This window comes from Amycolatopsis silviterrae, from assembly GCF_042684085.1.
GTDB lineage: Bacteria > Actinomycetota > Actinomycetes > Mycobacteriales > Pseudonocardiaceae > Amycolatopsis > Amycolatopsis silviterrae.
On record NZ_JBHUKS010000020.1, the window covers coordinates 1 to 56,098 of the forward strand.

Consider the following 56,098-nt stretch of genomic DNA (forward strand, 5'->3'; position numbering starts at 1 on the left):
GTTCCGGATCCACGGGGGTTACGGCTACTCGAAGGAATACGAGATCGAGCGTCTGATGCGCGAGGCCCCGTTCCTGTTGATCGGCGAGGGCACCAGCGAAATCCAGAAAACCATCATCAGCCGCGGCCTCCTGCGGGACTACAAAGCCTGACCCGCGCTCGCCGGAGTTCGCGCGCTCCGCCGGTTCTTGACAAGATGGAACCCTCGGATCGGACGAGTGCGCAGGTGATGATGGTGAGCAGTCGCTTTGGCAGCGGTCAGGGCGCGGCCGGGCTGCCCCGGCTCCCGACGCCGCCCACCGGCTGGCCGATCGGGTCGTATTCGACCTACGGCGAGGCGCAGCAGGCGGTCGACTTCCTGGCCGAAAGCGAGTTCGCGGTCACCGACGTCACGATCGTCGGCGTCGACCTGATGCTGGTAGAACGGGTCATCGGACGGCTGTCGTGGGGCCGGGTGCTCGCCGCGGGCGCGATGTCCGGCGCGTGGTTCGGCCTGTTCGCCGGGCTGCTGCTGGGGATGTTCGTCAACCAGGGCGGCTTCACGCTGCAGCTGCTGACCGGGCTGGTGCTCGGCGTGCTGTCCGGGCTGGCGTTCTCGGCAATCGGCTATCGGACGTCACGCGGGCGCCGTGATTTCTCGTCGGCGAGCCAGCTGGTCGCCGGCCGCTATGACGTGCTGTGCCAGCCGCGCAGCGCGGAGCAGGGACGGGAGCTGCTGGCGAAGCTGGCGCTGCGTCCGCCGCCCGCTACTGCCTGACCCCCCCCAGCCCATCCGCAGCGGTGCCCGGCTCGGGGTCGTGAGTGGCAATGCCGGTTCTAACCGGCATAAACGCTCACGACCCTCCGCCTGCATACCGCCCCGCCCGTGCGCAGTGGTGCCCGGTCCGGGGTCGTGAGTGGCGATCGCGGTTCTAACCGGGATTGCCACTCACGAGGCCAGACGTCGCGGCCGCCGTCAGCTTCTGCCCGCCTCCGGCCGCCGCCCTGCCGCGCCCGTCCCGCCCGGGCCCGCCCCGCGGCAACGTGCCTGCCCCGCGCGGGTATGCGTCGTGGCGGGGCTCGTGAGTGTTCCGTCCGGTTAGAACCGGCCGCACCACTCACGACCCCCGCCGCCCGCCACCGCATAAGTACCCACGGGACTAATTCACCCGTCTTTCCGATGGTTCGCGCGCACCTGGCTGAATCGTTACCGACCCTGCTTGCGGCGGGTGATCGCCGGGCATAGGTTGACCGACACCGGTTGGCCGGTCGTGTCCTCCAGCGCGGCCCGCCGGCAACTGGCACGTCGGGGTGCTGGCTCGGGTCCGCCTCGTCGCGGCGTGCTGTCTGGGGGCGGCGCCGGACGGTGCCGTGTGCACATGGGCGAGGAGGCTTGGATGGGGAAGAAACGGCCCAGCGGAAAGAAACGAGGACCTACCCGCGCGGCGGCGCTGCTCGCCGCGGGCTTGGTGACGAGCGGCCTCGCGGCGGGCTGCGGAACGGCTTCCGGGACGACGATCAACGTCTACTACTCCCCGGAGGACCATTTCCAGACGGTCGTCGACAACTGCAACAAAGCCGCCGCCGGGCGGTACCGGATCGTCTACAACAAGCTGCAGCGCGGTTCGGACGACCAGCGGATCCAGATGGCGCGCCGGCTCGCCGCGGGCGACACGTCGATGGACGTGCTCGGCCTCGACGTCACCTGGGTCTCGGAGTTCGCCGAGGCGCGCTGGGTGGACGAGTGGACCGGGCAGAACAAGGCGGCCGCGTCCGAGGGCGTGCTGAAGGGCCCGCTGGAAACCGCGACGTACCAAGGGAAACTCTTCGCCGCGCCGAAGAACACCAACGTGCAGCTGCTCTGGTACGACGATCGCCTCACCCCGGCCCCGCCGAAGACGTGGGACGAGATGATGCAGATGTCGCAGAAGCTCAAGAGCGAGAAGAAACCGCATTCCGTCGTGTTCACCGGCGCGCAATACGAGGGCCTGGTGGTCATCTACAACACGCTGGTCGAATCGCTGGGCGGCCACATTCTGTCCGACGACGGGAAATCCGTGGTGATGGACCAGGGTGCGGTGCAGGCGCTGGAACTGCTGAAGAAGATCACGTCCTCGGGAATCACCGATCCGTCGCTGACGAACCAGAAGGAGGACGACGTCCGGCAGACGTTCCAGCGCGGGGACGCCGCGTTCGAGCTGAACTGGCCGTTCGTTTACGCCTCCTACGGCGAGGAGAAGCCGAAGGACCTGCCGCATTTCAAGTGGGCGGTGTACCCGCAGGCGAAGGAAGGCATTCCGTCCCGCAGCACGATCGGCGGGTTCGACCTGGCGGTGAGCAGCTTCTCGCAGCACAAGCCCGAGGCTTATGAAGCGGCGTTGTGCTTGCGCAGCAAGGAAAACCAGAAAGTCTCCGCGATCAACGACGGGGTGCCGCCGACGATCGAGTCGGTTTACCACGACGACACTCCGCTGGACCCGGCGAAGCCCGCGTCGGCGGACAATCCGAACATGGCCGAGAAGTACCCGATGCGGGACGCCATTCTGTCGGCGCTCAAAACCGCCGCGGTACGGCCGCTCACGCCGGTGTACCAGAACCTTTCCACGGTGATGTCGAAAATCCTTTCCCCGCCGTCGGCGATCGATCCGCAGACGACCGCGCAGAAAATGCGGGAACAGCTCGATGACGCGCTCCAGTCGAAGGGAGTGATCCCGTGACCGTCCACGATCCCGCCGCGACCACGCACGAGGCGGCGCACCGCAAGGAAAATCCCGCGCTGTCCGAGGGCAAGAAGGCCGAACGGCGGCTCGGGCTGTGGCTGTGCGCCCCCGCGTTCCTCGTGATGATCGCGGTGACCGGATACCCGATCGTCTATTCGGTCTGGCTTTCGCTGCAGCGTTACGACCTGCGGTTCCCGGCGAAGCACGAGTTCATCGGATTCGACAACTACGCCGCGGTGCTCACGAATTCCTACTGGTGGACCGCGTTCGGCACCACGATGTTCCTCACTGTCGTTTCGGTGGCGATCGAATTCGTGCTCGGCATGGGCCTCGCGCTGATCATGCACCGCACGCTCGTCGGCCGGGGACTGGTGCGCACCGTCGCGCTGATCCCGTACGGCATCGTCACCGTGGTGGCCGCGTTCTCGTGGTATTTCGCGTGGACGCCCAAAACTGGGTACCTGGCGAATCTGCTCGGCTCCGGCGTCGCACCGCTCACTGACCAGTGGCCGTCGCTGTTCATCATCATTCTCGCCGAGGTGTGGAAGACGACGCCGTTCATGGCGCTGCTGCTGATGGCCGGGCTGGCGCTGGTGCCGGACGACCTGCTGAAGGCCGCGGCGATGGACGGCGCGACCGCGTGGCAGCGGTTCACCAAGGTGATGCTGCCGGTGATGAAACCGGCGATTCTCGTCGCGCTGCTGTTCCGCACGCTCGACGCGTTCCGCATTTTCGACAATATCTACGTGCTCACCGGCGGCGCGCAGGACACCGGTTCGGTGTCCATGCAGACCTACGACAACCTGGTCAAGGGGCTCAACCTCGGGATCGGCTCCACCATGGCGGTGCTGATCTTCATCACGGTGGCGATCATCGCGTTCCTCTTCATCAAGGTATTCGGCACCGCCGCGCCCGGCACGGACGACGGGGGGAAGCGCTGATGGCTATCGGAGGTGCGGTCACCACCGGCCGCAAGGTCGGCTGGGGCCTGCTGGACATCCTGGTGCTGGTGTTCGCGATCGTCCCGGTGCTGTGGGTGCTTTCGCTGTCGTTCAAGACGAAAGCGACGCTCACCGACGGCAGTTTCATCCCGGCGGAATGGACGCTCAAGAACTACGCGGACATCTTCCAGACCACGGAGTTCCTGCGCGCGCTGGTGAACTCGATCGGCATCGCGGTGATCTCCACGCTCATCGCGGTGGTGCTGGGCACGATGGCGGCCTACGCGATCGCCCGGCTGGATTTCCCGGGGAAGCAGCTGCTGGTGGGGCTTTCCCTGCTGATCGCGATGTTCCCGCAGGTATCGCTCGTCACCCCGCTGTTCAACATCGAACGCGGGCTCGGTCTTTTCGACACCTGGCCGGGGCTGATCCTGCCCTACATCACGTTCGCGCTGCCGCTGTCGATCTACACGCTGTCCGCGTTCTTCCGGGAAATCCCGTGGGAGCTGGAAAAGGCGGCGAAAATGGACGGCGCGACGCCGGCGCAGGCATTCCGGAAGGTGATCGCGCCGCTGGCCGCGCCGGGCGTGTTCACCACCGCGATCCTGGTGTTCATCCTCTGCTGGAACGACTTCCTGTTCGCCATCTCGCTGACGTCCACCGAGTCGTCGCGCACGGTGCCCGCCGCGTTGTCGTTCTTCACCGGGTCCTCGCAGTTCGAGGACCCGACCGGCCAGGTGTGCGCGGCTGCGGTCGTGATCACCGTGCCGATCATCCTGTTCGTGTTGTTTTTCCAGCGTCGCATCGTGGCGGGGCTGACGTCCGGCGCGGTGAAGGGCTGACCGATGGCTGAAATCGTTCTCGACAAGGTTTCCAAGCGCTATCCCGACGGCGCGCTCGCGGTGTCCGAAGTGGACATCACGATCGCCGACGGCGAGTTCATCATCCTGGTCGGCCCGTCCGGCTGCGGGAAGTCGACCACGCTCAACATGGTCGCCGGGCTGGAGGACATCTCCTCGGGCGAACTGCGCATCGACGGCAAGCGGGTCAACGAGAAAGCGCCGAAGGACCGGGACATCGCGATGGTGTTCCAGTCGTATGCGCTGTACCCGCACATGAGCGTGCGGGAGAACATGGCGTTCCCGCTGCGGCTGGCCAAAGTGGACGACAAGATCGTCCGGTCCAAAGTGGAGGAAGCGGCGAAGATCCTCGACCTGACCCAGCATCTGGACCGCAAACCGGCCAACCTGTCCGGCGGGCAGCGGCAGCGGGTCGCGATGGGCCGGGCGATCGTCCGCAACCCCAAGGCGTTCTTGATGGACGAGCCACTGTCCAACCTGGACGCCAAGCTGCGCGGCCAGATGCGTACGTCGGTGTCGAAAATCCAGAAACAGCTCGGCACGACCACGCTGTACGTCACGCACGACCAGACCGAGGCGATGACCCTCGGCGACCGCGTCGTGGTGCTGCGGGCCGGTTATGTGCAGCAAATCGGTTCGCCGCAGTTCCTTTACGACAACCCGGCGAACCTGTTCGTGGCGGGATTCATCGGCTCGCCGTCGATGAACTTCGTCCCCGCGACGCTGGAAAACGGCGAGCTGCGCAGTCCGCTGGGCACGACGCCGCTCACCGACCGGATCCGCCGGATGGCCGAAGCGGCGAACGCCCCGCGCGAGGTGATCATGGGCATCCGCCCGGAACACTTCGAGGACGCCGCACTGGCCGAATCGGGCCGGGAGGGCGCGACTTTCACCGCGCACGTGGACGTTCTGGAATCGATGGGATCGGAGAAGTTCGCACACTTCACTGTGGACGGTGAAGCCGCGACCTCGGCCGAACTGGCGGAACTGGCCGCGGACAGCGGTTCGGCCGACGTCCCCGGCGCGGAATCGCTGATCGTGGCCCGGCTGGCGGCCGAATCGGCCGCCGCGGAGAACCAAGACCTGAACATCTGGTTCGACGCGGACAAGGTCAAACTCTTCGACCCGTCCGACGGCCGAAACCTCACCTACGCCGACTGACGCCTCGGTCCGTGAAGGACTCCTTGAAGGAATCAGATTCCCTCAAGGAGTCCTTCACGGACGTTTAGGGGATTTTCGAAAAGATCGTCGCGGCAGCGGTGCGGGCGGCCGGGCAAGCCGCGTCTCCGCCCGCACCGCTGGTGTCGACCACGCTCACCGTCGCCTGCTCGGCACGCCCCGCCGTCGCCGGCGAGGGCTGGACCGTGCGGACCCGGCAGAACGCGCCATCGGCAGCCACCCGGGCCGTCCGGTTGCCAAGCGTCTCCGACGGCCCGGCCGGAGCCTGCCGCACCACCGCGAACTCCAAGCTCACCTTGTCCTGAATGCAGGAATGCCCGGCGAACCCAGGCGTCGCGTCGCCACCCGGCGTCCCCGACGCACTGAGGATCGCGCAGGAATCCACCCGCCCCCACGACCGGTCCGGCAACTGCGGATGCCGCACCCGATTCCCGGTCACCGCGGCAAGCACCCCGCCGACCACGTCGTCCGCCGCCGTGCACCGGTCGTCCGCACTGCCGCGATCGTCCCCGTCGGTGATCGAGACAGCCAGCCGGACCCCGTCGGCGAACGTGATCGCCCGCCCGCACGCCCGGTCCGACACGAACCCGCCCTGCTGCACGGAAACGCCGTCCGGCACCTTGCCCGGATAGTCGTAGGCGCGGACGTTGGGATCACGATCAGCCGCGAGCGGCCCGATAGTGACCGTCCGCGGCCGCCCGGCCTGGACGAAGTCCGCCTGGCACGCGGTGAACGAGGAATCCGGCGTGTCGGCGGTGGTGTTCTTGAGCCGCGCCGGGTCGAGCAGACTGCAATAGTCGAGCGTGGCGAAGTCCCCGAGCGCCGCGATGGCAGTCAGGGGCACCGGCGCGGACTGCGACGCCGGGGCAGGCTCCGCCGCCGTGGCACATCCCGCGCATCCGGCGAGCAACACCGAACAGCCGACCGCGAAGACTCCGAGTGGGTTACGCACGGGGTGCAGTATCACCGTGAGTGGCGAAAAATCCAGCCCCCGTCGGGAAATCCCACACTTCGCTGAGTTATCGCCGCTGGTGGGGGAGGTTGGCGCGGTTTGGTCGAGGGTCCCTGCGGCGGGGGCTGGGGTGGCGAGGGTTAGGCGCGGGTCTGGCGGTCGGGGCTGGGCGGGGATAGCGGCGCGGGCGTCAGCCGCAGCTCCCCGATCCGGATTGCCCCTGGCGGAGCCACGTTTCTGCCACGCGGAGGCGATGGCAAACTTCAGCCGTGCCTGAGCAAACCACCCGCACCGAGCAGACACCGGTCAAGGTCGTGTTCGACCTGCCTCCCGATGGCGAGGATTGGCCGCCAGTCGGCCGCGAAGGGCTGTGGGCGGTGCCCCTCGACCATCCGGACCACGTGCGGCTGGCCAACATCCCGTGGTTCGTCCGCAACGCGGCCGAGGGAGACGTTTTCCGGGTCGAGCGGGACGAGGACGGGGTGCTGCGCCCGGTCGAACGGGTGGAGTGGTCCGGGAACTGCACCATCCGCTTGATCGTCCGGGCGGACGGCCCCTTCGTCGGCGACCTGGGTCGCGTGCTCGATCGCTTCGCCGCGTTCGGCTTCGAGGGCGAAGGGCTCGAACAATTCAGCATGGTCGGGTTCACCGTCCCGCCGGAAGCCAATCTCACCGAAGCGAAGCGTGCGCTCAAAGCGGGCAAGGCAGACGGTTCGTGGGCTTACGAGGAAGGCTGCGTCAGCCGGGAATGGGAGGCGGCCGGGTAACGCCCGCTGACCTGCGAGTTCCCGCCTCGACCCCGATTACTCCCCAGGTCCGGGCCGCACCCCCTTAGGGGTCCGGATCGTCCCGCGGAGCGATGTGCCCCGGCCCCGGACGTGGTGACATGGAGATACGAACCCAAATGGGAGGGGATCACGATGACCGCACCTGTCACCCACCGGCTGAGCCGGCCGCGTGAGGGGCGCATGATCGGCGGCGTCTGCGCCGGGCTCGCCCGTCGCTTCGGGACCACACCGGGCAAGATCCGGGTGCTCGCGCTGCTGTCGTGCCTGCTGCCGGGGCCGCAGTTCGTCGCGTACCTGATCCTGTGGGCCATCATCCCCAGCGACTGATCGGGCTTCGCGAGGCCGGGCGAACAGCCTGGCCCGCGGCGGGTCGGACGCTCAGGCGAGCGACCGGACCTGGCCCACCGGCAGGTGACTGGGCGACCAGCACCGGTCGACCTCAGGCGCCTGAACGGCCAGACCCGGCCACCTCAGGCGACCACGCGACCCGAACCGGCCCACCTCAACCACCGACATCGACCGGCCCTCTCCCACCATCAACCGGGAGGGGGCCGCTCTCACGTCCGCTCAGCGGAAAACCGTTCCCAGGCCGACTGCCGCGTCACCCCGAGCGCCTCGCCGATCCGCGCCCACGCCACCCCGCGCGTGCGCAGCAGGTCCACCTGCTCCTGAATCCGCGCGTCCGTCTGCGCGCTGACCTTCGCCATCCGCGGGATGCTCTCTAGGATCTCCTCGTCCGACTTCCGCTCCCACAGCGTCACCTCAGGCGTCCCCGGCTCGTGTTTCCCGGCCAGGATCTGTTCGCACAATCCGACGCAGCCGTCGCAGATGTAAACCCCCGCGCCGGCGATCAGCTTGGCCACTTCGTCGGCCGGTTTGAGACAGAACGAGCAGTACGAAGTCATCGACTACCTCCCAGTGTCAGGACAAGCCTGACACGTCAGGCGGCTCCTGACAAGTCACCGCTGGGCGCGCAGCGTTTCGATGACCTCCTCGTCCCACCGGTGCGTCCGGATCAGCCGGTACCGTTCGCACGCGACCCACAGGTACGCCTCGGCCTCGGTGCGGTCGCCGATCAGATCCGCTTGCCGTAGCATCGCCACCACGGGAGTGAACTCCTCGTCGAACCAGCGCTGCGCGACGGTCGCGCGGTCGGTGAACCGGCCTTCGTCCTGCATGAGCCGGAATCCCCACGCTTCGACGTGCTCGCCGAGCTGCGCGTAATTCCACGGATCCGTTACCAGCACCGAAGCCCGGGCGTGCCCGGACAGCGGGACGCGTTCCAGGAACAGCCGCCGGTAGTCCTTCACGATCAGGTCGCCGCGGTAGCGGATGCCGCTCGGGTTCAGCTTCGTGCGCACGACCGTCACCGAAGCCTCTATTGTGGACAGTCCCTGCGCCAGTGCGACCGAAACCCGGTGGTGGCCATCGATAATGAAGTGCAGTTCGCCGACCCGGTACACCTCGATCGGCGGGATCGCCTCGCCGCGGCGGGCGGCCAGTGCGAGCCGTTCCCAGCGTTGCCGGACCCGGGCGGAGGTGGGGCGGAAGCGGCGGTCGAAGTCGCGGCTGCGGTCCACGGTGCCGGCGATCGAGTCCAAAGTGATCACTCGCGTCCCGATCCGCGCTTCGCTGACGTAACCGAGCGCCTGCACCACTTCGTGGAACGGCAGCATGATGTTGACGTCGTCGGGTTCCCGGCGCAGCCACGTGGAAAGCCGGGACAGCACTTGGCGCCGCCGGGCTCGCAGGAAGTCGTTTTCGGCGTCGGCGCGCGGGAAACCGGTCGGTCGGGTCATCGCGGGAACTCCATCACCTGATAGCCCACCACATTGCGGATCCGGGTGCGGCCTGCCGCGCGGTCGGGCACCGGTTCGCCGTGCGGATGGATGTGTCCGTGCAGCAGCCATTGCGGCCGCAGGGTTTCGATCGTGCGGTGCAGACAGGTGAAACCTTGGTGCGGCGGGTCTTCGCGGTCGCCGAGCCGGCGCGGCGGCGAATGCGTCAGCAGGATGTCGATTCCGTTGCCGTCGCGCCATTTCCGCCAGCGGAAACGACGCTCCAGCCGCCGGGCCCGGCGCGCCTGCTGCCGCTGGGTCCACTGGTTCGGGCCGTCGCGGTAGCGGATCGAACCGCCGAGCCCGGCGATGCGCAGCCCGGCGACGTCGACGATCCGGCCGTCGGCGTTGATTCCGCCCGCCGGGCCGGGCCATTCGGCCGGGAAACCGTCCTTCATGGACAGTCCGCCGTAGCGGGTGTAGCCGCTCAGGTCCGGATCGTGGTTGCCGGGCACGAACACGCACGGCACGTCGAGCAGGCCGGCGAGGTATTCGAGATACGCGAACGGCAGATCGCCTGCGGCGGCGACGAGGTCGACCCGCAGCGAGCGGACCGCCGGGGTCCACAGCCGCTCGTCGGCCTCGTCGGCCACCACCAGCGCTTTCGGCATGCGCCAAGGTTACGGCGCACGCGGCGTCACTTCATGCCGTGCGCGAACCCGGGGTTGAGCGCGATCATCGCGACGATGCCGACGATCCACATGAGGCAGAGGGCGAGAGCCCAGAACTTGAGGTTGGACAGCAACCGGGACATGACGAGACAAACCTCCTGCTACCGGGGGAAGAAAGGGGGACCGCGAGCGGGGCGGCTACAACCAGCCGTTCTTCCGGAATATTCGGTACAGCAGCAAGCAGATCCCGAGAATGATCGAGACCACGATCGGATAGCCGAACTGCCAATGCAGCTCGGGCATGTAGTCGAAGTTCATGCCGTAGATGCCCGCGACCATCGTGGGCACCGTGATGATCGCCGCCCACGCGGTGATCTTGCGCATGTCGGTGTTCTGCTGCAGCGAGATCTTCGCGACCGTCGCGTCGACCAGGGTGCTGAGCAGTTCGTCGAACGCCGCCACGCGTTCGGACACCGTGGCGAGGTGGTCGGCGACGTCGCGGAAGTACGAGCGGACCTCGTCCGGCACCAGCCGCGTGTAGCCCTCGGCGAGCCGCGACACCGGGGTGGCGAGCGGGACCACCGCACGCCGCAGTTCGAGCACTTCCCGCTTCATCAGGTAGATCTGCTCGGCGCTCACCGACGAGCGCGGTGCGAACACCTGCGCCTCGATCTCGTCGATGTCCGCCTCGATCCGGCTGGTGACCTCCAGGTAGTGGTCGACCACGTGGTCGGCGATCGCGTGCACGACCGCCGCCGCGCCGAGGGCGAGCCGTTCCGGGTCGTCGTCGAGGTCACGGCGCAGCCGGGCGAGCCCGGAGTGGTTGCCGTGCCGCACGGTGATGACGAAATCGCGGCCGAGGAACACCATCAGCTCGCCGGTTTCCACGATCTCGTTGGCCGTGGTCGGCGACTGGTGCTCGACGTACCGGACGGTCTTCAGCACCAGGAACAGCGTGTCGTCGTAGCGCTCCAGCTTCGGCCGCTGATGCGCCTCCAGCGCGTCCTCGACCGCCAGCTCGTGCAGGCCGAAGGTGTCCGCGATGCCCTGGATCTGGTCGGAATCGGGCTCGTGCAAGCCGATCCAGACGAACCCGGCGTGCCGCTTGCGCACCTCGCGGATCGCCTCCGCATGCGTCCAGCGCCCCGGCAGCCGCTTGCCGTCGACATACACCGCGCAATCGACGACATACGCCGACAGCGGCACCGGGATCGGCCGTTCGAGACTGGCCTTGGCCCGGCTGTTGCCGCGGCCGCGAAGGCCGCCAAGCGAGGGAATGGCAGGCATGGTTTCTCCTGGGCAGACGTCGTGGAACACGAAGACGACGGCCAGGCGGACTGCGGGGTCCGTCCGGCGGCACCGTGAGTTCCCGGACGCGGGCCTACCAGGAGCGGGAAAGGCCGGCCGGCGGGGCGGGAACGCACGTACTACTAGGGAGCGGACTATCACCACTGCTCATGAGCGGTCCCTCACCTCCTTTCGGCCGGGGCACGCGCCAGGGCGTGCGACGTGGCAGGGGTCGCGTTGACGCGCGATCACCGATGGTCGAGGGTACTCCTCACCACGGATACGTGTCGCACCTGGTTCGGCAGGTGTTACCCGGACAGGAGGCGCAAGCGTGCAATTCGGCCGGTATTACGAGGAGTTCGAGGTCGGCGCGGTCTACAAGCACTGGCCCGGCAAGACCGTCACCGAATACGACGACCATCTGTTCTGCCTGCTCACCATGAACCACCACCCGCTGCACCTGGACGCGCACTACGCGGGCGAGACGACCGATTTCGGCAAGAACGTCGTGGTCGGCAACTACATCTACTCGCTGCTGCTCGGCATGTCGGTGCCGGACGTGTCCGGGAAGGCCATCGCGAACCTCGAGGTCGAATCCCTCAAGCACGTGAAGCCGACGTTCCACGGCGACACGATCTACGGCGAGACCGAGGTGCTCGACAAGACCCCGTCGAAGTCCAAGGACGACCGGGGAGTGGTGTACGTCGAGACGCGCGGGTACAAACAGGACGGCACGATCGTGTGCATTTTCCGGCGCAAGGTGATGGTGCCGAAGCGGTCCTACGGCGACACCCGCGGCGGGGAGCAGCCCGGCCGTCCGACGCCGCACGAGTGATCGATCCGCCGCGAAGAGGAGCACGGGTGGCCATCGCCCTGGAGAAGATCAAGCAGACGCTGCGCAGGTTCGCCGAAACGGAGGCGCGCGGGGTTTCGCCGCTGTACGACCACCTCGCCACGCACGCGGCCGAGGACGACGACGTCGCCGCCCTGCTGACCGACGCACGCGACGGCGAAGCGCGCGGCACCTTGCTGTTCGCCGCCGCGCACCGGCTGGTGCAGGCGGATCCGATTCATCCGCTGTCGCGGTACTACCCGTCGGTGGGCGGTTTCGACGGCGTCGACAGCGAGACCTGGCCGTTGTTCCGTTCCTTCCTGCTGGAGCGCGCAGACCAGGCCCGCGAGATCATCTCGACCCGCTACACGCAGACGAACGAGGTGCGCCGCGCCGCGCTGCTGTACCCGGCTGTCACGGCCGCGGCGAAGGAAGCGGGCGGCAAGATCGCGCTGCTTGAGGTCGGCTGTAGCGCCGGGCTGTTGCTAGGGCTCGACCGCTTCGGCTACCGCTACCAGTGCGACGGCGGCGAGCAGCTCGCCGCTGGCCCCGCCAAGGCCGCTGTCGGGCTGCACTGCGCGATCGACGTCGCGCCTGGTGCGAAGCTGCCCAAGCTGCCGAAGAAGGTCGCTGTCGCGGCCCGAGCCGGTCTGGACCGTGCCCCGGTGGACCTCTCGGACGAGGACGAGCTGGCGTGGCTGGAGGCGTGTGTCTGGGCGGACCAGGTCGACCGGATCCGGCTGTTGCGCACCGCTGCCGCCGAACAGCGGAAGCACGCGCCCGAGCTGATCGCCGGGGACGCGGTGGACGATCTGGCCTCGGCGGCCGGCCGGTTGCCCGAGGAACTGCCGCTGGTGGTGCTGACGAGCCACGCGCTGGCGTATCTCGGGGACCGGCGGGCGGATTTCGTGGCCGAGCTGGCCCGGCTGGCCTCGGCCCGGCCGGTGTGGTGGGTGAGCCAGGAGTTCTACCGGGGGGCGCTGGAGACCGTTTTGCCTGGCCGGGACGACCTGTCCGCGGGCGATTCGGCTGCGGGCGAGCCTGCGATGGCGGTGCTGGGGCTGACGACCTGGGCGGACGGCAAACCCGAGGCCCGCGCGCTGGCCAGGACGGCACCGCACGGGCAGCGGATGACCTGGCTGCCCTGACCTGTCTCGTGAGTGGCTAGGCCGGTTCTAACCGGCCTAGCCACTCACGAGGGCCCTCGGCGCCGTGCGTAACCTGTGTCACATTCACCCCATCAGTCACACCGCTCCGCGCGCGCCCAGGCACCGGAACCGATGCGCGTCCGGCGATATCGAATACGCGTTCCGCGCATTTTCCGTGCTCATCGCGGATGCTTGAACGTCTGCGAAACTTTCCGCCAACTCCGCAATCCGTTCCGAATCGCGGACACGGCCCCGGGCAATACGGAATTGACCGCTCCGGGTTACGCGGCGGGCAGTGCATTCCAGTCACGCAACGTCACCAGGAGCTGGTCCGTCAGGTGGCCCGCTTCGTCCAGATTGGCCAGTTCGGCCGAGTTGACCCACCGCGCGTCGGAGGCGTCGTCGCCCGCGGTGAGAATTCCGCCGGTCCACGTGCATTCGTAGTCGTGGATGTCGTAGGAGCCGCGGACGACCGAGCCGGTCAGTGTGTGCGGTCTCACGTCGAGCCCGGTCTCCTCGCGAAGCTCCCGGACCACCGCCTCGTGGTCCGTTTCGCCCGGTTCGACCCGCCCGCCGGGCAACGACCACAGCCCCTGTCCCGGGTCGTGCGCGCGCCGGATGAGCAGGAGTCTGCCCTGGTCGTCGAACACGATGCCGCCGACGCAGCGCTGAAGAGGGGCCATGCCGCGAACGTAGCCGACCCCAGCCGCGGCCCCTAGCCTCCGGGAACCTGTACACGGAGAGTAGCCGTACGGTACACTTCGAGCGCCTGGCTGACCCATGCGCGGGACTTTCCTCCCGCGTGAGTGGTCAGTGCGGTACAACGTAGAAAGTCAGTTTTCCGGGTGTCATGGAAGAGACGGGATTGATCGCTGTGAACGCGAAGAAGCTTGCGGGACTCGTGGGTATCGCGTTGGTGCTGTTCTTCGTGATCGCTCAGCCGGGCCATGCTGCCGGTCTTGTCAGCAACATTGTTGACTTCCTCCGCAGCTCGGCCGAATCGGTGATCACGTTCGTCAGCAACATCTTCCAGTGACGGCAGGGGATACCCTCGAACCATGTTCGCGCCACGCGACCCTGACGAGTACCTCCTCGACACCGAGCGGCGGGTCATCCGGATCCGCCGCCACTGGGCGGTGCTCCTCTGGGACACGTTCGAGGCAGCCGCGCTGCTGATCGTGTGCGTGCTGGTGTCGTATCTGCTGCCGCCCTCGATGTGGGTGGTGCAGAACATCCTCTGGTACGTCGCGCTGGCAGTGGTGCTGCGGTTCGCCTACGTGATCATCGAATGGTGGGTCGAACGGCTGGTCGTCACCGACAAACGGTTCGTGATGACCACCGGCGTCTTCACCACCAAGGTGCTGATGATGCCGATCAGCAAGGTCACCGACCTCACCTACCAGCGCTCGGCCTGGGGCCGGATGCTGGGCTACGGCACGATGGTCGTCGAGTCGGCGGGCCAGATCCAGGCGCTGAACCGGATCGACTACCTGCCGCGGCCCGAGGAGTTCTACGACACGATCTCCGAGCTGGTGTTCGGCGACAAGCAGAAGCAGGCCGAACGGTTCTCGATGATCAAGGCGCAGCGCGCGGCGCGGGGCAAGAAGCCGGTCGGCTGACCTCGCCGGCGCGTCGGCACTGGTCCCGGCGCCGAGGTGACCCAGCGCATCGTCGAGAATAGGTCTGATGCGCATCGACCTGCACGCCCATTCCACGGCCTCCGACGGTACCGACAGCCCTGCCGAGCTTGTCGGCGCTGCCGCGCGTGCCGGTCTCGACGTCGTCGCGATCACCGACCACGACACCACCGCGGGCTGGGCACCGGCCGCCGCGGCCCTGCCCGCCGGGCTGACGCTCGTGCCGGGCGCGGAGCTGTCCACGGTGTCGGTCGATCCGGACACCGGGTACGAGATCAGCGTGCACCTGCTCGCGTACCTCTTCGACCCGGCCGCGCCGGCGATCGTCGCAGAACAGACGAGGCTGCGGATCGAACGGCGCACCCGGTTGCGGCGAATGGCCGAGCGGATGGCCGCCGACGGCCTCCCGGTCGACGCCGACGAAATCCTGAGCCTGCTGCCCGAGGACTCGCCGGCGGGACGGCCGCACCTCGCGCAGGCGCTCGTGCGCGCCGGGCTGGTCGGCTCCGTTGACGAGGCGTTCAGCGACTACCTGCACAGCCGCCGCGGCTACTACGTCGCGCGCCGGGACACCCCGGTCGAGGAAGCGATCGACATGGTCACCGCGGCCGGCGGGGTCACGGTGATGGCGCACCCCTTCGCTTTCAGCCGCGGCGCGACGATCAGCGAGGACACCCTGCGCGACCTGGCGGCTCGCGGGCTGACCGGCGTCGAGGTCAACCATCCCAACCACGATCCGGCCACCCGGGCGCGCACCCGCGAACTGGCGGACGAGCTGGGCCTGATCCGCACCGGGTCCAGCGACTACCACGGCACGAACAAGACGATCGGGCTCGGCCAGGAGACGACCGAACCGGACCAGCTGGAGGAATTGGTGGGGCGGGCGACCGGCTTCCAAGTGGTGAAGGGCTGAGATGGCCGTCTCGGATTTCTTCGACGCGAAGCTCTTCATGAGCGCGACGATCACCCTCGTCGTGATCATGGACCCGCCCGGCACGGTGCCGGTGTTCCTGAGCCTGGTCGGCCGCAAACCCATGGCCACCCGGGTGAAAGCGGCCCGGCAGGCGGTGCTGGTGTCGCTGCTGGTCATCTCGCTGTTCGCGGTGGCCGGGCAGGCGATCCTGGCGTACCTGGGCATCGGCATCCCGGCGCTGCAGGGCGCGGGTGGCTTGCTGCTGCTGCTGATCGCGTTGCAGCTGCTCATGGGCAACGCGGGCAGCAACGAGCCGGAGGCGGCCGAGGACGTCAACGTCGCCCTGGTTCCCCTCGGCACGCCGCTGCTCGCCGGCCCTGGTGCGATCGCGGCGACCATCGTGTTCGTCCGGCAGGCCGACGGGCATCTCGGCGCCTATATCGCGCTCGCGCTGGCGATCGTGACCGTGCATTTCGTGCTGTACACCTGCATGCGGTTCTCCGGGGTGGTCATCCGGCTGATCAAGGAAAGCGGCATCACGCTGCTGGCGAAGATCGCCGGCCTGCTGCTGGCCGCGATCGCGGTCGAGCTGGTCGCGAATTCGGTGCAGGGCTTCATCAGCGGCGCCGGCTAGGAGCGGCCCACGCCGGAAAGTGTCGGTGGGGGTGCGTAGCGTGGGCGTCGATGGAAGGGGGCGGCGTGAAAGAACAGCTGGGGTTCGACTTCGGCGTCGAGCAACCGCAGCGGCTCACCAAGGTGTCGCCGGCGAGGCTGAGCACATTCGACGACTGTCCGCGCCGGTACCGGTTGAACTACCTCGACCGGCCGACGCCGCAGCGCACCGGGCCGTGGGCGCACAGCACGCTGGGCGCGGTGGTGCACAACGCGTTGCGCGCGCTTTTTGACCTGCCAGTAGCGAAACGGACGCCGCAGCGCGCGATCGCGCTGGTGTCCGAGCACTGGAAGGACGCCGGGTTCGCCGACGACGACCAGGCCGCCCGCTATCGAGCGCGGGCGAAGGGCTGGGTCGCGGAGTACGTGGAGGACAACGACGTCAGCGACGACCCGGTCGGCCTCGAACGCTGGGTGTCCGCACCGGTCAGCACGACCGGCGGCCGCCCGACGATGATCATCGAAGGCCGTGCCGACCGCATCGACCAGCGCGGCGGCGAACTGGTGGTCGTGGACTACAAAACCGGCCGCCGGGCACCGGACGAACACGAGGCCCGGGCGTCGCAGGCACTGGCGATGTACGCCGTGGCTTCGACGCGCACGCTGCGCATGCCGTGCACGAAGGTCGAACTGCACCACCTGCCGTCCGGCACGATCGCGGCGGCCGAACACACACCGGAAACCTTGAAGCGCCACCTGGAACGCGCCGAGGAGACCGCCGGAGATTTGCGGCTGGCAGCGGATACCCTGGACGCGGGCGGCGACGGAGACGCGTTGTTCCCCGCCCGCCCCGACCGCCGCTGCGCATGGTGCGACTTCCGCCCGAGCTGCGTGGCGGGCCAGCAAACGGCTCCTGCCGCGCAGCCGTGGGATTTGCTTGCGCCGTAGGGGTTTTCGGAGACGTGGATGGGACCCGGGGATCGTGGCGGTACCGGACATCGAGAACACAGCCGGTGCGGATGCTCAGCGGATCGAGAGTGGCTGGGGTGCGGGGCCGGGTGTTCGCGGGGCTGTGGTTGAGGATCGTGGTGCTCGCGGGGCCGTGGTCGGAGACCGGGGTGTTCGCGATGCTGCGGTCGAGGAGCGTGGTGTTCGCGATGCTGCGGCCGGGGACCGTGGTGTTTGTGAAGCCTCGGCCGAGGAGCGGGGCGCTCGCGGGTCAGTGGCTCAGGAGTGGAGTGTTCGCAGTGCAGCGGGGAAGGATCTTGCCGCAGTGAGGAATGGCGGGGTCGGCGAAGAACGTCGTGCGGTGAGAGATCGCGGTGGTCGTGCCGGCGGCGTTGCAGATCTCGTCGACAGTACGGACAGTCTCGTCGCGGCCGTCGATGACGGCGGCGGTGCGGTGGAGGATCGTGCGGCTGCCAACCGCGTCGTGACGTTCCGGGAGCCGGAGGATGGTCGCGCGGCCGAGAAGCGCTCGGCCCCGACGATCCAGCATTCGACGGTGGACCGCGGCGCGGCTGACGTTGTCCAGGAAACGCCGCCCAAGCGAGACACTTCGACCCGCGGCGATGAAGCAGCGAAGCGGAAGCCCCGCGGACGTTGGTGGCGCGGGTTCACTGGCTCAGTCGCCGCGGGGATGGCGGTTTTGGCCGTCGGGGTGCTGGTCGTCGGCGTGTTGTGTGTCGTGAACGGGGCGTCCGGGCCGGGGGTGCTCAAGCTGGTCGGGCATCCGGTCGCCGCGGTGATTGTTCTTGCGCTGCAACGGGTTGCTGACCGCCGGGTCGGGAAAACCGCGGCGTGTGCCGGGGTCGTGGTGCTGGTCGTCGCGGCTGCGGCGTTGGGGGTGCTGTGGTGGGCTTGAGGCCGTCAGCGCAGAGCGGCGAGGGTCGGGCCGCGTTGTTCCAGCAGCACTGGGCCTAGCGCGGTGAGCCGGACTGGGCCGGGGTAGGTGCCGCGGTCGATGCCGACCGTGCGCAGGGTTGCGCCGTTGGTTTCGTTCAGTACGGCCAGGCCGCCGCGGATGGGCACCACCAGTTGAGTCGCGAAGGTGATTCCTGGGCCCAGCGTGCCGTCCAGGGTCCAGCGCGGGGACAGGTCGTCTCGGGACAGGGCGACGGTTTTCGAGCCGGTGAACCAGTAAATCCCGGCTGCGGTGCGGGTGGTCGCCTCGGTGCCGCCGACGGGGTCGTTCGCTACGTCGGACGCGGGGAGATCCATGGGGTAGGCGGCCTTTTGCGAACCGTCCGCGCCGTAGACGACGTAGAGTTTCTGGTCTGGCAGCAGGACTCCGGTGAGGTCGCCCGACATCGCGATCACCCGGGCTCGTTTGCCTGCCAGCAGGGCGGTGTAGGTGACCTTGGGTTCGTCCTCGTGCTCGGCGGTCGCCCGGTAGACGGTCAGCCGGTCGCTTCGGTCGCCGGGGCAGCGTTCGATCACGCCGATTTTGTCGGCGGCCGCTGCTACGGTTCCGTAAGTGCAGTTGGGGCGGGGTTGCTTGTTCGCGTTTTGCAGGAACGGGACTTTGCCGTACTCCATGCTCTTCACGAGGTCGTCGCGCCACGTGTCGAGGAGGTGTTTGCCGGTGGTCGTCACGTGGCTGCCGTCGTTGACCAGGCGGGTGCCGAGTTCGGCGTCGCCGTTGCGCTGGGCGGTGATCCGGCCGGTCGCCGGGTCGAGCTGAGTGACCTCGCTGCAGCCCATCGTCTTGTGGTACACGGCGTTCACCCGGCCCCATGCGGTGTCCACTGTGCACAGTTGCAGGTTTTCGCGGGTGTAGTGCCAGCGGATCTGCCCGGTGAGCGGATCGCGTCCGGCGACTTCGCTGCCGTCCGCGGTGGTGACCGTGTCGGACTGTCCGATCGGGATGGGCGTCGCGGAACTCGGGGCCTGCCACAGTTGCGTCATCGAGCCGGGCACGGAGGTCGGCGGGGTGGGGAGAGCGTGCGGCGGGTCGGCGAGGGCGCGGCTGGTGTGCAGGTTGTCGCTGGTGGCGGCGACGATCGCGGCGACCACTGCGACCACCACGACGATTGCCCCCACGACCAGCCGGTCCCGTCCGCGGTTCCACGGTGAGCGGCGGGCTTTTCCTGGCGGCGCGGTGGGATTCGCGGCGGTGGCGGGCTGGTGGGGGAGGAGGTTTTCGGAGCCGTAGGGCTCGGCGGAGGTGATCCCGGCGTCGGCGGGGTTGTCGGTGACGCGCGCGATCGGGCCGGTTTGTTCCTCGGGGGTGGCCGGTGGGATCGGGGTGTCGGCGGCTGCGTGCCGGGGGGCCGAGGTGGCCGGTTCGGCCGCGGCGTCTTCGCGGTGGCTGCCTGCGGCGGGGTTCGCGGAGGACGGTGCCGGAGCGGCCGATTCAGCGGCCGGGCCGTCGGGGGTCGACGCGACGGAGCCCGCAGAGTGAAGGGCTGAAGCGGCCGGTCCGGTGTGGCTGCCGGGGGCTGACGTCGCGGGGTTCGCAGTGGCGCCAGCCGGTTCGGCGGAAGTGTTGCCAGGGGCGGTTGCGGCGGGGTCTGGAGTGGAGTCAGCCGGTCCGGCGCCGCTTGAGGCTGACGTCGCGGAGTCAGCAGGTGAGGGGCCGGAAGCCTCGTCGTGAGGACTCGCCTCCGAGCTGTCCCCAGTACCCGCAGCGTCGTCCGGCCCCGAGACGGGCGCCCCGGCCGGGGTGGCCGGCTCGGGGCGTTCGCCTGGGGTCGCGGGAGTGCCCGCTACGTTCGATCCGGGTTCGGGGGGCGTGTCGTCGGTGCCGTTCCCGTGGTCGTTCACGTAACTGACTCCCGGTGTGTCGCTCAGTCTGCCGACGCAGGTGTATCAGATGCGGACGGACGGCGGCGACGGCGGCGGCGTGCCGGACGGTCTCCGGTCTCGCCGGAGTCGGACGTCGTCGCGGGGGTGGCGTTGCCGGCGGACGTCGCCGGGCCGGTCGCGTCGGCGCCCGAGCGGGTGCGGCGGCGGGTCCGGGGGCGGTCTTCCTGCTGGTCCGGCGAGGACGAAGCAGCGTCGGCGGCCTCGATGGCGGCGGCCGAACGGGCACCGCCCCGGGTCCGCTTGCGCGGGGCGCGGTTGCGTTTGCGCGGGGCTTCCTCGTCCGCGGGCGAAGAGGACGAACCAGCCGAGCCGCGGCGGCCGCGGCGCTTGCCGCCCAGGTCTTCTTCCTTCTCCGCGGACAGGCCGGCCCGCGTGCGCTTCGACAGCGGCAGGCGGCCCTTCGTGCCCTCGGGGATGCCCAGGTCGCTGAACAGGTGCGGCGACGACGAGTACGTCTCCACCGGCTCCGCCAGGTCGAGGCTCAGCGTGTCCGAGATCAGCTTCCAGCGCGGTTCCTCGTCCCAGTCGACCAGGGTGATCGCGACACCGGTGCGTCCGGCGCGGCCGGTGCGGCCGATGCGGTGCACGTAGGTCTTCTCGTCCTCGGGGCACTGGTAGTTGATGACGTGCGTGACGTCGTCGATGTCGATGCCCCGCGCCGCGACGTCCGTGGCCACCAGGACGTCGACCTTGCCCGAGCGGAACGCGCGCAGTGCCTGCTCGCGGGCGCCCTGTCCGAGGTCGCCGTGCACCGCGGCGGCGGCGAAACCGCGTTCCACCAGGTCGTCGGCCACCTTCTGGGCAGTGCGCTTGGTGCGGCTGAAGATCATCGTGAGCCCGCGGCCCTCGGCCTGCAGCGCCCGCGCGATCAGCTCCGTCTTGTCCATCGAGTGCGCCCGGTAGACGAACTGCGACGTGCGCTCGTGGATCGCGCCCGCGTCGTTCTCCTCGGCCCGGATGTGCGTGGGCTGGTTCAGGAACGTCCGCGCGAGCGTGATGATCGGGCCCGGCATCGTGGCGGAGAACAGCATGGTCTGCCGCTCGTCCGGCACCATCCGGAGGATCCGCTCGATGTCCGGCAGGAAGCCGAGGTCCAGCATCTCGTCGGCCTCGTCGAGGACGAGCCCGCGGACCTTGCCGAGCACCAGGTGCTGCTGTTCGGCCAGGTCGAGCAGCCGTCCCGGCGTGCCGATGACGACGTCGACGCCCTTGCGCAGCGCCTCGATCTGCGGTTCGTACGGCCGTCCGCCGTAGATCGCCAGCGTGCGGATGCCCAGGTGCTTCCCGGCGCCCTTCAGGTCGTTCGCGACCTGGATGCACAGCTCGCGCGTGGGCACCACGACCAGCACCTGCGGGGTGCCGTCGCCGGGCACCTGCACGCGGTGCAGCAGCGGGACGCCGAACCCGAGGGTCTTGCCCATGCCGGTGCGGGCCTGGCCGATGAGGTCGTCGCCGGCCATGGCGAGCGGCAGGGTCAGCGCCTGGATGGCGAAGGTGCGCTCGATTCCGGCTTCGCCGAGCGCTTTGACGATTTCCGGTTTCACTCCGAACGACGCGAAAGTCGGCGACTCCTCGGTCACCGGGGCACCGGCCTGCAGCGGGTGCGAGGTGTCGAGCGCGGCCGGCCCGTTTTCGCTGTGCTCGAGCGCGACAGCGGCGGGGACCTGCTCGGTTTCGGTCTGTTCGGTTGTGGACTGTTCTGCGGTCAGGGTGATCGCCTCTCTCGTGACCAGCGCGCACAGGCCGGTTGTCACTCGACACTCGACCGGGGGCCTGACTCGCACCTGCGCCTCGCCTGAGGAGGCCGGTGGTGCCGGAGCCGCCCTCCCGGGAATGCCGCTAGGAGGCGTGCACGCACACTTGCGGCGAACTCCGGTCGCTCTGGTGGCGCCAGCCGTTCGCCTGGTTCCCGCCGCTCCAGGGACCCCCGAAAAACGCGGTCCGGCGCGGCGAAGCTCTGTTTATCCGTCCGCAGTGTACCTGGTCAGGTGTTTTCCGGGGAATACCGGGAGCGGCGGCGCGGCGTGGGATCGGTCTCTTCGCGGCGCGGGCCTGCGGTTCGGCGATACCCTCGTCGCCGTGACCGACCCCGCCGAAGCCAGGCCAGCAGAGAACTCAGTGCCCGCCTCCTCTTCTTCGCCCACGATCAGCGAGGGCGTCGTCGACCTGCTCGGCGTGATCGCCTACCTGGAGCTGTCCGCGTTCGACCGGATGGCGGAGGACGCCCGCAGCGCGCCGACGCTCGCCGGCCGCTCCGCGCTCGCCTCGATGGCCGCCGCCGAGATCGGGCATCTCGATCTGCTGGCGAAGCATCTGGCCGCGAACGGCGTCGCGGTCGAGGACGCGATGGCGCCGTTCGTGTCGCAAGTGGACGCGTGGCACGGCTCCACCCGGCCTAAGTCGTGGCTGGAGTCGCTGGTCAAGGCGTACGTCGGGGACGGGCTCGCGGCCGATCTCTACCGCGAGATCGCGAACTGGCTCGACCCCGAGACCAAGGACCTGGTGCTGACCGTGCTGGCCGACACCGGGCATTCGGCGTTCGCCGAGCGCGAAGTCGCGGCCGGGATCAAGGCCGATCCGAAGGCCCGCGACAAGCTCGCGCTGTGGGGGCGGCGGCTGCTCGGCGAGGCGCTCACCCAGGCGCAGTACGTGGTGGCCGAACGCGATGGCCTGGCCGAACTGATCGTCGCGGGCTCCGGCGACCTCGCGGGAATCGGCGCGCTGTTCCGCCGGTTGCAGCAGGGGCACACCAAACGCATGCAGGCGCTGGGGCTGGGCTGAGCCGAGTGGTCGCGAATCACCCGCTGGTCGCGCGCCACCGCGGCGGCCCGCTTCGGTTAGCCTTGCCGGGCGTAGTCACAACGAGTTTCCAGCGGAGGTCCCACGTGGAGGTCAAGATCGGCATCAAGGACACGCCGCGCGAGCTGGTGGTGTCCAGTGGCCAGACTCCCGAAGAGGTGGAGAAGCTGGTCGCCGAGGCGCTGACGGCCGGTGACGGGCTCTTCCGCCTCAACGACGAGAAGGGCCGCAAGTACCTGGTCCCGTCCGACCGCATCGCGTACGTCGAGATCGCCCCGTCCGACGTCCGCAAGGTCGGGTTCGGCGTCGGCGACTGAGCCAGGCCGTACACGAAAGGCCGCCCCGGAGATCGCTTCCGGGGCGGCCTTTTCGCGTGGTCAGGCGGTGGCTTCCTCGACTTCGGCCAGCGTCTTCGGGACCGCGAACGGCGGCGTGGACGTGCCGGTGAGCCGGTAGCGGCCCCACGGGTCCGGGTCGGACAGTTCGCCTTCAGCGGTGTGCTCGCCGATCCGCACCTCGCACGGCTTCTTGCGCCCGCCGACCGCCTCGGTCAGCTTCGGGTCCGCGGCGACCCGGCCGTACCAGTGGTAGTAACCGTCGATCGGCTGGAAATAGCCGCGCAGATCGACGTCCGCGGTGATCTCCGTGCCGTCGACGACCAGGGTCGCCGCGCCCGTGTAGCCGTCCTCGTCGCTCATCCCGGGTCCTCTCGTCAGCCTGCGTCGGTGCCGGCGGCGTCCGCAGTGTCGTCAGCGTCGTCTTCGGTGCGTCCGAGCTGGACGACCTTGTTCTCCTCGAGCGGCAGGTTCGGGTCGATCACCACGCCCTGCTGGCGGGTGAGCCCGTCGATCGCCGCCCAGATGATCTGGGTGAGGTACTCGACCACCGAATCGCGGCCCATCGAACGCCGGTCCAGCCACCATTCGCCGGTGCTCTGGACCATGCCGACGATGCCGTGCGCCCACGGTTCGGCCGCGCCGGAGTCCATGTTGAACATCCGCATGTAGTCGCCGAGCAGGGCGGTCAGCGCGGTGGCGATGACCTCCTTGTCCTCCGCGACGACGTCCGAATCGGTGGTTTTGCCCGGCAGCCCGCCGTGTGCCAGCAAGCGGTACAGGTTCGGATGTTCCTCGATGACGCCGAAGAACGCGTCGAGCGCCATCCGGATCCGCGGCACCGGCGCGAGTTCCGCGTTGATCGCCGGGATCAGCCGTTCGAAAAGGATCTCCGTGCCGCGCTGGCCGAGTGCGACGTACAGGTCGGCCTTGTCCTCGAAATGCCGGTACAGCACGGGTTTCGTGACGCCCGCTTCGGCGGCGACGTCCTCCATGCCGAGGTCTGGACCGTGCGCGTCGAGCGCGCGCAACGCCGCCTCGACGAACTCCGCGCGGCGCGCGATGCGGTGCTTGCGCCAGCGGTCGCGGCGGGCGTCCCCAGTGCTCGTTTCGGTGTCGGCTGCCTGCTTGCCGGACTGCTTGCTGGAGCGCTTGACACGTTCGATCACGGCGGTCATGCTACCAGAGGTAACTGTTACCACGGGTTACATGTTCCGTGGCGGCAGGCGGGACGCGGCTTCTCGATTCAACGGCGAGTCAGGCGCTGGAAGGGGCTGATGATGACGCGGACGCTCAAGGTGACCGACCGGGAAGCGACGGCACAGCGGTTGCTGAAGTCGGCGGCGAACAAGTTCTACGACCCGGACGTCGACATCGACTGGGACGCGCCGCTGGTCGAGGGCAAGCGGTACATCCTGCCGGAGCGCTCGTCGCTCTACGGCACTCCGCTGTGGGACCGGCTCAGCCCGGAACAGCGGATCGAGCTGGGCAAGCACGAGATGGCCAGCATCGCGACCACCGGGCTGTGGTTCGAGATCCTCCTGATGCAGATGCTGCTCAAGGAGGTCTACGAACAGGACCCGACGACGGCGCACGCGCAGTTCGCGCTCACCGAGATCGCCGACGAATGCCGGCACTCCACGATGTTCGCGCGGATGTCCGCGCGGATCGGCTGCCCGACCTACGGTCCGGTGCCGGTGCTGCGGCAGTTCGCGAAGCTGATGCCGACCATCTCCTACGGCCCGGCGCGCTACGGCGCGATCCTGGTCGCCGAGGAGGTGCTCGACCGGCTGCAGCGCGAGCAGATGAACGACGAGGAGATCCAGCCGCTGGTCCGGATGGTGAACCGGATCCACGTGCTGGAGGAGGCGCGGCACGTCACCTTCGCCCGCGAGGAAGTCACCCGCGGGATGGCGAAACTCGGCCGTGCGGAGGTCGCCTACCAGCAGTTCAGCATCGCGCTGATCTCGTACTTCGTGACGCGGGCGTTCATCAACCCGAACGTCTACAAGGCGGTCGGGATCCGGCCGCGCGAGGGCGTCGAGACGGCGCTGAACAACCCGCACTGGCGCGCGACGATCGCGTGGGCCGGGGAGAAGATCATGCCGTTCCTGCAGGAGTCCGGTCTGGTCGGGTTGCCGGGGAAACCGTTCTGGCGCAAGTCTTTCCTGTTGCCGGAGGGCAAGTGACTACCGCCGACGTACTTTTTCCCGCGGAGGCGAAATGACTACCGTAGAGCGGCTGCGCAATCCGGCCCGTGAGCATCGGTTTGTGACCAGCGATGGCTGTGCGCTGCACGTCGAAGCGAGCGGTCCGGCCGATGCCGCGGTGACGCTGGTGCTGGTGCACGGCTGGACGCAGGACCACCGCACGTGGGACGGCGTCCTCGACCACCTCGGCCCGGGCGTCCGGACGCTGCGCTACGACCTGCGCGGCCACGGCGGTTCCGCGCCCGCCACCACGGAAACCGGCACGATTCCGCGGCTGGCCGACGATCTGGCCGAGCTGATCGCGGCTCGGGTGCCGTCGGGCCCGCTGGTGCTCGCCGGGCATTCGATGGGCGGCATGACGTTGATGGCGCTCGCCGAACGGCATCCGGACCTCGTGCGGGACCGGGTGGCCGGGACGGCTTTCGTGGCGACGTCGTCCGGGCAGATGGACCGGATCACGCTGGGGCTGCCCGGAATGGCGGGCCAGTTCTCCGCGCGGTTCGAGCGGCGGCTGGCGAAAGCGTTGTCGCACCGCAAGGGCGAGCGGCTGCCGTTGAGCCCGGCGATGGTGCGTTCGGGGGCGCGGTTCCTCGTTTTCGGCGACCATCCGCGTCGGGCGGACCTGCGGCTGGTCGCGGATCAGCTGTTGTGCGCGCATCCGGCGAGCCTCGGCGCGTTCCAGGACGCGATTTCGACGCATGACCGGCGCGTCGCGCTGGCGACTTTGCGCGGTACTCCGTCCGTGGTGCTGGCGGGGGAGAAGGACCGGCTTTGCCCGCTGCCGCACGCGAAAGTGATCGCGGACGAGCTGCCGGACGCGGAGTTTGTCCGGTTTCCCGGCGCTGGGCACATGCTGCCGCAGGAGCGGGCGGGCGAGGTCGCGAAGCGAATCGGGGCGTTGCTGCGGGTCTCGTGAGTGCCTAAGCCGGTTCTAACCGGCGTAAACACTCACGAGAGCCACGCTTACGTCACCGTGCGCGTACACCGCCTTCGCGCTCGTACCTGACTGTCGGCTGTTCCCGGCCCCCTGACGCTGTCACGCTGGGTGGCTGGGATCTCGCCGACAGACAGGACGGGCATGGGGCAGCCGCTGAGCGCGCACGTCAACCGGAGCCTGATGGCGATTTCCCGGCGGGCGGAGAGCGTGGACCGGCACACGCTGGCCAAAACCTTCGTGGTGGCCGGGTCGTTCTCGGCGGTGCTGCATTCCGCCGACCATCAGATCCTCTACGGCCGCCGCGGCACCGGGAAGACGCACGCCCTGCTGTACCTGGCCGATCTGGTCGAGGAAACCCACGAAGTCCCGGTGTACCTGGATTTGCGCACGATCGGGTCCACCAGCGGGCTGTACGCGAATCAGCAGCTGCCGGTGCCGCTGCGGGGGACTCAGCTGCTGGTCGACACGCTGGAAGCAGTGCACGAACAGCTGCTGACCACGGCGATCGAGGCGAGGGTGGCCGATCAGGAAGGTCTGCTGCAGGGCTTGGACGAGCTGACCGAGGCGGCCACGACGGTCGAGGTTGTCGGCAATGTCGAGCGGGAGACGACCGTCGGCGGGGCCGCGGAACAGGCGACCAGCGCGGGTGCTTCCGCGTCCTTCGGGCCGGGCGGGCCGCGTGGTCAGGTGACGCTGTCGGGCAGCAGCAGGCATTCGGTCACCGCCTCGGATCGGTTGCGGCGGACCGGAATCGAGCATCATCAGGTCATTTTCGGGCCGCTCAGCCGGGCCTTGGCGCGGATCACGGCCGCGCTGGCCCCGGCCCGGCTGTGGCTGCTGCTGGACGAGTGGAGTTCGGTTCCCCTTGAGCTGCAACCGTTGCTGGCGGATTTGCTGCGCCGCAGCGTGCTCCCGACGCGCGGGGCGACGGTGAAGATCGCGGCGATCGAACGCCGGTCCCGCTTCCGCGAACCGGGCACTGAAGGCGATTACGTAGGCATCGAGGTGGGTGCGGACGCGGCTTCCGCGGTCAGTCTCGACGACGCGCTCCTGTTCGACCACGGCCGAAGCCAGTCCAGGCAGTTTTTCGCCGAACTGTTCCTCAATCACGTACGACCGCGGATGCCGGTGACTGACGACGCCGCGGAATTCGTGGCCACCGCGTTCAGCCGCACCGCGTTTCCCGAGCTCGTGCGCGCGGCCGAAGGCGTGCCCCGCGACGCGATCAACATCGCCGCGTTGGCCGCGCAGCACGCGAACACGGCGACGATCGGGATCCGGCACGTCCGGCAGGCCGCGCAAGACTGGTATCTGCGGGACAAATACGCCGCCATCGCGGGGAACGAACCGGCCTTGGCGACGCTTCGATGGCTGGTGGACGAGGTGGTGGGCCGCCGGCGTTCGCGTACTTTCCTGCTCGACCACGCCGGTGGCGCGCACGACCCGACGATGCGTGATCTCTACGACGCCAGGCTCGTTCACCTGGTGCGACGCGGCATCGTCAGCCAGCGGCGGCCGGGAACGCTCTACGACGGGTTCGCTATCGACTACGGCTGCTACGCCGCTTTGCTGGCCGAGGGGGAACAACCGTCCCGGCGAAGCAAATCCGACGCCTGGCTGACCGATCCGTGCGCCGCGCTGCCGGACCATCTCGAAAACCTGCTGGTCGAACTGCCCGGGGCGGCGAGATCGGTGCCACGGCAGCGAAAACCGCGCGAGTGAGCTAGCGGAGCCGTTCGAGCGCGGCGACGGTGGCCGGGACGTCTTCCCAGATCGGGGAGTGCCCGGTCTCGGCGGTGACGAGTTCGCTGTCCGGCAGGTGGTCGGCGAGGTACTGCGCGTCCGCGAGCGTGCGCGCCCGGTCGTGGATTCCGTGCAGCACGGTGACCGGACAGCGGATCGACGCCAGGCGGGGCGTGAGGTCCAGGTCCCGTTGGCTGGTCAGGACTTCCAGCGCGGCTTCGGCTGGAACGCGAGTGGCGTAGTCGAGAAGTTCGGCGCGCAGGTCAGGTGGCAACGGGGTGGCGAAGGACCGGTCGAGGACGGCCGCGTGGAGGTCCGGACCCCAGCCGGTGGCGATCGTGGCGAGGATCCGGTCGACGTCGCCGTGGCCGCGCATGTGCGCGCCGGTGTTCGCGAGCAGCAGCCCGGACACCAGCTCCGGCCGGGTCGCCGCGACGACCGCCGCGACGCAGCCGCCGGTGGAGTGCCCGATGAGCGTGACCGGGCCGCCGTGCCGTTCGATCCGGTCGGCGACTCGCGCCGCGATGTCCTCGATCCGCCACGGACCTGGCGCGGTCATCCAGTCGACCACGTCCAGTTCGCCGGGCAGCGCGGCGGCCAGCCGGGCGTAGATCCGCGGGCTGCAGAGCGTGCCCGGCACCGCGATCGCGCGCACGGGGTTAGTTGTCCTTGAGCGGGAACCCGCCGCCGATGCCGCGCCACGCGAGGTTCGCGGTGAGCGCCACCGCGTCCTCGCGGCTCATCGACTGGTTGTGCTGCAGCCAGTAGCGCGCGCTGACCTGGCTCATCCCGACCAGGCCGACGGCCAGCAGGCGGGCCTTTTCCTCGTCCAGCCCGGCGTCGGAGGTGATCGTCTCGGTGATGGCCTCGACGCTCGCCGAGGTCGCGCGGTCCACCGCCTCCTGCACGGCGGGCTCGCCGCGGAGGTCGGACTCGAAGACCATGCGGAACGCGCCGGCGTCGTTGTTCACGAAGTCGAAGAACGCCCCGACCGTGGCCGGCACGCGCTGGCGGTTGTCGGAGGTGGAGTTCAGCGCGCCCTGCACCCGGCCGACGAGGTCGTCGACGTGGCTTTCCAGCAGCGCGATGTACAGGTCGAGCTTGCCGGGGAAGTGCTGGTAGAGCACCGGCTTGCTGACGCCGGCCTCCTCGGCGATCTCGTCCATCGCGGCCGCGTGGTAGCCGTGCTCGGCGAAGACGCGCTGCGCGGCCGTCAGCAACTGGGCCCGGCGCTCGGTCCGGGGCAACCGGACGCCTCGTTGCAGTCGCGCCATGTCCGTCATTCTTCCTCCGTCCGCAGCCTTCGCCGGGCGGGTTCACCACCGCGTGAAGTGAACCTGACATTACTCGTGGGTACGCCCGAAATGCCAAGGGTCAGGCATCCTGGACCGGTGACGACCACGACCTCCCGCCCCGCCACCGCGGCGGCGGTCCGCCCGCCGGTGACCCAGGTGCCATTGTCGACTACGCCCCTGCCGCCGCTCGACGGGGCGCTGCCTGCCTGGCCGGGAACGGTCGAGGACGGCCTGCACATCCGGCACACGCCCGGACCGGACGGCACGCCCGCGGTGTACGTGCACGGGCTCGGCGGATCGTCCACGAACTGGACCGACCTCGCCGCGCTGCTCGCCCCGTCCGCCGCCGGGCAGGCCGTTGACCTGCCCGGATTCGGCTATTCGGAGCCCGCTGCCGGATTCGCGTTCGGGCTTGACGACCACGCGGCCGTCGTCGCGAGCAGGCTGGAACGGCTCGGCAGGCCGGTGCATCTGCTCGGCAACTCGATGGGCGGCGCGATCTCGCTGCTGCTCGCCGCGCGGCGGCCGGAGCTGGTGAGAACTCTCACCCTGATCTCCCCGGCGATGCCGGACCGCCGCCCGGACCCGCGCCGGCTGTCCGATCCGCTGATGGCGCTGGCCTACCTCCCGGTGGTCGGGGCACGGGTGCGCCGCCGGATGGCCGGGATGACCGCCCGCGAACGCGCCGCGCAGGTCATCAAGCTGTGCTTCCACGATCCGTCGCGGTTCCCGGACGCCCGGCTGGACGAACTGGTCGAGGAGCACGCCGCGCGCGCCGGGTTCCCGTGGGCGCTGGCCGCGATGGAACGCAGCACGTTCGGCATCTTCCGGAGCTGGACGGCGCTCGGCGCGGCGTCGCTGTGGTCGGTCGCCAAACAGGTCCAGGCCCCGACGCTGGTCGTCTGGGGGCTCCACGACCGGGTGATCTCGGTCAAGCGTGCGCTGCGGACCGCGCAGTCGATTCCGCGCGCCCGGATGCTGGTGCTCCCGCGCACCGGCCACGTGGCGCAAATGGAACGCCCGCAAGTGGTCGCGCGTGCCGTGCTCGGGTTGTGGGAGGGCGCGGACAAGGGCTCCTGGTAGCCCGGACGGGGGACCGCGGATCGCCGGGGAGCCCGCCAGTCGCTGCCGGGAACGTCGTCGTGGTGTGGCACCCTGGGTCGGTGGACCGGCTGAAGCAGGACGCGCGAGCGAAAGACCGGCGGGGCCCGACCACCGGGTCGGCCCGGCGTTCGCCGTCCTCCGGTTCCAGCGATCCGGAGTCCGATTCGCCGCGCGTCGGCCAGTACCGGCCCGCCCGCAAACCCGCTCAGCGCGTCGGCGAGGACCGGTACCGGCCGGGCAGCAGGCGCACCAGCGCGGAACCGCTCGCCGCCGCTTGGCAGCCAAGGGACGAGCGGCCGGAGAAGCGCCCGGCTCCGAAGAAGAAGCAGTCGCCGTTCGGCCGGTTCGTGAAGACCTACGGCTGGCGGGTGTACGCGCTGCCGATCCTGGCCGTGATCACTGTGCTGGTCGCGGTCAACACCGCCACCGGCCCGGCGCCCGAAGCCGGTCCGGCGGCCAGCGGCGAGGTCGCGTCCGGCGATTCCGCCGCGGGCGCGATCGACGACGGCGGCATCCCGGAGAACCCCGCGCAGCCGGTGAACCTCAACGTGCCCACCGCGGACCTGCCCTCGGGCGGCAACTTCACCCAGGCCGGCAAGGGCACCTGGCACATCGTGCCCGGGTCCGGCGACGTGGTCGGCAAGAGCGGGAAGCTGTACACGTACACCGTCGAGGTAGAGGACGGCATCGACCAGGCCAGCTACGCCGGAGACGACAGCTTCGGGACGGCGGTCCAGGGCATTCTGTCGGATCCGCGCAGCTGGACCTGGAACGGCGAGATCCGGTTGCAGCGGGTCGACGCGAGCTATCCGAACCCGACCTTCCGGGTGAGCCTCACCACGCCGGACACCACGCACCGGCCGGACGCGTGCGGGTTCCAGATCAAATTCGAGGCCTCGTGTTACCGCCGCAGCATGGGCCGGGTGCTGATCAACCTGGCCCGCTGGTCGCGCGGCGCGAAGGTCTACGGCCCGGACATGACGGGGTACCGGCAGTACGCGATCAACCACGAGGTCGGGCACGCGCTGGGCAACAATCACGTTGGCTGCCCCGGAAACGACCAGCCGGCCCCGGTGATGATGCAGCAGTCGTTCGGCGTCGCGGACGACTACGTCGCGATGCTCAACAACATCCCCGGCGGCGACAAGGGCAAGGTCGCCGCGGACCATCACGTGTGCAAGCCGAACGCGTGGCCGAACCCGACTCCGCCGGGCCAGTAACAACGTCTCACGATCTGAGAGCGGGGAAGTGTCCCTTGCGGGCGGGCGTTGAACATACTGGGATCGACTACGCGACCCGCGCGAGTATGGAGGACCCGATGTCAGACACGGCACTGCCGCCGCTCGTCGAGCCGGCAGCCGAGCTCACCAAGGAAGAGGTGGCCCGGTACAGCCGTCACCTGATCATCCCGGACGTCGGGGTGGTCGGGCAGAAGCGGTTGAAGAACGCGAAGGTCCTGGTCATCGGTGCGGGCGGCCTCGGAAGCCCGGCACTGCTGTACCTGGCGGCGGCCGGCGTGGGCACGCTCGGCATCATCGACTTCGACGTCGTCGACGAATCCAACCTGCAGCGCCAGGTGATCCATGGCCAGTCCGACGTCGGCAAGCTCAAGGCCGCGTCGGCGCAGGAGTCGATCGCCGAGATCAACCCGCTGGTCAAGGTGCACCTGCACACCGAGCGGCTGGAGTCGGCGAACGCGCTGGAGATCTTCGAGCAGTACGACCTGATCCTCGACGGCACGGACAACTTCGCGACCCGCTACCTGGTCAACGACGCGGCGGTGCTGCTCGGCAAGCCGTACGTGTGGGGCTCGATCTTCCGGTTCGAGGGCCAGGTCAGCGTGTTCTGGGAGGACGCGCCGAACGGCAAGGGTCTCAACTACCGGGATCTGTACCCCGAGCCGCCGCCCCCCGGCATGGTCCCGTCCTGCGCCGAAGGCGGCGTGCTGGGCGTGCTGTGCGCGTCGATCGGCTCGATCATGGTGACCGAGGCGATCAAGCTCATCACCGGCATTGGAGAACCGCTCCTCGGGCGGCTGATCTCCTATGACGCGCTGGAGATGAAATACCGTGAGGTCAAGATCCGCAAGGATCCGGAGACCCCGAAGATCACCGAACTGATCGACTACGAGGCCTTCTGCGGCGTGGTGTCGGACGAAGCCGCTTCGGCCGCCTCGGGCAGCACTCTTACCCCGGCGGAGCTGAAGGCGAAGTTCGACGCGGGCGAGGACTTCGCGCTGATCGACGTCCGCGAGCCGCACGAGTACGAGATCGTCAACATCAAGGGCGCCACGCTGATCCCTAAGGACCGGATCCTGTCCGGGGAGGCGCTGGCGGAACTGCCGCAGGACAAGCCAATCGTCCTGCACTGCAAGTCCGGTGCCCGCTCCGCAGAGGCGCTCGCGGCCCTGCACGCGGCCGGTTTCAAGGACGCTACGCATCTTGGCGGCGGCGTCCTGGCCTGGGCACGGCAGATCGACCCAAGCCTGCCGACTTACTGAGCCGCAGCCGTTGTCCGTGAAGGACTCCTTAAGGGACTTAGATTCCCTCAAGGAGTCCTTCACGTCTTTCTATGCGCCTGGCACCGTCCGTGAGGGCCACCTTCACGGACTCTGATTCCCTCAGGGTTCCCCTCACAGCCCTTTGGTCGTCGTCGAAGCGCCCCATCGAGAACCGCCGCCGATGCACCCACCCCAGCCGGGCACCCACACCACCCCCGCACCCCGATACGAAGCCAAAATGCGGTCTGAGGGTGCTTGTCAAGGCATCTTTCCCGCCTTGACAAGCACCCTCAGACCGTCATCACAATCAGGCTTCGGGGTGCCCCCCAACACCCCGGATGCAATGTCGCCGCCAGGCGACGAGCAACCCCCACCCCGTTGCACACTCGAAACACCCCACGACCAGCGAGTCCGCGCAGAAACCACGCCTGCCCGAGGTAACCTCACCCCTCGTGCGGTCAACCCTGGAACGCCCATCCGAACGCGTCTGCGCCGCCTTCGGCACCGACGCCGACGCGATCACCCCGCTCCCCGACTCCGAATCCTGGCAGTCCGGAGACATCGTCTTCAAACCAGCAACCGACCGCTCCCAGTCCCTATGGACCGCAAGGGCCCTGGACTTCGCCGACGACCCAGGCCTCCGAATCGCCAAACCAGTCCGCTCGCGCGACGGCCGCTGGATAGTCGGAAACTGGTCCGCCTGGCGCCACCTCCGAGGCACCACCGAACACCGCTGCGAAGAGTCAGTCCTAGCCGCAGTCCGCCTCCACCGCGCCACCTCCGACCTCCCCCGCCCGGACTTCCTTTCCGCAAGAGACGACCGGGACGCGGTAGCCGACCGCATCGCGTGGGAAGAACAAGACCGCCCCCTCCCGGAGGAAAAAGGCGGCCGCTGGTTTGAAATCCTCGCCCCGGCCCGGCGTCCGATCAAGCTCCCGCACCAGGTCGCGCACGGAGAACTCCTGGCCAGCCTGCTCTTCGACGGCGACGAGGCCCCCGGCGTAGTCGATTTCGTCCCGTACTACCGCCCCGGCGAATGGGGCGCGGCCATCGCCGCAGTCGACTCCCTGATCTGGGGCGGAGCCACCGGCGCGCTGCTGGAACGCTGGGCCCACCTCCCCGAATGGCCGCAGCTCCTGCTCCGCGCGATCCTGTTCCGCCTCGCCTCGCACGCCCTCGACCCAAGGTCGACCAACGCCGCGTTGGACGGCCTGCGCGCGGCGGCGCGTGAGGTCAGCGCGATCCTCTGACTCACTGCGCGCCCCCGCCGTGAAGGCGGGCAATGTCAACTCCCCGAAACATTCCGGCACGTCGAGGTAACACAGCGTCCTTACCGTCGGGTCATCGCCGACCCGAGGAGCGCCTGTGCCGCACGTCGACACACATTGCCCGTACTGCGCCTTGCAGTGCGGGATGCGCCTGGATGAGACACGGGTCACCCCAAGGGATTTCCCGGTCAACGCGGGCGGCCTGTGCCAGAAAGGCTGGACCGCCGGCGCGCTGCTGGAATCCGGCGCGCGACTGACGACGCCGCTGCTTCGCCGAGACGGTGAACTGCAGCCGGTTTCCTGGGACGAAGCACTGGATTTCGTCGCGGACCACCTGCTGGCCTCGCGTCGGGACCATGGCGCGGACTCGGTCGCGGTCTTCGGCGGCGGCGGTCTCACCAACGAAAAGGCTTACCTGCTCGGGAAATTCGCCCGGGTAGCGCTCGGGACCTCGCAAATCGACTACAACGGGCGTTTCTGCATGTCCTCCGCCGCGGCGGCCGGACTGCGTGCGTTCGGAGTGGACCGCGGATTGCCGTTCCCCGTAACCGATCTCGCGGGGGCGGACGTGGTTCTGCTCGCCGGGGCGAACCCGGCCGAGACGATGCCGCCGTTCATGCAGCACCTGGACGGTGCGGAACTGATCGTCATCGACCCGCGTCACACGCCGACGGCCGAACGGGCCGCGCTGCACCTCGCACCGGCACCGGGAACGGATCTTGCGCTGGCGTTGGGGATTCTGCACGCGGTGGTCGCCGAGGGACACCTGGACAAGTCCTATGTGGATCTTCGGACGTCCGGGTTCGACGAGATGTGGCGGATCGCCGCGACCTGGTGGCCGGAACGGGTCGAGCGGGTGACCGGGGTCGCGGCCGCGGATCAGCGGCGGGCGGCGGAAATGCTGGCGCGCGCGGGTAACGCGTATGTGCTTACCGGGCGTGGGACGGAACAGCACGCGTCTGGCACGGCGACTGTCGGCGGGTGGATCAATCTCGCGCTCGCACTGGGTTTGCCTGGTCGCGAGGGGTCCGGCTTTGGGTGTTTGACCGGCCAGGGCAACGGGCAGGGCGGGCGCGAGCACGGGCAGAAGGCGGACCAGCTGCCGGGATACCGGAAGATCGACGACCTCGCGGCGCGGGAGTATGTGGCTGGGGTTTGGGGCGTGCCAACGGAAAGCTTGCCCGGGCCGGGCCGGTCCGCGGTCGAACTGCTGGACGCGCTGGGGGATTCGATCAAGGCGCTGCTGGTGTTCGGGAGCAATCCCGTGGTGTCGGCGCCGCGGTCGGCACGGGTGCAGGACCGGTTGGCTGGACTGGATCTTCTGATGGTGGCCGACTTTGTCTTGTCGGAGACCGCCGAGCTGGCCGACGTGGTTTTCCCGGTGCCGCAATGGGCCGAGGAGAACGGAACGTTGACCAACCTCGAAGGCCGTGTCCTGCTGCGGCAGCGGTCGATCACGCCGCCCGCCGGAGTGCGCAGTGATCTGTCGCTGTTGCGGGATCTCGCGGTCCGAATCGGACAGTCGGCCGAGCGGTTTCCGGATGACGCGGCGGAGGTCTTCGAGGAGCTGCGTGTTGCTTCGAAGGGTGGCGCTGCGGACTACTCCGGCGTGACCTATCAACGGCTGCGGGCCGGGGAAGCATTGCACTGGCCCGTTCTTGACGAGCAGCACCCGGGTACGCCACGAATGTTTCTCGACGGGTTCGCGCATCCAGACGGGCGTGCGCGGTTCGCGGAAGTCGACCACAGTGGACCCGCCGAGCTGCCGGACGAGACGTTTCCCTTGCAGGCCACCACTGGCCGGGTGCTTCAGCATTACCAATCCGGCGCGCAGACTCGCCGGATCGCGGAGCTGACAGCGGTCGTGCCGGAGGCGTTCGTGGAGGTTCATCCGGACACCGCGGCCCGGTCCGGGCTGGCCGACGGCGATCGCGCGGTGGTGCGGTCGCGGCGCGGGGAGACGGTCGCGCAGGTGCGGTGTGTGCCGTCGATGCGGGCGGACCTGGTCTTCCTGCCCTTCCACTTTCCCGGTGCGGCGCGGGCGAATCTGGTGACCAACCCGGTGCTCGACCCGGTGAGCCGGATGCCGGAGTTCAAGGTGTGCGCGGTGTCGTTGGCGAGGGCAGAGGGATGAGCGCGCGGAACGTAGTCATCATCGGGTACGGGATGGCCGGGGCCCGCCTCGCGGACGAGATCCGGCGACGCGATCCGGAAGCCGACCGGGTGCGGTTGACTGTTCTCGGCGAGGAGCCGCATCCCGCGTACAACCGGGTGCTGCTGTCCACTGTGGTCGCTGGCGGGATGAGTCCGGAAACGGTGCGGCTGCACGATGTCGAATGGGCTGCACAGGCGCGTGTCGACCTCCGGCTCGGAACGCGGGTGACGCGGATCGACCCGGCACAGCGGCTGGTCTGTACGGAAACCGAGGATTTCCCTTACGACGCAGTCGTCCTCGCGACCGGGGCCGCGCCGTGGCTTCCGCCGGTCGAAGGGCTCGAACTCGGCCCGGAGGTCGTGGCCTTCAGGACACTGGACGACTGCGCGCGCATTGTGGACGCGGCGCGTCCGGGTGCACCGGTCGCGGTGCTCGGCGGCGGGCTTCTCGGGTTGGAAGCCGCGCGTGGGCTGGCGGGTCGCGGTGCGAATGTGACGGTCGTACACCCGCAACCGCATGTGCTGGAACGGCAACTGGATTCCGGCGCTGGTCGGGTGCTGGCGCGCCGGTTGGCGGAGCTGGGCGTGACGTTCCGGTTCGAGGTGACGGCTGCTCGGCACCTCCCGGGCGACGGCTTGAAACTCGACGACGGCAGCTTCGTTCCCGCTGATCTCGTGGTCGTCGCGGCCGGGGTGCGGCCGGAGACGTCGCTCGCCGAGGCCGCCGGGCTCGAAGTGGACCGCGGGATCCTGGTGGACGATCTACTCAGGACTAGCGACGGACGGATCCACGCGCTCGGCGACTGCGCACGGCATCCGGGTGCGCCGCCGGGATTGGTGCAGCCCGCGTGGGAGCAGGCTGCGGTGCTCGCGGACTTGCTCACCGGGGCCGACGCCACGGCGCGGTATCGCGGCACCCGCACGGTAACCCGGCTCAAGGCCCGCGACATCGATCTCGCCGCGCTCGGCGAAACGCAGGTGACCAGCGAGGACGACGCTGCGGAGGTAGTGACCTTCGATGATCCGTCCGGCGGACGGTACGGCAAGCTCGTGGTGCGCGGCGACCGCGTGACCGGCGCGATTCTGCTTGGCCTTCCGGACGCGGCGGCGACTGTCACGCAGCTGCACGACCGAGGCACGCCGGTTCCGGAAGACCGGCTCGCGGTTCTGCTGGGCCGCGCGTTGCCCGCGGGCGCGCCGACGGCCGCGAGCCCGGCGGATCTTCCTTCGTCCACAGTGATCTGCCGCTGCAACGCGGTGACCAAAGGCCGGCTGATCGAAGCCTGGCGGGGTGGCGCCACCGACGCTGCCGCCCTCGCCCGCACCACCCGCGCGACCACCGGATGCGGCAGCTGCCGCGACACGGTCGGCGCGGTCGCGGACTGGCTGGCCGCGCAATGAACGCCCCCGGTAACAAGGAGGACGCCATGCCCCGCCGCTGGATCGAGCACTGGGATCCCGAGGACGACCAGTTCTGGGAAGAAACCGGCAAGCGTGTCGCCCGGCGCAATCTGTGGTTTTCCGTGTTCTCCGAGCACATCGGCTTCTCGATCTGGACCTTGTGGTCGGTCGTGGTGCTGTTCATGGGCCCGGCCTACGGGTTCAGCGCGGCGGACAAGTTCCTGCTTGTCTCCACGCCGACGGTGGTCGGGGCGGTCATGCGGATCCCGTACACCTTCGCGGTCGCGCGGTTCGGCGGTCGCAATTGGACAATCATCAGTGCGCTGTTGCTCCTCATTCCGACGGCGTTGACCGCGGTCGTGCTGCACCCAGGGACGTCGCTCGGCACGTTTGTGCTGATGGCGGCCCTCGGCGGCGTTGGCGGCGGTAACTTCGCCTCTTCGATGGCGAACATCAACACTTTCTATCCGGAGCGGCACAAGGGCTGGGCGCTTGGATTGAACGCCGGTGGCGGAAACCTTGGCGTTGCGGTGATTCAGCTCGTCGGGCTTCTCGTGATCGGTACCGCGGGCGCGACGGCTCCGCGATTGGTGCTTTACATCTACCTTCCGCTGATCGTTATCGCCGCGACGTGTGCGGCCCTGTTCATGGACAACCTGGCCAGTGTTCGCGGTGACACCAAGGCCATGCGCGAGGTAGTTCGTTATGGACACACCTGGGTCATGTCGCTGCTGTACGTCGGTACGTTCGGTTCCTTCATCGGTTACAGCTTCGCCTTTGGCTTGGTGCTGCAGAACCAGTTCGGCCGGACGCCGTTGCAGGCGGCCGCGGTGACGTTCCTCGGGCCGCTGCTGGGTTCGCTGTCGCGGCCGATCGGCGGCTGGCTGTCGGACCGGATCGGCGGGGGCCGGGTCACCTTCGCGACCTTCGGGGCGATGGCGTTGGCGACCGTGGTGCTGGTGCTGGCGTCCTCGGCTGATTCCCTGGCGTGGTTCACGGTCGCGTTCATTGTTTTGTTCGTGCTCACCGGCGTCGGGAACGGGTCGACGTACAAGATGATCCCGGCGATTTTCCAGGTGAAGGCGCGAGCGGCGATTCAGGCGGGCGCGGACGAGGCGGCGGAATTGCGGAACGCGCGCCGGCTGTCCGGGGCGTTGATCGGATTGGCGGGCGCGATCGGGGCGCTGGGCGGGTTGTTCATCAACCTCGCGTTCCGGCAGTCGTTCGCCGAGGCGCACAGCGGGGTTCCGGCGTTCGTCGGATTCCTGGTCTTCTACGCGGTGTGCGTGGGCGTGACGTGGTTCGGCTACCTGCGCAAGCCGGCGGTGCGTGCGCAGGTGGCGTTGGCGGGAGCGGAGGTCTGAAATGCCTACAGTGGTGGTCGCCGGGCACGGCATGGTCGCGCACCGGTTCGTGGAAGCACTTCGTGCGGCAGACTCGGCGGGCGAGTGGCGGGTCGTCGTATTCGGCGAGGAGAACCGTCCCGCTTACGATCGCGTCGCACTGACCTCCTATGTGGACAGTTGGGATCCGGCCGCGCTGGCATTGCCGGGTTCGGATTACGCCGGGGATGACGCGGTCGAGCTTCGCCTCGGCGAGGTGGTCGTGGCGGTGGACCGGGACGCCAAGACGGTGACGACGGCGGCCGGACACGTGCAGCCGTACGACTCGCTGGTGCTGGCCACTGGTTCGCGTCCGTTCGTGCCGCCGGTGCCGGGACGAGATCTGCCGGGCGTCTTCGTGTACCGGACGATCGAAGACCTGGACGCGATTCGTGCCGCGGCTGAGCGGCAAGGGCGTGGTCGTCGGGCGGCAATGGTCATCGGTGGCGGCCTGCTTGGGCTGGAGGCCGCGAAGGCGTTGCGGGACATGGGATTGTCTCCGCACGTGGTGGAGATGGCTCCGCGACTGATGCCGCTGCAGGTCGACGATGGCGGCGGCGGACTGTTGCGACGGCTGATCGCGAACCTGGATGTGACTGTCCACACGGGAACGTCCACGGATGCGATCGAGTCGGACGGCTCGCGGTTGCTGGCTCGGTTGGGCAACGGTACCGAGCTGGACGTCGACCTCGTGGTCTTCTCCGCCGGTGTCCGTCCTCGGGACGACCTGGCGCGGGAGTCCGGTTTGGACCTTGGCGAGCGGGGCGGCGTCCTGGTCGACGCAACCTGTCGTACCAGCGACTCGGCGGTTTACGCGATCGGCGAGTGCGCGGCGGTCGAGGGCCGGGTGTACGGCATCGTCGCCCCCGGGTACGCGATGGCGGAGGTGGTCGCGGCGCAGCTCACCGGCACCACGGCGAGCTTCCCCGAGCCGGACACCGCGACGAAGCTCAAGCTGATGGGTGTGGACGTCGCCAGCTTCGGCGACGCGCACGCGGCTACCGAAGGTGCGTTGGAAGTCGCGGTGAATGACGCCGTGGCCGGGACGTACAAGAAGCTAGTGGTCACCGACGACGGCCGGACGCTGCTTGGCGGGGTGCTGGTCGGTGATGCGGCTGAGTACAACACGTTGCGGGCGTTGGTCGGCCGTCCGTTGCCAGCTGACCCGGGTGCGCTGTTGGCACCGGCCGGTGGCGGTGCGGCGGTCGGTGTGGACGCGCTGCCGGATGAGGCGCAGGTCTGTTCCTGCAATGGGGTTTCCAAGGGTGCGTTGACCCGGGCGATCACCGAGGACTGTTGTGATTCGGTCGGGAAGCTGAAGGCGTGCACGCGGGCGGGAACGTCGTGCGGCTCGTGCGTTCCGATGCTCGCGAAGCTGCTGAACGCGTGCGGGGTCGAGCAGTCGAAGGCGTTGTGTGAGCACTTCGCCCAGTCTCGCGCGGAGTTGTTCGAGATCATCCGTGCGACGCGGATGACGACGTTCAGCGAGGTCGTGAGCCGATACGGCACCGGGACCGGGTGTGCGGTGTGCAAGCCCGCGGTGGCCTCGATTCTGGCGACGCTGGGCAATGGGCACATTCTCGGCGGCGAGCAGGCGGCGCTGCAGGACACGAACGACCGGTTCCTCGCGAACATGCAGCGCAACGGCAGCTATTCGGTGGTGCCGCGAATTCCCGGCGGCGAGATCACGCCGGAGAAGCTGATGGTGATCGCGCAGGTCGCACAGGATTTCGGGCTGTACACGAAGATCACCGGCGGACAGCGGATCGACCTGTTCGGGGCCACTGTGGACCAGCTGCCGGAGATCTGGCGACGGCTGGTCAACGCGGGCTTCGAGTCCGGGCACGCGTACGGGAAGTCCTTGCGGACGGTGAAATCCTGCGTCGGGTCGACCTGGTGCCGATACGGCGTGCAGGACAGTGTCGGGCTGGCGATCGACCTGGAGCTGCGATACCGCGGCCTGCGGTCACCGCACAAGATCAAGGCTGGCGTTTCCGGCTGCGCGCGTGAATGTGCGGAAGCGCGCGGCAAGGACTTCGGCGTGATCGCCACTGAACACGGGTGGAACCTTTATGTCGGCGGCAACGGCGGCGCGACGCCTCGGCATGCCGAACTACTCGTGTCTGATGTGGACACCGAGACGCTGGTGCGCACGATCGACCGGTTCCTGATGTTCTACGTGCGCACGGCGGATCGGTTGCAGCGCACGGCACCGTGGATCGAGGAACTGGACGGCGGGCTCGACCACCTGCGCGCGGTGATCGTGGACGACAGCCTCGGCATCTGCGAGGACCTGGACGCGGCGATGGCGAAACACGTCGAGGGCTACACCGACGAGTGGCGTGGGGTGCTGGAGGATCCGGACAAACTGGCGCGGTTCAGCTCGTTCGTGAACGCGCCGGGGACGCCGGATCCGTCGATCTCGTTCCGGGCGGAGCGGGAGCAGAAGGTCCCGGTGCTGCTGGGAGTTCCGGAGGTGCGGCGATGACCATGACGTCATCTTGGACCGCGGTGTGCGCGGCCGTGGACATCCCGGAATTCTCTGGGGCGGCGGCGCTGGTCGACGGTCAGCAGGTTGCGGTGTTCCATGCTGGCGACGGCTGGTACGCACTGTCCAACTGGGACCCGGTCAGCGGCGCAGCGGTGTTGTCGCGGGGGATCGTCGGCGACGCCGGGGGAGAACCGGTGGTCGCGTCCCCGGTCTACAAGGAACGGTTTTCGCTCCGAAATGGAGAGTGTCTCGACGCGGAAGGCGTTTCGGTGCCGGTGTATCCGGTTCGGGTGCGGGACGGGGTGATCGAAGTGGGCTCGCCGTGACCGAAGTCCGGCCGCTGGCCGGGTTCACAGTGGGAATCACGGCAGCGCGCCGAGCTGAAGAGCTGGGCGCGCTGCTCGTGCGCCAGGGTGCTTCGGTGCGTTATGGGCCAGCGATCCGGATCGTGCCGCTGGCCGACGACACGGAGCTGCACGCGGCCACGATGCGGTTGCTGGAGTCCCCTGTGGACATTGTGGTGGCGACGACCGGGATCGGTTTCCGCGGCTGGATCGAGGCCGCCGAAGGGTGGGGTCTCGGCGAGAAGGTGCTCGATCACCTGTCGAACGCTTCGTTGCTGACCCGCGGTCCGAAGGCGGCCGGGGCGGTGCGGACGGCGGGGCTGGCGGAGGACTATTCGCCCGCGTCGGAAAGCAGCGCGGAACTGTTGCAGTACCTGACTGAGTCCGGAGTGGACGGACGGCGGATCGCGGTGCAGCTGCACGGTGAACCGCTGCCGTACTTCGCGGAGACCCTCCGGCAGTCGGGTGCCGAAGTGATCGAGATCCCGGTGTACCGCTGGGTTGCGCCAGCTGACCCCGGACCGCTCGACCGGCTGCTGGACGCGGTCTTGGAAGGGACGATCGATGCGCTGCCGTTCACGAGCGCGCCCGCTGCCGCGTCCACCGTCGCGATGGCTCGGCGGACTGGTCGGCTCGGCGCGCTGATCGAGGTGTTGAGCAATCGGGTGGTCGTGGCGTGCGTGGGTCCGATCGCGGCCGCGCCACTCGCCTCGCTGGGTGTTCCGACTGTCCAACCGCGACGGTCGCGGATCGGCGCGCTGGCGAGAACCGTCGCGGACGCCTTGGTCACCGCATCGCCGACGCTGTACGCCGCCGGTCATGTGCTGCAGGTACGCGGCACCGGTGCGCTGGTCGACGGCGAATGGCGGGAGGTCGCCCCGGCGCCGATGGCACTCCTGCGCGCCCTCGCCCGGCAGCCCGGCCGGGTGGTCGCGCGTCGTGAGCTGTCCGCCGAGCTTCCGTCCGGCGGCGAAGCCCATGCGGTGGAGACGGCGATCGGCCGGCTGCGGACGTCCCTCGGCGGCGGTGGGCTGGTGCAGACGGTGGTCAAACGCGGCTACCGGCTGGCGGTGGATCCCAGCGACACCCCGGCGTCGATCGGCTAACCTCGGACCGGTGCGGATGGTCCCGATCCCGCCAGGCTCGGTGACGCTCACCGACCGGCGGACAGAACGTAGCTGGACAGTCGACGTGCCCGCGTTCGAGCTGGGCGCGATACCGGTCACTGACGAGCAGTACCGCGATGGCGGAGAGTTGCCCGCCGTCGAAGTGTCCTGGTTGGACGCAGTGCGGTTCTGCAACACACTGTCCGAACGCGACGGATTGCTGCCCGCCTATCGGCTTGACGGCAGCGAAGTGGAGTGGAACCGAGCCGCGTCCGGTTACCGGTTGCCGACTGAAGCGGAATGGGAACACGCTTGCCGAGCGGGGACCGAAGGCCCGCGGTACGGCGATCTGGACGAGATCGCCTGGTACGAAGGCAACTCCGGCGGCCGGCTGCACCCGCCTGGCGAGAAGCGCCCGAACGCCTGGGGTGCTTACGATTTGCTGGGCAACAGCTGGGACTGGTGCTGGGATCTCTACGATCCGGCGGTCTACGGCGAGTACCGGGTCCTCAAGGGCGGCGGCTGGGCGGACGAGCACTGGAGCGTCCGGGTGTCGGTGCGCCGCCGGAGTCACCCGACCTTCCGGGTGGACGACGTCGGCTTTCGCGTCGCCAGGTCCTAGGACTGCGCCGAGTCCCACCAGGACAGAATCCGCGTTCCGTACAGCGTGAGCCACTTCGAGGGCTCCCCGGCCGGGACGTCGACCTCGAACCACATGTCGCCGCGCAATCGCCCGTCCTGCAGCCAGGTTCCGTCCGGCTGCCGGGCGGCGCGAATGCGCTCCACCGCGTCGGCGAGGCGCGGGTCGGGCGGGATATCGTCCACGATAGCGGCCTCGCGGAAGTACTCGACCGCGTTGATCGCGCTGTAGTGCCACCGCACTGGATACGCGAAATGGTCGACCCAGGACGCCACCTGCTCGCCGGTCGAAAGCCGGTACAGCAGACGGCGTTCCAGCAGGTACTCTTCACCGGCACGGCGGGCGGCGTGGGTCTCGTCGGTGCCACCGGTCGCGATGTCGTAGGCGAGCAGGCCTTTCACGGCGTTCAGCGTCGAATGGAAGGACGAGCGTTTAGACCCATCGACCCATTCGCAGTTCCAGCCGCCGTCGGCCATTTGGTGTTCAGGGAACCATTGGGCGAGCCGGGAGACGTCGACACCGAGCCAGCCGCCGTTCGCGAGCGTCCAGGCATTGATGCAGACGTCGACCTCGCCGTCCCAGTACGGCAGATTGTCGTATTCCCACCGGGAATTCTCGGCGATCAATTCGGCGGTGCGGCGATCACGCAGTATCGCCGGGTCCAGGCCCCATTCGCGCAGCGTGTTGAGCGACCAGGTGGTGGCCGTCCACGGCTGCCCGGTGTCCGGGCCGGGCTGGAATTGGGCGGGGAAGAACGCGCCGCCCGCCCACTGTCCGTCCGGGTCCTGGCGCGCGAGGAGCTGCGCGCCGAAGCCCTCGGTCGCGATCTGGTGCCGGGTGGCCGTCCAGACCTCGGGCGGCGCATCCGCTAAGTCCCGTTCGACCTGCCAGCGCAGCGCCGGATCGGAGTCGAGCAGCCATTTCAGCACGTCAAGACTTTAGCGCCGCGGTCAAGCCCAGGTCACGGAAAAGTCCTGGTAGCCGCGTGCGGACGCGGCACGGGCGGCCTCGTCCTCGGCGGCTTGGCGGTCCGCGCGGCGGAGCGGGTCGAATTCGCTGAGCGTGAAGGTCAGCCGCTTGCCGGACGCTTTCGTGCGCCAGACGCCGAGAATCTCGCCGCCGACCAGTAACGCGCCCGGGCTGCCGAGAATTTTCCACACTTCTTTCGCTCGCGCTTTGTCCGGGACGAGCACGGTTTTGTCGCGGCCCTGCGTATACGGGTCGAGCGGAGGCAGAAGACGTACTCCGGCTGGCGACGGCGGGTTTTCTAAGGCGGCTAACCGGTCGGTTGGCAGGAATGCTCGCCGGCCATCCATTTTTACCTCGGTTACCGCCGAGGGCCAGGTCTCCTGTACGCAAGTCTTCGCGGTGCCGGCGAAACCAGCCGCGTCACCCGGCGTCGCGGGACCGTTGAACCGTAAATACTGCTCAAGCACCCGCGAAACCGCCGCCGGAACCGGGCGAGTGGAAAGCCGTCCGCGATTCTCCAACGGCGCGAGCGTCGCCGGAGTCTGCCCGGGTTCGAGCCGCGCGCCGCCGTGCAGGGAAGCGAGCCGCATGAGCTGTTCGTGCACATGGGTCGCATTGCAGCCGCGGCACCAGCGGCTGAACGCGGGCGGCAGCAGTTTCGTGATCTCGGTGCTCACCGCGCCTTTGGTCATCGGCTTGGTGACCACCTTGCGAATCGCGCGCGCGGTGGTGAACAGAACGTCCACAGGAGACACTCCGGCTGCCTGAATGTCTTTCTTCTGCCACAGTATCCGGGCCAGCGCGTCCGGATCGCCCGCCGGGACCAGCGCGGTCACCAGCTCCGGCAGATCCGTGCGCCGGTGGAAATGCGGCGCGCCCCGGTGCGACCACACCAGGGCGAGCCGTTGATCGTCCACAAGCGACTCCGGAGTCACCGGATCCGGCATCCGCGCGGCGAGCGAGAGCAGCGCGGTGTCGCGCATGCTGTCCTGGAGCCCGAGGTCCAGCAGCGGCAGTGCGTACGGATCGGCGACGGAGCGGTGCAGCCCCTGCTCGGCGATCCGGTACGCCAACGCCTGCTCGCGCGAAACGTCCAGCATCCCGACCTCCGTCAGATCGTGTAGTCGAAGGTGTACGACACCGTCGGTTCGCCCAGCACGCCGTGCACCGTGCCGGTGCCGGTGATGCCGGCCAGTTCGCCGGTGCCGGAGCCCGGCACGACCTCGAACGTCGAGCGGATGCTCTTCGGGTCGAAGCCCCACTCCTGCCGGACCACGAACGTGCCGCGGCGGCCGTCGACGGTGCCCTCGAACCGGTCGTAGCCCGGCGACGTGGTCGCGCCGCCGTCGTAGCCCTCGCCCGGGTAGTACAGCAGGTAGTCGCCGGTGGCCGCACCCTGGATCAGGCCGGAGTACTCCATCGCCGCGTGCACGTAGGCGACGCGCGGGCCGCCCTCCTCGCCGCTCGCCACGTGCTCTTCCCACTTCGTCATGCCAAACGTGTTCATGCCGCTTACTCAATCACGCATACCTGCCATCTTGTGTCAGGTATTTCAGTCATACTTCGTGCATGCGTGCCGGCCGTTTGCTCACCGTGCTTCTCCTGCTGCAGAACCGCGGCCGGATGACCGCCGACGAACTGGCCGCTGAGCTGGAGGTTTCGGTCCGGACCGTGTACCGGGACATCGAAGCGCTGTCGGCTTCGGGCGTCCCGGTGTACGCCGACCGCGGCCGCAGCGGCGGCTACCAGCTCGTCGACGGCTACCGGACCCGGCTGACCGGCCTCAACGAGGACGAAGCCCAGTCGCTGGCGCTGGCCGGGCTGCCGGTGGCGGCCGCCGAGCTGGGGCTCGGGACGGTGCTGGCGGCGGCGCAGCTGAAGCTGTACGCCGCTTTGCCGCAGGAACTGCGCAGCCGCGCCGGCCGCGTCGCCGAACGGTTCTACCTCGACGTTCCCGGCTGGCATCGCGGCATCGAAAGCCTGCCGACGCTGTCCGCGGTCGCCGACGCGGTGTGGGCTGCGCGCCGGATCCGCGTCCGGTACGAACGGTGGGGGCAGCGCGAGGTCGAGCGCGTGCTGGAGCCGCTCGGGCTGATCCTCAAGGCAGGCAACTGGTACCTCGCCGCCCGGTGCGAGGGGACCGATCGCACCTACCGGATTTCCCGCATCCATGAGCTGACCGACCTCGGCGAGGAGTTCGAGCGACCGGCGGATTTCGACCTCGCCGGTTACTGGCAGGAGTGGTCTGAGCAGTTCGAACGCCGGATGTACCCCCGAAAGGCGACAGTGCGCCTCTCGCCGCGCGCACAAGCTCTCGTACCGTTCTACGCGGGCAGCGTCGGCGCGCGGGCGCTCCGCGAGGCAGTCGCCGCCGGAGCGGAACCGGACGGCGACGGATGGTTGACGATCGAGCTTCCGGTCGAACCGGGAGAAGCGGCGATCGGCGAACTGCTGCGGTTCGGGCCGCACGCGGAGGTGCTCGCGCCGGAGGACCTGCGGACGGAACTGGCGACGGCGATCCGGGAGATGGGGCAGGCGTATGGGTGAGCTGGACGGGATGCGGATCGGGGTCACGGCCGAACGGCGGGCCGACGACCTGATCGGGGCGCTGCTCCGGCACGGCGCGGAGGTCCGGCACGCGCCGACGATCACGATCGTCCCGCTGGCCGACGATCCCGAGCTGCGCCGCGGCACCGAAGCCGTGCTTGCCGCGCCGGTCGACCTCACGGCGGTCACCACCGGGGCCGGCTTCCGCGGCTGGCTCGACGCCGCCGAAGGCTGGGGCCTCCGCGCGGCGCTGCTGGACGCGCTGGCCGGGTCGCGCATCTTCGCGCGCGGGCCGAAAGCGGTCGGTGCGGTGCGTGGCGTCGGCCTGCGCGAGGAGTACGCGGCGCCCGGCGAGACCAACGACGAGCTGTTCGGCGCGCTGACCGACGCCGGTGTCGACGGCACGCGAGTCGCGGTTCAGCTGCACGGCGCGCCGCTGCCGGAGTTCACCGATCCGCTCGCCGCAGCCGGCGCGTCGGTGCTCGCCGTGCAGCCTTACCGCTGGCACACGCCGCCGGATCCGCAGCCGGTGTTCTCGTTGATCCACGAAGTGCTGTCCGGAGAACTGGCCGCGTTGGTGTTCACCAGCGCCCCGGCCGCGACGAATTTCCTGACGCTCGCCGACGAGTCCGGGCGCGGCGCGGAGCTGCGCGAGACCCTGCGCGGTGGCACGGTCGTCTGCGCGTGCGTTGGTCCGGTTACCGCTGCGCCGTTGGAGGCAGCCGGGATCCGCACGCTACAGCCTGAGCGTCAGCGGCTTGGCGCGTTGGTGAAGCTAGTGGTCGCGAAGCTCGGTTAAGACGCTTCGGCCCGCTCTCGTCCGACAGCTTCTTCGCTGAGCCCTTGTCGCCAGTAGCCGGTGAAGCAGATAGCGGTCTTGTCGAAGCCACGCTCGCGGACAAGGTGTCGTCGAACGAGCTTCACGACGCCTGCTTCGCCGGACACCCACGCGTACGGCGTGCCGTTGGGCAGCTCGGCCGCGCGTACGGCCTCTACGAGCGCTTCGCCGTGCGTACGGTCCCCTCGGACGACCCAGTGCACTTCGACCGCACCGTTGGTCTCGAAGGTCTGTCGCTCCGCGCGGTCCGGGATCTCGACGTACACCGACGCGCGCGTCGACTGCGGCAGCCTTTCGAGGATCCCGCCGATCGCCGGCAACGCTGTTTCGTCGCCGACCAGCAGCTGCCACGTCGTGCCGTCGGGCACCTCGTACAGCCCGTGCGGGCTGAGGAACGCGACGCGGTCGCCGACCTCCGCCTGCCCGGCCCACGTCGACGCGGGTCCGCTGCTTTCCTCGTGCAGCACGAAGTCGACGTCCACCTCGCCGGTCTCCGGACGCGCCGCGCGCACTGTGTACGTCCGCATCGGCGGCCGGATGTCGTCGGGCATCGCGAGGTACCGGCGATACCAGGACATGACGTCGCCGTCGCCCACCTCGCCCGGCGGCAGCTGCGGCTCCTCCTGGCCGGGGAGGGGGAAGAACACCTTCACGTACGCGTCCGGCGCCGCCGGGTCCGTCGCCGCGAGCCCCGCGCAGTCGAAGGTGATCCGAGCCATGTGCGGGGTGATCCGGCGGACGGCGGTGACCTTGCCGGGATGGTAAGTCAGGACGCTCATTAGGTCAGGCTAACCTAAAGCGCGGGTGGTGGGCTATGGCTGGGGAGGATGGCGGATGCCACGCTTTTCCGGCACTGGGCGGCGGGTCCGGACCGTGCTGGCTGGCGGGGTTGGCTGGCCGGGGTTCGGGCCGTGCTGGTTGGCGGGCTCGGCTCGCCGGGGTCCGGACCGTGCTGGCTGGCGGGCTCGGCTCGCCGGGGTTCGGAGGGTGCTGGCTGGCTAGCCGGGGCTCGGATGCAATGCCAGGGACTTAAGGCGGCGCTATGGGTGCGGCTGAGGCGTGTTCGCCCAGGCCGAGGCGGCTGGCGGACCGGGTTGGCCTGCGCGGGCGGCGGGAGCTGGGGTGTGTCTGTGAGGGACACCCTGGGGGAATCTGATTCCCTCAGGGGTCCCCTCACGGACGTGAAGTATGGGGCGTTACGGCATTAATCGGGTATTTCGCTGACATGGGTGTCCTTTATGGACGGTCAGCAGGCTGAAGCCGCCCATCAGCGACCCGGAAGTGACCCGCGGTCGGCGAGGCGGCCTGCCCATCGAGGACCGCGTCGATGATGGTGCCGGTGCGGACGCTCAGCCCGGACTACGCCGACTCCGATAAGCCGCGACGCTGGCCCGGTGCGCGCAGGTCCGGGTGCAGTACTGCTTCGAGCCGTTTCGGGACAGGTCCACAAAGGTGGCCCGGCAGTTCAGCCCGGCGCACACGCCGAGCCGATCCGGGCCGAGCGTGGCGATCACGGCCGCCAGCGCACTGAGCGTGGTCGCGGCCAGGTGCGCTGTGACGCGGTCGGTGTCGGAAGTGACCTCGGTCCACCAGCGGCCGTTCTCGTGGCGTAGCTCCGGGGTAGCTCGGCTGCGGCGGAGACCGTCGTTGAGCAGGCTCGCCGCCCCGGCCGCGTCGGTGCTCGCTCGTTCGAGCACGTCACGCACCGTCTCGCGCAACGCGCGGGCCTCCGTCAGGTCAGCGCGGGTGAGCCCGGCCTCCGCGGCCGGACCGTGGGCGTCCAGGAAATCCCGGAGCTGCTCCACGGTCTGGAGCGAGTCCTCGCCCTTGACCGGCCGCAGGGTGTTGGCGAGAGCGACGGCCGTCTCGACCGCCGACGAGCTGTAACACGCATCAGCCATTTGACAGGTCACCCCACGCCTTCATACGGTGATACTCATACCCGCTCTTACGTGTCACACGGTACCGGGAGCCCGCCATGGCCGCCGAGCCATTTGAAGTCAGCGTCACCGACGCCGAGATCGCGGACCTTCGTGCCCGGCTGAGCCGGACGCGGTGGCCCGAGCCCGAGCCGGTGGACGACTGGTCGCAGGGGGTGCCGCTGGCTTACGCGCGGGAGCTGTGCCGCAGCTGGGCCGAGGACTACGACTTCGGGTTCGCCAAGCGGCTCAACGCCTTCCCGCAGTACCGCGACACGGTCGACGGGCTGGGCATCCACTTCCTGCACGTCCGCTCGCCGGAGCCGGGGGCGTTCCCGCTGGTGCTCACGCACGGGTGGCCGGGTTCGGTGCTCGAGTTCCTGGAGGTCCTCGGCCCGCTGACCGATCCGCGCGCGTACGGCGGCGACCCGGCGGACGCGTTCCACGTGGTCGCGCCGTCGTTGCCGGGCTACGGCTGGAGCGACAAGCCGTCGACGACCGGATGGGGCGTCCCTCGCATCGCGCGCGCCTGGGACACGTTGATGGTGTCGCTGGGGTACGAGCGTTACGGCGCGCAGGGCGGCGACTGGGGTTCGGCGGTGTCCGGCGCGCTGGGCGAGGTGGCGCCCGAGCGGGTTGCCGGCGTGCACCTGAACCTGGGGTCCGTGGCGGCGGGCGCCTTCTCCGACCCGACGCCTGCGGAGCTGGCGAACCTCCAGGCCGAGAAGGAGTTCCAGCGCACCGGCCGCGGGTACTCTGCGCTGCAGGCGACCCGGCCGCAGACCCTCGGCTACGCCCTCACCGACTCCCCGGCCGGTCAGGCTGCCTGGATCGCCGAGAAGTACTGGGCGTGGACGGATCGCCAGGGCGGTCCCGAGGACGCGTTGCCGCGGCAGAAGATCCTCGACGAGATCTCGGTCTACTGGTTCACCGCGTCGGCCACGTCGTCGGCGCGCCTGTACTGGGAGAGTTTCGCCAATTTCCGGGACCCGGTCACCGCGCCCGCCGGGTTGTCGGTCTATCCGCGCGACATCACCCGCCCGTCGCGGAGGGAGGCCGAGCGGCGGTTCACCGATCTGCGCTGGTTCGAGGAGCTGCCGCGCGGTGGGCACTTCGCCGCGTTGGAGGAGCCGGAGTCGCTGGTCGAGCAGGTGCGCGGCTTCTTCCGCCTCGTTCGCTGACCGAAGGTCGCCGGCGGGGGCTGCGGCTAGAACAAGCTGGGCGGTTCGTCCGCGGCCCGGGGCTCGTCGTCGGGCTCGGCGCCGTCCGGTCGCCAGCGGTACTTCCGCAGGTCCACCTTCTCGCCGTCCGCCAGCACGCCCTCGGCGCGCAGCCGCTCCAGCTGTTCGTGCAGCAGATGCGGCGCGGGGGTCCCGTTCGCGCGGAGGATGCGGTGCCAGGGCAGGTCGTGGCCGTCCTCGGCGAGGGCGCGGCCGACCAGGCGGGGCGAGGGGGCGCCGGAGAGCGCTGCGACGTCGCCGTACGTCGCGACTGTCCCCGCCGGTACGTCGGCGATGACTGCGCGTATCCGCTCGTGCAGTTCGTCGTTCATAGCCCGCCAGATGATAGTCCCGCCGAGGGGTGTGCCGGTGCGCCACCCGGGTGAGCGGGCATGGTTCCATCGCTGATGTGCACGTGCGGAGAGCGGGAAACGGGCAGGCGCGGCTGGTGCGCCCGCCGGTCCCCGCCGCACCCACGTTCGCCTGGGACGAGGACGCCCGCAGGCTGCTGTCGGCTCCCGCCGGGTTCCGCCGGGTGCTCGGCGGCCCGGGCACCGGCAAGACGGCGCTGCTCGCCACCGCCGCCGCGCGCCGGATCGCGGAGGGGGCGGATCCGGAGAGCGTGCTGCTGCTCACGACGTCCCGCCGGGCGGCCGACGCGTTGCGGGCCGACCTCACCCGGCGGCTCACCTCGGATCCGGACCAGGAATCCCCGCTGCCGCGCACGGTGAGTGAACCGCTCGTGCGCACCGTGCATTCGTACGCGTTTTCCTTGCTGCGCCTGGAAGCTCGCGCCGAGGAGCTGCCGCCGCCGCGGTTGCTGGCCGGGGCGGAGCAGGACGTCGTCGTGCGCGAGCTGCTGGAGGGCGACCTGGAGGAGGGCGCGACCGGGTGGCCGGAGCAGCTGCGGCCCGCGCTGACCGTGCCGGGGTTCGCCGAGGAGCTGCGCGACCTGCTGATGCGGGCGGCCGAGCGCGGGCTCGGGCCGGAGGATCTGACCGAACTCGGGCATCGGCATGATCGGGAAGAGTGGGTCGCCGCGGGGCATTTCTGGGCGCAGTACGAGGAGGTCACGCAGCTGCAGGGGGCCGGCGGCAACGCGCTGGGGCTGCCCGCCGCGCCCGCGCTGGATGCCGCCGAGCTGGTCACGTCGGCGTTGCTCGCGCTGGAGGACGACGACGAGCTGCGCGAACGCGAGCGGGGCCGGGTCCGGCACCTGTTCGTGGACGACGCGCATCACCTGGATCCGTTGCAGGTCCAGCTGATCCGTTCGATCGGGCACACCGCGGAGGAGTTCGTGGTGGCCGGCGATCCGGACCAGTCGGTGTTTTCCTTCCGCGGCGCGGACCCGAAGCTGTTCGCCGATTCCGACAACGACGGCGACCGGACGGTCATGCTGACCACCTCGCACCGGCTCGCTCCGACGATCCGGACGGCGGTCGCGAAGCTCGGCGCGACGCTGCCCGGTGCTTCCGCGCATCGCAAACTTGTTACGCCGAAAGGGAAACGCGGCGGCAAGGTGCGGGTCCGGCTGATGCCGACTCCGGCGGGCGAGGCGAGCTGGATCGCGGACCAGCTGCGTCGCGCGCATCTCATGGACGGGGTGCCGTGGTCGGAAATGGCGGTGCTGGTGCGGTCGCCGGCGCGGACTTTCCTGGTGCTGCAACGGGCGTTGCGGGCGGCGGGGGTGCCGATCGGTTCGGCCACTGAAGAATTGCCGTTGGCGAAACACTCCGCGGTACGGCCGTTGCTGGCGGTGCTGCGGATCGCGGCGGAGCCCGAGCTGCTGGACGTCGACATCGCCGAGATGCTGCTGTCCTCGTCGCTCGGCGGGGCGGACCCGTTGGCGTTGCGGCGGTTGCGGCGCGGCCTCCGGCGGCTGGAGCTGGCTGGCGGCGGGCAGCGGTCGAGCGACGAGCTGCTGGTGGAAGCGTTGCGGGGCGGGGACATTCTCGTTGGTCTGGCCGACAACGAGTCGCTGCCGGTCCGCCGCGTCAGCAGTCTGCTGAGCGTCACGCACCAGGCGGTGAGCCGAGGTGAAGGCGTCGAGCAGGTGCTGTGGGAGCTGTGGCAGGCGAGCGGGCTGCAGGAACGGTTGCTGCGCATGGTGGATCGCGGCGGGTCGCTCGGTGCGCAGGCGGATCGCGACCTGGACGCTGTGGTGGCGTTGTTCGATTCGGCGGGTCGGTATGTCGACCGGTTGCCGAGGGCGAGTGTCGCGGCGTTCGCGGATTACCTGTCGTCGCAAAACATCGCGGGGGACACGCTCGCTCCGGCCGCTATCCCGGGTGAAGGGGTTTCACTGCTTACCGCGCACGCGTCGGCGGGTCGCGAGTGGACAGTGGTCGCGGTCGCCGGGGTGCAGGAAGGCGCGTGGCCCGACTTGCGGCTGCGCGGGTCGTTGCTGGGCGTGGAGCGGCTGGTCGACCTGCTGTCCGGAGTGGACGAACACGACAAGGTGTCCGCGATCGCGCCGATTCTCGCCGAGGAACGACGGCTGTTCTACCTCGCGGCGAGCCGGGCGCGCCGGACGTTGCTGGTCACCGCGGTGGCCGGAGAGGACGAGCAGCCGTCCCGGTTCCTCGACGACCTTGAGGAGAACGGCGCGGACGACGGCATGCTCGATTCCCGGATGAAGCCGCCGGGCCGGTCGCTCGTGCTGGCCGAACTGGTCGGCGAGCTGCGCGAGGTCGTGTGCGACGACAAGGCGGATCCGGAACGGCGGAGGCGTGCGGCGAAACAGCTCGCCCGGCTGGCCGCGGCCGGGGTCCCGGGCGCGCATCCGGACACCTGGTACGGGCTGCTGGAAGCGTCCACTGAGGACCCGGTGCACGGGCCGGGCGATCTCATGCGGATCTCGCCGTCCACTGTGGAGATTCTGGTGAAGTGCCCGCTGCGCTGGCTCATCGAGCGGCACGGGGGGAGCGATCCGGCGCAGCTGGCGGCGGTGACCGGGACGCTGGTGCACGGTCTGGCGCAGGCGATCGCGGGCGGCAGCACTGAGGAGCAGATCCAGGCCGCGCTGGAAGAAGCGTGGGTGCGCGTGGACGCGGGGGCGCCGTGGTTTTCCCGGCGTGAACGGTCCCGGGTGGAGCAAATGCTGCGCAACTTCGTGTCGTGGCTGGAAATGTCGCGGCGCGAGCTGATCGAGGCCGGGGTCGAGCAGGACATCGAAGTCGAGTTGCCGATGGGTGACGAAGAGGTGCGCGTGCTGCTGCGCGGCCGGGTCGACCGGGTGGAGATGGACAAGGACGGCCGCCCGGTGATCGTGGACATCAAGACCGGCAAGGTTCCGGTGTCCAGTGCGGACGCGGAGAAGCACCCGCAGCTCGCCGCGTACCAGCTGGCGGTGCTGCTGGGTGCGGTCGAGGGCAAGAACACTCCTGGCGGCGCGAAGCTCGTGTATGTCGCGAAGGGAAACAACAAAACCGGGGCCACGCAACGGGATCAGCCACCGATGGACGAGGACAGCGGGCGCGAGTGGCTGGACCTCGTCCGGTCGGCCGCGGCTGCCGCGGTCGGCCCGGACTACCAGGCGCACGAGAACGCCGACTGCGACCGCTGTCCGGCGCGCGGGTGCTGCCCGTTGCGTCCGGAAGGCCGCCAGGTGACCGGACCGTGAGCCCGGTGGTTGTCGCCAACCCCGTCGGACCCGCGGAAATCGCTGACGCACTGGGGTTGCATCGCCCGACGCCCGAGCAGGCGACCGTGATCGCGTCGCCGGTCGAGCCGTCGCTGGTCGTCGCGGGCGCGGGCGCGGGGAAGACCGAAACCATGGCCGCGCGCGTGGTCTGGTTGGTGGCCAACGGAATCGTGAGCCCGGAACGGGTGCTCGGCCTGACTTTTACCCGGAAAGCCGCGCGACAGCTCGGTGAACGGGTGCGCGCACGGCTGCGGCGGCTCGCTGGTTCCGGGCTGCTGGAGCGGATCGATCCGTCGGGCGCGCTGCGGGCCACCGTGGTCGCGGGCGAGCCGACGGTGCTGACTTATCATGCGTATGCCGGGCGGTTGCTGTCGGAACACGGTTTGCGGTTGCCGGTGCAGCCTGGCGTCCGATTGCTGTCGGAGACTTCGTCGTGGCAGCTCGCGCATCGCGTGGTGTCCACTTGGGACAATGACCTGGACACTGACCGAGTGCCGCCGACGGTGACCGCGCAGCTGCTCGCGTTGGCGGGCGAACTTGGCGAGCATCTGATTTCGACGGAGAAGCTCGCGCGGTACACCGAGTGGTTGTGCGAGATCATCGAGAATGCTCCGCGTGCTAAGGGACAGCGCGCGTCGCTGCCGGTGAAGCTGCAGGAAGTGCTGGCGGCGCAACGGTTTCGGCTCGCGCTGCTGCCGCTGGTCGAGGACTACCACCGGCGCAAACGGGCGGAAGGCGCGCTCGACTTCGCGGACCAGATGTCGCTCGCGGCGCAGCTCGCCGACGGATATCCGGCGGTCGTCGCGGGGGAGCGCGAGCGGTACGGGGCGGTGCTGCTGGACGAATACCAGGACACCGGGCACGCGCAGCGAGTGTTGCTGCGGTCGTTGTTCGGCGGCGTCGACCATCCGCCGATGCCGGTGACCGCGGTCGGCGACCCTGCGCAGGCGATTTACGGCTGGCGTGGCGCGAGCGCGGCGAACCTGCCCCGGTTCACCACGGACTTCCCGCGCCGAGGCGCGGAACGGCTCGAAACCGCGCACGAATTCGGGCTGCTGACGAGTTTCCGCAATCCGCCGGAAATCCTGGAGCTGGCGAACGCGATCTCGGAACCGTTGCGGCAGCGCGGACTCGGCGTCGAACGGCTCCG

General features: G+C 69.3%; 55 protein-coding genes (1 of these 55 cut by a window edge). 37 read left to right on the forward strand and 18 right to left on the reverse strand.

All coding sequences use genetic code 11. The annotated features are described in order from the left end of the window. From ACFSVL_RS27625 to ACFSVL_RS27650, 6 genes are all read left to right on the forward strand, one after another. Window positions 1-151: acyl-CoA dehydrogenase family protein (locus tag ACFSVL_RS27625; RefSeq protein ID WP_378308592.1), on the forward strand; the 151-nt coding region annotated here is incomplete at its 5' end. Window positions 152-228: 77 nt separating this feature from the next. After that, window positions 229-756 carry a general stress protein gene (locus tag ACFSVL_RS27630; protein WP_378308474.1) on the forward strand — a complete coding sequence of 176 codons (528 nt, stop codon included), beginning with the start codon at window positions 229-231 and terminating at the stop codon, window positions 754-756. Window positions 757-1,375: 619 nt separating this feature from the next. Continuing rightward, complete coding sequence (locus tag ACFSVL_RS27635) at window positions 1,376-2,695, forward strand: ABC transporter substrate-binding protein (protein WP_378308475.1); 1,320 nt, start codon at window positions 1,376-1,378, stop codon at window positions 2,693-2,695. Further along, window positions 2,692-3,639 carry a carbohydrate ABC transporter permease gene (locus tag ACFSVL_RS27640; RefSeq protein WP_378308476.1) on the forward strand — a complete coding sequence of 316 codons (948 nt, stop codon included), beginning with the start codon at window positions 2,692-2,694 and terminating at the stop codon, window positions 3,637-3,639. The genes ACFSVL_RS27635 and ACFSVL_RS27640 overlap by 4 nt, the downstream gene beginning before the upstream one ends. Next, window positions 3,639-4,481 carry a carbohydrate ABC transporter permease gene (locus tag ACFSVL_RS27645; protein WP_378308477.1) on the forward strand — a complete coding sequence of 281 codons (843 nt, stop codon included), beginning with the start codon at window positions 3,639-3,641 and terminating at the stop codon, window positions 4,479-4,481. The genes ACFSVL_RS27640 and ACFSVL_RS27645 overlap by 1 nt, the downstream gene beginning before the upstream one ends. 3 nt (window positions 4,482-4,484) lie before the next feature. After that, entirely contained in the window at window positions 4,485-5,660 is a 1,176-nt protein-coding gene (locus tag ACFSVL_RS27650) for an ABC transporter ATP-binding protein (protein WP_378308478.1), read from the forward strand. Window positions 5,661-5,724: 64 nt separating this feature from the next. On the opposite strand, the gene ACFSVL_RS27655 is transcribed toward ACFSVL_RS27650, so the two are convergent. Beyond that, window positions 5,725-6,630, reverse strand: coding sequence for a hypothetical protein (locus tag ACFSVL_RS27655; protein WP_378308479.1), 906 nt, complete (start codon window positions 6,628-6,630; stop codon window positions 5,725-5,727). A gap of 269 nt (window positions 6,631-6,899) precedes the next feature. Here ACFSVL_RS27655 and ACFSVL_RS27660 point away from each other — a divergent pair, with 269 nt between their 5' ends. Together ACFSVL_RS27660 and ACFSVL_RS27665 are read left to right on the forward strand one after the other, a co-directional pair. Next, on the forward strand, window positions 6,900-7,397 hold the full coding sequence (locus tag ACFSVL_RS27660) for a DUF4265 domain-containing protein (RefSeq protein WP_378308480.1): 498 nt from the start codon (window positions 6,900-6,902) through the stop codon (window positions 7,395-7,397). A gap of 153 nt (window positions 7,398-7,550) precedes the next feature. Beyond that, on the forward strand, window positions 7,551-7,745 hold the full coding sequence (locus tag ACFSVL_RS27665; RefSeq protein ID WP_378308481.1) for a PspC domain-containing protein: 195 nt from the start codon (window positions 7,551-7,553) through the stop codon (window positions 7,743-7,745). Window positions 7,746-7,975: 230 nt separating this feature from the next. On the opposite strand, the gene ACFSVL_RS27670 is transcribed toward ACFSVL_RS27665, so the two are convergent. From ACFSVL_RS27670 to corA, 4 genes are all read right to left on the reverse strand, one after another. After that, complete coding sequence (locus tag ACFSVL_RS27670; RefSeq protein WP_378308482.1) at window positions 7,976-8,323, reverse strand: ClpX C4-type zinc finger protein; 348 nt, start codon at window positions 8,321-8,323, stop codon at window positions 7,976-7,978. Between the two features lie 54 nt (window positions 8,324-8,377). Further along, a complete protein-coding gene (locus ACFSVL_RS27675) occupies window positions 8,378-9,217 on the reverse strand; it encodes a chromosome partitioning protein ParB (protein ID WP_378308483.1) in 840 nt (279 codons plus the stop codon). Then, complete coding sequence (locus tag ACFSVL_RS27680; RefSeq protein ID WP_378308484.1) at window positions 9,214-9,867, reverse strand: metallophosphoesterase family protein; 654 nt, start codon at window positions 9,865-9,867, stop codon at window positions 9,214-9,216. The genes ACFSVL_RS27675 and ACFSVL_RS27680 overlap by 4 nt, the downstream gene beginning before the upstream one ends. Window positions 9,868-10,065: 198 nt before the next feature. Then, on the reverse strand, window positions 10,066-11,154 hold the full coding sequence (gene corA, locus ACFSVL_RS27685; protein WP_378308485.1) for a magnesium/cobalt transporter CorA: 1,089 nt from the start codon (window positions 11,152-11,154) through the stop codon (window positions 10,066-10,068). A gap of 331 nt (window positions 11,155-11,485) precedes the next feature. Here corA and ACFSVL_RS27690 point away from each other — a divergent pair, with 331 nt between their 5' ends. Continuing rightward, entirely contained in the window at window positions 11,486-11,989 is a 504-nt protein-coding gene (locus tag ACFSVL_RS27690; RefSeq protein ID WP_037353308.1) for a MaoC family dehydratase, read from the forward strand. 32 nt (window positions 11,990-12,021) lie between these two features. Next, window positions 12,022-13,134 (forward strand): DUF2332 domain-containing protein, encoded by a 1,113-nt coding sequence (locus ACFSVL_RS27695; RefSeq protein ID WP_378308593.1) that lies wholly within the window; start codon window positions 12,022-12,024, stop codon window positions 13,132-13,134. 281 nt (window positions 13,135-13,415) lie between these two features. On the opposite strand, the gene ACFSVL_RS27700 is transcribed toward ACFSVL_RS27695, so the two are convergent. After that, window positions 13,416-13,817: an NUDIX hydrolase gene (locus ACFSVL_RS27700; protein ID WP_378308486.1), complete on the reverse strand. Its 402-nt coding sequence runs from the start codon at window positions 13,815-13,817 to the stop codon at window positions 13,416-13,418. A 167-nt stretch (window positions 13,818-13,984) separates the two neighbouring features. On the opposite strand from ACFSVL_RS27700, the gene ACFSVL_RS27705 reads away from it, so the two are divergent. The 6 genes from ACFSVL_RS27705 to ACFSVL_RS27730 all read left to right on the forward strand — a co-directional run bounded on the left by ACFSVL_RS27705 (window position 13,985) and on the right by ACFSVL_RS27730 (window position 18,160). Beyond that, entirely contained in the window at window positions 13,985-14,170 is a 186-nt protein-coding gene (locus tag ACFSVL_RS27705; RefSeq protein ID WP_378308487.1) for a hypothetical protein, read from the forward strand. A 22-nt stretch (window positions 14,171-14,192) separates the two neighbouring features. Next, window positions 14,193-14,753, forward strand: coding sequence for a PH domain-containing protein (locus tag ACFSVL_RS27710; protein ID WP_009072960.1), 561 nt, complete (start codon window positions 14,193-14,195; stop codon window positions 14,751-14,753). 67 nt (window positions 14,754-14,820) lie between these two features. Beyond that, window positions 14,821-15,684 carry a PHP domain-containing protein gene (locus ACFSVL_RS27715; RefSeq protein ID WP_378308488.1) on the forward strand — a complete coding sequence of 288 codons (864 nt, stop codon included), beginning with the start codon at window positions 14,821-14,823 and terminating at the stop codon, window positions 15,682-15,684. Between the two features lies 1 nt (window position 15,685). Further along, a complete protein-coding gene (locus tag ACFSVL_RS27720) occupies window positions 15,686-16,318 on the forward strand; it encodes a MarC family protein (RefSeq protein ID WP_378308489.1) in 633 nt (210 codons plus the stop codon). A 50-nt stretch (window positions 16,319-16,368) separates the two neighbouring features. After that, complete coding sequence (locus ACFSVL_RS27725; protein ID WP_378308490.1) at window positions 16,369-17,244, forward strand: RecB family exonuclease; 876 nt, start codon at window positions 16,369-16,371, stop codon at window positions 17,242-17,244. Between the two features lie 361 nt (window positions 17,245-17,605). Further along, complete coding sequence (locus ACFSVL_RS27730; RefSeq protein ID WP_378308491.1) at window positions 17,606-18,160, forward strand: hypothetical protein; 555 nt, start codon at window positions 17,606-17,608, stop codon at window positions 18,158-18,160. Window positions 18,161-18,165: 5 nt separating this feature from the next. Here the strand turns inward: ACFSVL_RS27730 and ACFSVL_RS27735 are convergent, their stop codons facing one another. Both ACFSVL_RS27735 and ACFSVL_RS27740 read right to left on the reverse strand, forming a co-directional pair. After that, window positions 18,166-19,503 (reverse strand): Rv3212 family protein, encoded by a 1,338-nt coding sequence (locus ACFSVL_RS27735; protein ID WP_378308594.1) that lies wholly within the window; start codon window positions 19,501-19,503, stop codon window positions 18,166-18,168. Between the two features lie 581 nt (window positions 19,504-20,084). Continuing rightward, window positions 20,085-21,683 (reverse strand): DEAD/DEAH box helicase, encoded by a 1,599-nt coding sequence (locus tag ACFSVL_RS27740; RefSeq protein WP_378308595.1) that lies wholly within the window; start codon window positions 21,681-21,683, stop codon window positions 20,085-20,087. A 538-nt stretch (window positions 21,684-22,221) separates the two neighbouring features. Between ACFSVL_RS27740 and ACFSVL_RS27745 the strand changes: the two genes are divergently transcribed. Together ACFSVL_RS27745 and ACFSVL_RS27750 are read left to right on the forward strand one after the other, a co-directional pair. Then, window positions 22,222-22,884, forward strand: a complete 663-nt coding sequence (locus ACFSVL_RS27745; protein WP_378308596.1) for a ferritin-like fold-containing protein — start codon at window positions 22,222-22,224, stop codon at window positions 22,882-22,884. A gap of 104 nt (window positions 22,885-22,988) precedes the next feature. After that, window positions 22,989-23,219 (forward strand): DUF3107 domain-containing protein, encoded by a 231-nt coding sequence (locus ACFSVL_RS27750; protein WP_009072973.1) that lies wholly within the window; start codon window positions 22,989-22,991, stop codon window positions 23,217-23,219. A 60-nt stretch (window positions 23,220-23,279) separates the two neighbouring features. Here ACFSVL_RS27750 and ACFSVL_RS27755 read toward each other — a convergent pair whose 3' ends face one another. Both ACFSVL_RS27755 and ACFSVL_RS27760 read right to left on the reverse strand, forming a co-directional pair. Continuing rightward, the gene (locus tag ACFSVL_RS27755) at window positions 23,280-23,600 is read right to left on the reverse strand and encodes a DUF4873 domain-containing protein (RefSeq protein ID WP_378308492.1); all 321 of its coding nucleotides are present in this window, start codon (window positions 23,598-23,600) and stop codon (window positions 23,280-23,282) included. 14 nt (window positions 23,601-23,614) lie between these two features. Further along, entirely contained in the window at window positions 23,615-24,415 is an 801-nt protein-coding gene (locus ACFSVL_RS27760; RefSeq protein WP_378308493.1) for a TetR/AcrR family transcriptional regulator, read from the reverse strand. Between the two features lie 102 nt (window positions 24,416-24,517). Here ACFSVL_RS27760 and ACFSVL_RS27765 point away from each other — a divergent pair, with 102 nt between their 5' ends. The 3 genes from ACFSVL_RS27765 to ACFSVL_RS27775 all read left to right on the forward strand — a co-directional run bounded on the left by ACFSVL_RS27765 (window position 24,518) and on the right by ACFSVL_RS27775 (window position 28,106). Next, complete coding sequence (locus ACFSVL_RS27765; RefSeq protein ID WP_067586114.1) at window positions 24,518-25,426, forward strand: AurF N-oxygenase family protein; 909 nt, start codon at window positions 24,518-24,520, stop codon at window positions 25,424-25,426. Window positions 25,427-25,460: 34 nt separating this feature from the next. After that, window positions 25,461-26,363, forward strand: a complete 903-nt coding sequence (locus tag ACFSVL_RS27770) for an alpha/beta fold hydrolase (RefSeq protein ID WP_378308494.1) — start codon at window positions 25,461-25,463, stop codon at window positions 26,361-26,363. A 162-nt stretch (window positions 26,364-26,525) separates the two neighbouring features. Continuing rightward, window positions 26,526-28,106 carry an ORC-CDC6 family AAA ATPase gene (locus ACFSVL_RS27775; RefSeq protein WP_378308495.1) on the forward strand — a complete coding sequence of 527 codons (1,581 nt, stop codon included), beginning with the start codon at window positions 26,526-26,528 and terminating at the stop codon, window positions 28,104-28,106. A 1-nt stretch (window position 28,107) separates the two neighbouring features. Here the strand turns inward: ACFSVL_RS27775 and ACFSVL_RS27780 are convergent, their stop codons facing one another. Together ACFSVL_RS27780 and ACFSVL_RS27785 are read right to left on the reverse strand one after the other, a co-directional pair. After that, window positions 28,108-28,782, reverse strand: coding sequence for an alpha/beta fold hydrolase (locus ACFSVL_RS27780; RefSeq protein WP_378308496.1), 675 nt, complete (start codon window positions 28,780-28,782; stop codon window positions 28,108-28,110). Between the two features lie 4 nt (window positions 28,783-28,786). Further along, window positions 28,787-29,410 (reverse strand): TetR/AcrR family transcriptional regulator, encoded by a 624-nt coding sequence (locus tag ACFSVL_RS27785; RefSeq protein ID WP_378308497.1) that lies wholly within the window; start codon window positions 29,408-29,410, stop codon window positions 28,787-28,789. 81 nt (window positions 29,411-29,491) lie between these two features. Between ACFSVL_RS27785 and ACFSVL_RS27790 the strand changes: the two genes are divergently transcribed. From ACFSVL_RS27790 to ACFSVL_RS27840, 11 genes are all read left to right on the forward strand, one after another. Continuing rightward, on the forward strand, window positions 29,492-30,505 hold the full coding sequence (locus ACFSVL_RS27790) for an alpha/beta hydrolase (RefSeq protein ID WP_378308498.1): 1,014 nt from the start codon (window positions 29,492-29,494) through the stop codon (window positions 30,503-30,505). Window positions 30,506-30,585: 80 nt separating this feature from the next. After that, the gene (locus ACFSVL_RS27795) at window positions 30,586-31,746 is read left to right on the forward strand and encodes a DUF3152 domain-containing protein (RefSeq protein ID WP_378308499.1); all 1,161 of its coding nucleotides are present in this window, start codon (window positions 30,586-30,588) and stop codon (window positions 31,744-31,746) included. Between the two features lie 98 nt (window positions 31,747-31,844). Further along, on the forward strand, window positions 31,845-33,026 hold the full coding sequence (gene moeZ / locus ACFSVL_RS27800; RefSeq protein WP_182894351.1) for an adenylyltransferase/sulfurtransferase MoeZ: 1,182 nt from the start codon (window positions 31,845-31,847) through the stop codon (window positions 33,024-33,026). A 452-nt stretch (window positions 33,027-33,478) separates the two neighbouring features. After that, window positions 33,479-34,276, forward strand: coding sequence for a TIGR02569 family protein (locus ACFSVL_RS27805; RefSeq protein ID WP_378308500.1), 798 nt, complete (start codon window positions 33,479-33,481; stop codon window positions 34,274-34,276). Between the two features lie 115 nt (window positions 34,277-34,391). Then, window positions 34,392-36,428 carry a molybdopterin oxidoreductase family protein gene (locus tag ACFSVL_RS27810; RefSeq protein WP_378308501.1) on the forward strand — a complete coding sequence of 679 codons (2,037 nt, stop codon included), beginning with the start codon at window positions 34,392-34,394 and terminating at the stop codon, window positions 36,426-36,428. Next, on the forward strand, window positions 36,425-37,849 hold the full coding sequence (locus ACFSVL_RS27815; RefSeq protein ID WP_378308502.1) for an FAD-dependent oxidoreductase: 1,425 nt from the start codon (window positions 36,425-36,427) through the stop codon (window positions 37,847-37,849). Before ACFSVL_RS27810 ends, ACFSVL_RS27815 begins: the two co-directional genes overlap by 4 nt. 26 nt (window positions 37,850-37,875) lie before the next feature. Next, window positions 37,876-39,213 carry a nitrate/nitrite transporter gene (locus ACFSVL_RS27820; protein WP_378308503.1) on the forward strand — a complete coding sequence of 446 codons (1,338 nt, stop codon included), beginning with the start codon at window positions 37,876-37,878 and terminating at the stop codon, window positions 39,211-39,213. A gap of 1 nt (window position 39,214) precedes the next feature. Continuing rightward, window positions 39,215-41,719, forward strand: a complete 2,505-nt coding sequence (nirB, locus tag ACFSVL_RS27825) for a nitrite reductase large subunit NirB (RefSeq protein WP_378308504.1) — start codon at window positions 39,215-39,217, stop codon at window positions 41,717-41,719. Further along, window positions 41,716-42,048: a nitrite reductase small subunit NirD gene (nirD, locus tag ACFSVL_RS27830; RefSeq protein WP_378308505.1), complete on the forward strand. Its 333-nt coding sequence runs from the start codon at window positions 41,716-41,718 to the stop codon at window positions 42,046-42,048. The genes nirB and nirD overlap by 4 nt, the downstream gene beginning before the upstream one ends. Then, window positions 42,045-43,172, forward strand: coding sequence for a uroporphyrinogen-III synthase (locus ACFSVL_RS27835; RefSeq protein WP_378308506.1), 1,128 nt, complete (start codon window positions 42,045-42,047; stop codon window positions 43,170-43,172). Before nirD ends, ACFSVL_RS27835 begins: the two co-directional genes overlap by 4 nt. 10 nt (window positions 43,173-43,182) lie before the next feature. Further along, complete coding sequence (locus ACFSVL_RS27840; RefSeq protein ID WP_378308507.1) at window positions 43,183-43,794, forward strand: formylglycine-generating enzyme family protein; 612 nt, start codon at window positions 43,183-43,185, stop codon at window positions 43,792-43,794. On the opposite strand, the gene ACFSVL_RS27845 is transcribed toward ACFSVL_RS27840, so the two are convergent. The 3 genes from ACFSVL_RS27845 to ACFSVL_RS27855 are packed head-to-tail and all read right to left on the reverse strand — an operon-like array spanning window position 43,791 to window position 46,288. Further along, a complete protein-coding gene (locus tag ACFSVL_RS27845; RefSeq protein ID WP_378308508.1) occupies window positions 43,791-44,741 on the reverse strand; it encodes a squalene cyclase in 951 nt (316 codons plus the stop codon). The genes ACFSVL_RS27840 and ACFSVL_RS27845 overlap by 4 nt on opposite strands. Before the next feature lie 21 nt (window positions 44,742-44,762). Further along, the gene (locus tag ACFSVL_RS27850; protein WP_378308509.1) at window positions 44,763-45,881 is read right to left on the reverse strand and encodes a DNA glycosylase AlkZ-like family protein; all 1,119 of its coding nucleotides are present in this window, start codon (window positions 45,879-45,881) and stop codon (window positions 44,763-44,765) included. An 11-nt stretch (window positions 45,882-45,892) separates the two neighbouring features. Next, window positions 45,893-46,288 (reverse strand): DUF3224 domain-containing protein, encoded by a 396-nt coding sequence (locus tag ACFSVL_RS27855; protein ID WP_378308510.1) that lies wholly within the window; start codon window positions 46,286-46,288, stop codon window positions 45,893-45,895. 62 nt (window positions 46,289-46,350) lie between these two features. On the opposite strand from ACFSVL_RS27855, the gene ACFSVL_RS27860 reads away from it, so the two are divergent. Together ACFSVL_RS27860 and ACFSVL_RS27865 are read left to right on the forward strand one after the other, a co-directional pair. Next, entirely contained in the window at window positions 46,351-47,328 is a 978-nt protein-coding gene (locus ACFSVL_RS27860) for a helix-turn-helix transcriptional regulator (protein WP_378308511.1), read from the forward strand. Further along, a complete protein-coding gene (locus ACFSVL_RS27865; RefSeq protein ID WP_378308512.1) occupies window positions 47,321-48,127 on the forward strand; it encodes a uroporphyrinogen-III synthase in 807 nt (268 codons plus the stop codon). Before ACFSVL_RS27860 ends, ACFSVL_RS27865 begins: the two co-directional genes overlap by 8 nt. On the opposite strand, the gene ACFSVL_RS27870 is transcribed toward ACFSVL_RS27865, so the two are convergent. Both ACFSVL_RS27870 and ACFSVL_RS27875 read right to left on the reverse strand, forming a co-directional pair. Beyond that, on the reverse strand, window positions 48,124-48,945 hold the full coding sequence (locus ACFSVL_RS27870) for a siderophore-interacting protein (protein ID WP_378308513.1): 822 nt from the start codon (window positions 48,943-48,945) through the stop codon (window positions 48,124-48,126). The genes ACFSVL_RS27865 and ACFSVL_RS27870 overlap by 4 nt on opposite strands. Window positions 48,946-49,515: 570 nt before the next feature. Continuing rightward, window positions 49,516-50,067, reverse strand: a complete 552-nt coding sequence (locus ACFSVL_RS27875) for a CGNR zinc finger domain-containing protein (protein ID WP_378308514.1) — start codon at window positions 50,065-50,067, stop codon at window positions 49,516-49,518. 77 nt (window positions 50,068-50,144) lie between these two features. On the opposite strand from ACFSVL_RS27875, the gene ACFSVL_RS27880 reads away from it, so the two are divergent. Further along, a complete protein-coding gene (locus ACFSVL_RS27880) occupies window positions 50,145-51,266 on the forward strand; it encodes an epoxide hydrolase family protein (RefSeq protein ID WP_378308515.1) in 1,122 nt (373 codons plus the stop codon). 26 nt (window positions 51,267-51,292) lie between these two features. Here the strand turns inward: ACFSVL_RS27880 and ACFSVL_RS27885 are convergent, their stop codons facing one another. Next, entirely contained in the window at window positions 51,293-51,637 is a 345-nt protein-coding gene (locus tag ACFSVL_RS27885; RefSeq protein WP_378308516.1) for an MGMT family protein, read from the reverse strand. A 116-nt stretch (window positions 51,638-51,753) separates the two neighbouring features. On the opposite strand from ACFSVL_RS27885, the gene ACFSVL_RS27890 reads away from it, so the two are divergent. Beyond that, entirely contained in the window at window positions 51,754-54,927 is a 3,174-nt protein-coding gene (locus ACFSVL_RS27890; RefSeq protein ID WP_378308597.1) for an ATP-dependent helicase, read from the forward strand. Then, window positions 54,924-56,098, forward strand: partial view of an ATP-dependent helicase gene (locus ACFSVL_RS27895; RefSeq protein WP_378308517.1) — the 5' end (the start) only. The gene runs 2,203 nt beyond the window's last position; the window shows 1,175 of its 3,378 coding nt (coding positions 1-1,175); it begins with the start codon at window positions 54,924-54,926; its stop codon lies off the right edge, out of view. The genes ACFSVL_RS27890 and ACFSVL_RS27895 overlap by 4 nt, the downstream gene beginning before the upstream one ends.

Bases quoted from the DNA above. Each gene is read 5' to 3' on its own strand.
- ACFSVL_RS27630 (WP_378308474.1), top strand. From the start codon at position 229: ATGATGGTGAGCAGTCGCTTTGGCAGCGGTCAGGGCGCGGCCGGGCTG.
- ACFSVL_RS27635 (WP_378308475.1), top strand. From the start codon at position 1,376: ATGGGGAAGAAACGGCCCAGCGGAAAGAAACGAGGACCTACCCGCGCG.
- ACFSVL_RS27645 (WP_378308477.1), top strand. From the start codon at position 3,639: ATGGCTATCGGAGGTGCGGTCACCACCGGCCGCAAGGTCGGCTGGGGC.
- ACFSVL_RS27650 (WP_378308478.1), top strand. From the start codon at position 4,485: ATGGCTGAAATCGTTCTCGACAAGGTTTCCAAGCGCTATCCCGACGGC.
- ACFSVL_RS27665 (WP_378308481.1), top strand. From the start codon at position 7,551: ATGACCGCACCTGTCACCCACCGGCTGAGCCGGCCGCGTGAGGGGCGC.
- ACFSVL_RS27670 (WP_378308482.1), bottom strand. From the start codon at position 8,323: ATGACTTCGTACTGCTCGTTCTGTCTCAAACCGGCCGACGAAGTGGCC.
- ACFSVL_RS27675 (WP_378308483.1), bottom strand. From the start codon at position 9,217: ATGACCCGACCGACCGGTTTCCCGCGCGCCGACGCCGAAAACGACTTC.
- ACFSVL_RS27680 (WP_378308484.1), bottom strand. From the start codon at position 9,867: ATGCCGAAAGCGCTGGTGGTGGCCGACGAGGCCGACGAGCGGCTGTGG.
- corA (WP_378308485.1), bottom strand. From the start codon at position 11,154: ATGCCTGCCATTCCCTCGCTTGGCGGCCTTCGCGGCCGCGGCAACAGC.
- ACFSVL_RS27700 (WP_378308486.1), bottom strand. From the start codon at position 13,817: ATGGCCCCTCTTCAGCGCTGCGTCGGCGGCATCGTGTTCGACGACCAG.
- ACFSVL_RS27705 (WP_378308487.1), top strand. From the start codon at position 13,985: ATGGAAGAGACGGGATTGATCGCTGTGAACGCGAAGAAGCTTGCGGGA.
- ACFSVL_RS27710 (WP_009072960.1), top strand. From the start codon at position 14,193: ATGTTCGCGCCACGCGACCCTGACGAGTACCTCCTCGACACCGAGCGG.
- ACFSVL_RS27715 (WP_378308488.1), top strand. From the start codon at position 14,821: ATGCGCATCGACCTGCACGCCCATTCCACGGCCTCCGACGGTACCGAC.
- ACFSVL_RS27720 (WP_378308489.1), top strand. From the start codon at position 15,686: ATGGCCGTCTCGGATTTCTTCGACGCGAAGCTCTTCATGAGCGCGACG.
- ACFSVL_RS27725 (WP_378308490.1), top strand. From the start codon at position 16,369: ATGGAAGGGGGCGGCGTGAAAGAACAGCTGGGGTTCGACTTCGGCGTC.
- ACFSVL_RS27755 (WP_378308492.1), bottom strand. From the start codon at position 23,600: ATGAGCGACGAGGACGGCTACACGGGCGCGGCGACCCTGGTCGTCGAC.
- ACFSVL_RS27760 (WP_378308493.1), bottom strand. From the start codon at position 24,415: ATGACCGCCGTGATCGAACGTGTCAAGCGCTCCAGCAAGCAGTCCGGC.
- ACFSVL_RS27765 (WP_067586114.1), top strand. From the start codon at position 24,518: ATGACGCGGACGCTCAAGGTGACCGACCGGGAAGCGACGGCACAGCGG.
- ACFSVL_RS27770 (WP_378308494.1), top strand. From the start codon at position 25,461: ATGACTACCGTAGAGCGGCTGCGCAATCCGGCCCGTGAGCATCGGTTT.
- ACFSVL_RS27775 (WP_378308495.1), top strand. From the start codon at position 26,526: ATGGGGCAGCCGCTGAGCGCGCACGTCAACCGGAGCCTGATGGCGATT.
- ACFSVL_RS27785 (WP_378308497.1), bottom strand. From the start codon at position 29,410: ATGACGGACATGGCGCGACTGCAACGAGGCGTCCGGTTGCCCCGGACC.
- ACFSVL_RS27790 (WP_378308498.1), top strand. From the start codon at position 29,492: ATGCCAAGGGTCAGGCATCCTGGACCGGTGACGACCACGACCTCCCGC.
- moeZ (WP_182894351.1), top strand. From the start codon at position 31,845: ATGTCAGACACGGCACTGCCGCCGCTCGTCGAGCCGGCAGCCGAGCTC.
- ACFSVL_RS27815 (WP_378308502.1), top strand. From the start codon at position 36,425: ATGAGCGCGCGGAACGTAGTCATCATCGGGTACGGGATGGCCGGGGCC.
- ACFSVL_RS27820 (WP_378308503.1), top strand. From the start codon at position 37,876: ATGCCCCGCCGCTGGATCGAGCACTGGGATCCCGAGGACGACCAGTTC.
- nirB (WP_378308504.1), top strand. From the start codon at position 39,215: ATGCCTACAGTGGTGGTCGCCGGGCACGGCATGGTCGCGCACCGGTTC.
- nirD (WP_378308505.1), top strand. From the start codon at position 41,716: ATGACCATGACGTCATCTTGGACCGCGGTGTGCGCGGCCGTGGACATC.
- ACFSVL_RS27850 (WP_378308509.1), bottom strand. From the start codon at position 45,881: ATGCTGGACGTTTCGCGCGAGCAGGCGTTGGCGTACCGGATCGCCGAG.
- ACFSVL_RS27855 (WP_378308510.1), bottom strand. From the start codon at position 46,288: ATGAACACGTTTGGCATGACGAAGTGGGAAGAGCACGTGGCGAGCGGC.
- ACFSVL_RS27860 (WP_378308511.1), top strand. From the start codon at position 46,351: ATGCGTGCCGGCCGTTTGCTCACCGTGCTTCTCCTGCTGCAGAACCGC.
- ACFSVL_RS27865 (WP_378308512.1), top strand. From the start codon at position 47,321: ATGGGTGAGCTGGACGGGATGCGGATCGGGGTCACGGCCGAACGGCGG.
- ACFSVL_RS27870 (WP_378308513.1), bottom strand. From the start codon at position 48,945: ATGAGCGTCCTGACTTACCATCCCGGCAAGGTCACCGCCGTCCGCCGG.
- ACFSVL_RS27875 (WP_378308514.1), bottom strand. From the start codon at position 50,067: ATGGCTGATGCGTGTTACAGCTCGTCGGCGGTCGAGACGGCCGTCGCT.
- ACFSVL_RS27880 (WP_378308515.1), top strand. From the start codon at position 50,145: ATGGCCGCCGAGCCATTTGAAGTCAGCGTCACCGACGCCGAGATCGCG.
- ACFSVL_RS27885 (WP_378308516.1), bottom strand. From the start codon at position 51,637: ATGAACGACGAACTGCACGAGCGGATACGCGCAGTCATCGCCGACGTA.